At 56.6% G+C, this 57,671-nt stretch carries 53 protein-coding genes (2 of these 53 cut by a window edge); 43 read left to right on the forward strand and 10 right to left on the reverse strand.

Features of this window, described 5'->3' with window-relative positions; genetic code table 11:
* The 6 genes from infB to M3668_RS10550 all read left to right on the forward strand — a co-directional run.
* Nucleotides 1–1,393, forward strand: the 3' end of a protein-coding gene (infB, locus tag M3668_RS10525) for a translation initiation factor IF-2 (RefSeq protein ID WP_251380798.1). 1,529 nt of this gene lie to the left of the window's left edge; 1,393 of the gene's 2,922 nt are visible here — the last part of the coding sequence; the start codon falls outside the window, past its left edge; its stop codon occupies nt 1,391–1,393.
* Nucleotides 1,394–1,600: 207 nt separating this feature from the next.
* The gene (gene rbfA / locus M3668_RS10530) at nt 1,601–2,032 is read left to right on the forward strand and encodes a 30S ribosome-binding factor RbfA (RefSeq protein ID WP_237203506.1); all 432 of its coding nucleotides are present in this window, start codon (nt 1,601–1,603) and stop codon (nt 2,030–2,032) included.
* A gap of 6 nt (nt 2,033–2,038) precedes the next feature.
* Entirely contained in the window at nt 2,039–3,139 is a 1,101-nt protein-coding gene (truB, locus tag M3668_RS10535) for a tRNA pseudouridine(55) synthase TruB (protein ID WP_251380799.1), read from the forward strand.
* Nucleotides 3,136–3,507, forward strand: a complete 372-nt coding sequence (locus M3668_RS10540; protein WP_251380800.1) for a hypothetical protein — start codon at nt 3,136–3,138, stop codon at nt 3,505–3,507. Before truB ends, M3668_RS10540 begins: the two co-directional genes overlap by 4 nt.
* Nucleotides 3,508–3,552: 45 nt before the next feature.
* The gene (locus M3668_RS10545; RefSeq protein ID WP_251380801.1) at nt 3,553–3,978 is read left to right on the forward strand and encodes a hypothetical protein; all 426 of its coding nucleotides are present in this window, start codon (nt 3,553–3,555) and stop codon (nt 3,976–3,978) included.
* A gap of 73 nt (nt 3,979–4,051) precedes the next feature.
* Nucleotides 4,052–5,005 carry a bifunctional riboflavin kinase/FAD synthetase gene (locus tag M3668_RS10550; protein ID WP_251380802.1) on the forward strand — a complete coding sequence of 318 codons (954 nt, stop codon included), beginning with the start codon at nt 4,052–4,054 and terminating at the stop codon, nt 5,003–5,005.
* 100 nt (nt 5,006–5,105) lie between these two features.
* Here M3668_RS10550 and M3668_RS10555 read toward each other — a convergent pair whose 3' ends face one another.
* From M3668_RS10555 to M3668_RS10565, 3 genes are read right to left on the reverse strand one after another with little or no spacing between them, the layout of a single operon-like run.
* Entirely contained in the window at nt 5,106–5,930 is an 825-nt protein-coding gene (locus tag M3668_RS10555) for an aldo/keto reductase (protein WP_251380803.1), read from the reverse strand.
* Between the two features lie 15 nt (nt 5,931–5,945).
* The gene (mtnN, locus tag M3668_RS10560; protein WP_251380804.1) at nt 5,946–6,689 is read right to left on the reverse strand and encodes a 5'-methylthioadenosine/S-adenosylhomocysteine nucleosidase; all 744 of its coding nucleotides are present in this window, start codon (nt 6,687–6,689) and stop codon (nt 5,946–5,948) included.
* Nucleotides 6,686–7,153 (reverse strand): S-ribosylhomocysteine lyase, encoded by a 468-nt coding sequence (locus M3668_RS10565; RefSeq protein ID WP_251380805.1) that lies wholly within the window; start codon nt 7,151–7,153, stop codon nt 6,686–6,688. The genes mtnN and M3668_RS10565 overlap by 4 nt, the downstream gene beginning before the upstream one ends.
* 189 nt (nt 7,154–7,342) lie before the next feature.
* Between M3668_RS10565 and M3668_RS10570 the strand changes: the two genes are divergently transcribed.
* A complete protein-coding gene (locus M3668_RS10570) occupies nt 7,343–7,645 on the forward strand; it encodes a hypothetical protein (RefSeq protein WP_251380806.1) in 303 nt (100 codons plus the stop codon).
* Nucleotides 7,646–7,780: 135 nt separating this feature from the next.
* On the opposite strand, the gene M3668_RS10575 is transcribed toward M3668_RS10570, so the two are convergent.
* Nucleotides 7,781–8,131, reverse strand: coding sequence for a universal stress protein (locus M3668_RS10575; RefSeq protein ID WP_251380807.1), 351 nt, complete (start codon nt 8,129–8,131; stop codon nt 7,781–7,783).
* Nucleotides 8,132–8,328: 197 nt separating this feature from the next.
* Here M3668_RS10575 and M3668_RS10580 point away from each other — a divergent pair, with 197 nt between their 5' ends.
* From M3668_RS10580 to M3668_RS10625, 10 genes are all read left to right on the forward strand, one after another.
* Nucleotides 8,329–9,423: a tripartite tricarboxylate transporter substrate binding protein gene (locus M3668_RS10580; RefSeq protein WP_251380808.1), complete on the forward strand. Its 1,095-nt coding sequence runs from the start codon at nt 8,329–8,331 to the stop codon at nt 9,421–9,423.
* Nucleotides 9,424–9,425: 2 nt separating this feature from the next.
* Nucleotides 9,426–9,986 (forward strand): tripartite tricarboxylate transporter TctB family protein, encoded by a 561-nt coding sequence (locus M3668_RS10585; protein ID WP_251380809.1) that lies wholly within the window; start codon nt 9,426–9,428, stop codon nt 9,984–9,986.
* Nucleotides 9,986–11,494, forward strand: a complete 1,509-nt coding sequence (locus tag M3668_RS10590; protein ID WP_251380810.1) for a tripartite tricarboxylate transporter permease — start codon at nt 9,986–9,988, stop codon at nt 11,492–11,494. Before M3668_RS10585 ends, M3668_RS10590 begins: the two co-directional genes overlap by 1 nt.
* A gap of 497 nt (nt 11,495–11,991) precedes the next feature.
* Complete coding sequence (locus M3668_RS10595) at nt 11,992–13,560, forward strand: type I restriction-modification system subunit M (RefSeq protein WP_251380811.1); 1,569 nt, start codon at nt 11,992–11,994, stop codon at nt 13,558–13,560.
* Nucleotides 13,560–15,617 carry a DUF262 domain-containing protein gene (locus M3668_RS10600; RefSeq protein ID WP_251380812.1) on the forward strand — a complete coding sequence of 686 codons (2,058 nt, stop codon included), beginning with the start codon at nt 13,560–13,562 and terminating at the stop codon, nt 15,615–15,617. Before M3668_RS10595 ends, M3668_RS10600 begins: the two co-directional genes overlap by 1 nt.
* A gap of 2 nt (nt 15,618–15,619) precedes the next feature.
* On the forward strand, nt 15,620–16,810 hold the full coding sequence (locus tag M3668_RS10605) for a restriction endonuclease subunit S (protein WP_251380813.1): 1,191 nt from the start codon (nt 15,620–15,622) through the stop codon (nt 16,808–16,810).
* A gap of 121 nt (nt 16,811–16,931) precedes the next feature.
* Entirely contained in the window at nt 16,932–19,982 is a 3,051-nt protein-coding gene (locus M3668_RS10610; protein ID WP_251380814.1) for a type I restriction endonuclease subunit R, read from the forward strand.
* 213 nt (nt 19,983–20,195) lie between these two features.
* Nucleotides 20,196–20,465 (forward strand): 30S ribosomal protein S15, encoded by a 270-nt coding sequence (rpsO, locus tag M3668_RS10615; RefSeq protein ID WP_251380815.1) that lies wholly within the window; start codon nt 20,196–20,198, stop codon nt 20,463–20,465.
* A gap of 209 nt (nt 20,466–20,674) precedes the next feature.
* Complete coding sequence (locus tag M3668_RS10620; protein ID WP_251380816.1) at nt 20,675–22,906, forward strand: polyribonucleotide nucleotidyltransferase; 2,232 nt, start codon at nt 20,675–20,677, stop codon at nt 22,904–22,906.
* A 130-nt stretch (nt 22,907–23,036) separates the two neighbouring features.
* Nucleotides 23,037–24,368 (forward strand): M16 family metallopeptidase, encoded by a 1,332-nt coding sequence (locus M3668_RS10625; protein ID WP_251380817.1) that lies wholly within the window; start codon nt 23,037–23,039, stop codon nt 24,366–24,368.
* A gap of 5 nt (nt 24,369–24,373) precedes the next feature.
* Here the strand turns inward: M3668_RS10625 and M3668_RS10630 are convergent, their stop codons facing one another.
* Entirely contained in the window at nt 24,374–26,314 is a 1,941-nt protein-coding gene (locus M3668_RS10630; protein WP_251380818.1) for an acyltransferase family protein, read from the reverse strand.
* A gap of 309 nt (nt 26,315–26,623) precedes the next feature.
* On the opposite strand from M3668_RS10630, the gene dapB reads away from it, so the two are divergent.
* The 11 genes from dapB to M3668_RS10685 all read left to right on the forward strand — a co-directional run bounded on the left by dapB (nt 26,624) and on the right by M3668_RS10685 (nt 38,836).
* Nucleotides 26,624–27,379: a 4-hydroxy-tetrahydrodipicolinate reductase gene (gene dapB / locus M3668_RS10635; protein WP_251380819.1), complete on the forward strand. Its 756-nt coding sequence runs from the start codon at nt 26,624–26,626 to the stop codon at nt 27,377–27,379.
* Nucleotides 27,372–27,995 (forward strand): hypothetical protein, encoded by a 624-nt coding sequence (locus M3668_RS10640; protein WP_251380820.1) that lies wholly within the window; start codon nt 27,372–27,374, stop codon nt 27,993–27,995. Before dapB ends, M3668_RS10640 begins: the two co-directional genes overlap by 8 nt.
* Before the next feature lie 102 nt (nt 27,996–28,097).
* The gene (dapA, locus tag M3668_RS10645) at nt 28,098–29,018 is read left to right on the forward strand and encodes a 4-hydroxy-tetrahydrodipicolinate synthase (protein ID WP_251380821.1); all 921 of its coding nucleotides are present in this window, start codon (nt 28,098–28,100) and stop codon (nt 29,016–29,018) included.
* Nucleotides 29,019–29,119: 101 nt separating this feature from the next.
* Nucleotides 29,120–30,838: a ribonuclease J gene (locus M3668_RS10650; protein WP_251380822.1), complete on the forward strand. Its 1,719-nt coding sequence runs from the start codon at nt 29,120–29,122 to the stop codon at nt 30,836–30,838.
* Between the two features lie 95 nt (nt 30,839–30,933).
* Nucleotides 30,934–34,218: an FtsK/SpoIIIE family DNA translocase gene (locus tag M3668_RS10655; RefSeq protein ID WP_251380823.1), complete on the forward strand. Its 3,285-nt coding sequence runs from the start codon at nt 30,934–30,936 to the stop codon at nt 34,216–34,218.
* 51 nt (nt 34,219–34,269) lie between these two features.
* Nucleotides 34,270–34,875, forward strand: a complete 606-nt coding sequence (gene pgsA, locus M3668_RS10660; RefSeq protein ID WP_251380824.1) for a CDP-diacylglycerol--glycerol-3-phosphate 3-phosphatidyltransferase — start codon at nt 34,270–34,272, stop codon at nt 34,873–34,875.
* Nucleotides 34,875–35,378, forward strand: a complete 504-nt coding sequence (locus M3668_RS10665) for a CinA family protein (RefSeq protein ID WP_251380825.1) — start codon at nt 34,875–34,877, stop codon at nt 35,376–35,378. Before pgsA ends, M3668_RS10665 begins: the two co-directional genes overlap by 1 nt.
* A 262-nt stretch (nt 35,379–35,640) precedes the next feature.
* Entirely contained in the window at nt 35,641–36,090 is a 450-nt protein-coding gene (locus M3668_RS10670; RefSeq protein ID WP_251380826.1) for a helix-turn-helix domain-containing protein, read from the forward strand.
* Between the two features lie 73 nt (nt 36,091–36,163).
* A complete protein-coding gene (locus M3668_RS10675; RefSeq protein WP_237203599.1) occupies nt 36,164–36,385 on the forward strand; it encodes a DUF3046 domain-containing protein in 222 nt (73 codons plus the stop codon).
* A 213-nt stretch (nt 36,386–36,598) separates the two neighbouring features.
* Entirely contained in the window at nt 36,599–37,699 is a 1,101-nt protein-coding gene (gene recA / locus M3668_RS10680) for a recombinase RecA (RefSeq protein WP_251380827.1), read from the forward strand.
* A 126-nt stretch (nt 37,700–37,825) separates the two neighbouring features.
* Nucleotides 37,826–38,836 carry a regulatory protein RecX gene (locus M3668_RS10685; protein ID WP_251380828.1) on the forward strand — a complete coding sequence of 337 codons (1,011 nt, stop codon included), beginning with the start codon at nt 37,826–37,828 and terminating at the stop codon, nt 38,834–38,836.
* Nucleotides 38,837–38,911: 75 nt separating this feature from the next.
* On the opposite strand, the gene M3668_RS10690 is transcribed toward M3668_RS10685, so the two are convergent.
* Both M3668_RS10690 and M3668_RS10695 read right to left on the reverse strand, forming a co-directional pair.
* A complete protein-coding gene (locus M3668_RS10690) occupies nt 38,912–40,135 on the reverse strand; it encodes an aromatic amino acid transport family protein (protein ID WP_251380829.1) in 1,224 nt (407 codons plus the stop codon).
* 95 nt (nt 40,136–40,230) lie between these two features.
* Nucleotides 40,231–41,346, reverse strand: coding sequence for a hypothetical protein (locus tag M3668_RS10695; RefSeq protein ID WP_251380830.1), 1,116 nt, complete (start codon nt 41,344–41,346; stop codon nt 40,231–40,233).
* A gap of 35 nt (nt 41,347–41,381) precedes the next feature.
* Here M3668_RS10695 and miaB point away from each other — a divergent pair, with 35 nt between their 5' ends.
* Genes miaB through dapF form a run of 3 tightly spaced genes read left to right on the forward strand, consistent with a single transcriptional unit; the run spans nt 41,382 to nt 44,909 of the window.
* The gene (gene miaB, locus M3668_RS10700) at nt 41,382–42,896 is read left to right on the forward strand and encodes a tRNA (N6-isopentenyl adenosine(37)-C2)-methylthiotransferase MiaB (protein ID WP_353055979.1); all 1,515 of its coding nucleotides are present in this window, start codon (nt 41,382–41,384) and stop codon (nt 42,894–42,896) included.
* Entirely contained in the window at nt 42,893–43,897 is a 1,005-nt protein-coding gene (gene miaA / locus M3668_RS10705; protein WP_251380831.1) for a tRNA (adenosine(37)-N6)-dimethylallyltransferase MiaA, read from the forward strand. The genes miaB and miaA overlap by 4 nt, the downstream gene beginning before the upstream one ends.
* Before the next feature lie 49 nt (nt 43,898–43,946).
* A complete protein-coding gene (gene dapF / locus M3668_RS10710) occupies nt 43,947–44,909 on the forward strand; it encodes a diaminopimelate epimerase (protein ID WP_502948973.1) in 963 nt (320 codons plus the stop codon).
* Between the two features lie 53 nt (nt 44,910–44,962).
* Here dapF and M3668_RS10715 read toward each other — a convergent pair whose 3' ends face one another.
* Complete coding sequence (locus tag M3668_RS10715) at nt 44,963–45,571, reverse strand: class I SAM-dependent methyltransferase (RefSeq protein ID WP_251380833.1); 609 nt, start codon at nt 45,569–45,571, stop codon at nt 44,963–44,965.
* 191 nt (nt 45,572–45,762) lie between these two features.
* Here M3668_RS10715 and hflX point away from each other — a divergent pair, with 191 nt between their 5' ends.
* Both hflX and M3668_RS10725 read left to right on the forward strand, forming a co-directional pair.
* The gene (gene hflX, locus M3668_RS10720) at nt 45,763–47,364 is read left to right on the forward strand and encodes a GTPase HflX (protein ID WP_251380834.1); all 1,602 of its coding nucleotides are present in this window, start codon (nt 45,763–45,765) and stop codon (nt 47,362–47,364) included.
* Nucleotides 47,364–49,397 (forward strand): ATP-dependent DNA helicase, encoded by a 2,034-nt coding sequence (locus M3668_RS10725; protein ID WP_251380835.1) that lies wholly within the window; start codon nt 47,364–47,366, stop codon nt 49,395–49,397. Before hflX ends, M3668_RS10725 begins: the two co-directional genes overlap by 1 nt.
* A 71-nt stretch (nt 49,398–49,468) precedes the next feature.
* Here the strand turns inward: M3668_RS10725 and lexA are convergent, their stop codons facing one another.
* Nucleotides 49,469–50,182: a transcriptional repressor LexA gene (gene lexA / locus M3668_RS10730; protein WP_251380836.1), complete on the reverse strand. Its 714-nt coding sequence runs from the start codon at nt 50,180–50,182 to the stop codon at nt 49,469–49,471.
* Nucleotides 50,183–50,401: 219 nt separating this feature from the next.
* On the opposite strand from lexA, the gene M3668_RS10735 reads away from it, so the two are divergent.
* Genes M3668_RS10735 through M3668_RS10765 form a run of 7 tightly spaced genes read left to right on the forward strand, consistent with a single transcriptional unit; the run spans nt 50,402 to nt 55,345 of the window.
* Complete coding sequence (locus M3668_RS10735) at nt 50,402–51,010, forward strand: LysM peptidoglycan-binding domain-containing protein (protein ID WP_251380837.1); 609 nt, start codon at nt 50,402–50,404, stop codon at nt 51,008–51,010.
* A gap of 37 nt (nt 51,011–51,047) precedes the next feature.
* Nucleotides 51,048–52,157, forward strand: coding sequence for a histidinol-phosphate transaminase (locus M3668_RS10740; RefSeq protein ID WP_251380838.1), 1,110 nt, complete (start codon nt 51,048–51,050; stop codon nt 52,155–52,157).
* Between the two features lie 33 nt (nt 52,158–52,190).
* Complete coding sequence (gene hisB / locus M3668_RS10745) at nt 52,191–52,823, forward strand: imidazoleglycerol-phosphate dehydratase HisB (RefSeq protein WP_251380883.1); 633 nt, start codon at nt 52,191–52,193, stop codon at nt 52,821–52,823.
* Nucleotides 52,824–53,504 (forward strand): imidazole glycerol phosphate synthase subunit HisH, encoded by a 681-nt coding sequence (gene hisH / locus M3668_RS10750; protein ID WP_251380839.1) that lies wholly within the window; start codon nt 52,824–52,826, stop codon nt 53,502–53,504.
* On the forward strand, nt 53,505–53,675 hold the full coding sequence (locus tag M3668_RS10755) for a CG2302 family histidine operon protein (protein WP_251380840.1): 171 nt from the start codon (nt 53,505–53,507) through the stop codon (nt 53,673–53,675).
* A gap of 24 nt (nt 53,676–53,699) precedes the next feature.
* The gene (gene priA / locus M3668_RS10760; RefSeq protein WP_251380842.1) at nt 53,700–54,431 is read left to right on the forward strand and encodes a bifunctional 1-(5-phosphoribosyl)-5-((5-phosphoribosylamino)methylideneamino)imidazole-4-carboxamide isomerase/phosphoribosylanthranilate isomerase PriA; all 732 of its coding nucleotides are present in this window, start codon (nt 53,700–53,702) and stop codon (nt 54,429–54,431) included.
* Entirely contained in the window at nt 54,431–55,345 is a 915-nt protein-coding gene (locus M3668_RS10765) for an SseB family protein (protein WP_251380843.1), read from the forward strand. The genes priA and M3668_RS10765 overlap by 1 nt, the downstream gene beginning before the upstream one ends.
* A 164-nt stretch (nt 55,346–55,509) precedes the next feature.
* Here M3668_RS10765 and M3668_RS10770 read toward each other — a convergent pair whose 3' ends face one another.
* Complete coding sequence (locus tag M3668_RS10770) at nt 55,510–55,929, reverse strand: DUF1844 domain-containing protein (RefSeq protein ID WP_251380845.1); 420 nt, start codon at nt 55,927–55,929, stop codon at nt 55,510–55,512.
* 359 nt (nt 55,930–56,288) lie between these two features.
* Between M3668_RS10770 and infC the strand changes: the two genes are divergently transcribed.
* From infC to rplT, 3 genes are all read left to right on the forward strand, one after another.
* The gene (gene infC / locus M3668_RS10775; RefSeq protein ID WP_502948974.1) at nt 56,289–56,912 is read left to right on the forward strand and encodes a translation initiation factor IF-3; all 624 of its coding nucleotides are present in this window, start codon (nt 56,289–56,291) and stop codon (nt 56,910–56,912) included.
* A gap of 213 nt (nt 56,913–57,125) precedes the next feature.
* Nucleotides 57,126–57,320 carry a 50S ribosomal protein L35 gene (rpmI, locus tag M3668_RS10780; protein WP_237203564.1) on the forward strand — a complete coding sequence of 65 codons (195 nt, stop codon included), beginning with the start codon at nt 57,126–57,128 and terminating at the stop codon, nt 57,318–57,320.
* 122 nt (nt 57,321–57,442) lie between these two features.
* Nucleotides 57,443–57,671, forward strand: the 5' portion of a protein-coding gene (gene rplT / locus M3668_RS10785; protein WP_251380846.1) for a 50S ribosomal protein L20. The gene runs 155 nt beyond the window's last position; the window shows 229 of its 384 coding nt (coding positions 1–229); its start codon is at nt 57,443–57,445; its stop codon lies beyond the right edge, outside the window.

Here is a 57,671-nt window from a genome sequence, read left to right on the forward strand (position 1 = left end):
CACCGAGGTTGACGGCCAAGACCGTGCGCTGACCTTCATTGACACCCCCGGTCACGAAGCCTTCACCGCTATGCGTGCCCGTGGTGCCAAGGTCACCGACATCGCCATCCTGGTTGTCGCAGCGGACGACGGCGTCATGCCCCAGACCGTTGAAGCCCTGAACCACGCCCAGGCAGCAGAAGTGCCGATCGTGGTGGCCGTCAATAAGATCGATAAGGAAGGCGCTAACCCGGAGAAGATCCGCGGTCAGCTCACCGAATACGGTCTGATCCCCGAAGAATACGGTGGCGACACCATGTTCGTTGACGTTTCAGCACGTCAGGGCCTCAACATCACTGAGCTCCTCGAAGCTGTCTGCCTCACCGCAGACGGTGCTCTGGAACTCAAGGCTAACCCCAACAAGGAAGCCCGCGGTGTTGCCATTGAAGCCAACCTGGACAAGGGTCGCGGTGCAGTTGCTACCGTGCTCGTCCAGTCAGGTACTCTGCGCGTCGGTGACGCTATTGTCGCCGGTGCAGCTCACGGTCGCGTCCGCGCTATGTTCGATGATAAGGGCACCAGCGTTGAAGAAGCTGGCCCCTCACGTCCCGTCCAGGTTCTGGGTCTGTCCACCGTGCCCCGCGCAGGTGACACCTTCCTGGCGACCGAAGAAGAGCGTACCGCCCGTCAGATCGCTGAAAAGCGTGAAGCAGCAGACCGCAACGCCCAGCTGGCTAAGCGCCGCAAGCGCGTCACCCTCGAATCCTTCGATGCCGCAGTGGCTGAAGGCAAGATGGACACCCTCAACCTCATCATCAAGGGCGACGTCTCCGGTGCTGTTGAAGCACTGGAAGAATCCCTCATGAAGATCGAGGCTGGCGGCGACGAAGTTCAGCTGCGCGTCATCCACCGCGGCGTAGGTGCAATCACCCAGAACGACGTCAACCTGGCAACCGTCGATAACGCAGTGATCATCGGCTTCAACGTCCGCCCCGCAGAACGCGTGGCAGAACTGGCTGACCGAGAAGGCGTAGAAATGAAGTTCTACTCCGTCATCTACCGCGCCATCGAAGAGGTCGAAGCAGCCGTCAAGGGTATGCTCAAGCCCGAGTACGAAGAAGTTGAGCTCGGCTCAGCTGAAGTACGCGAGGTCTTCCGCTCCTCCAAGTGGGGCAGCATCGCCGGTTCAATCGTCCGCAGCGGCACCATCAAGCGAAACACCAACGCTCGTCTGGTCCGCGACGGCGCTGTGGTTGCAGACAACCTCAAGATTGAGTCACTGCGCCGCTTCAAGGACGACGCCACCGAGGTCCGCGAGGGCTTCGAATGTGGTATCGGTCTTGGGTCTTTCAACGACATCAAGGACGGCGACATCATCGAGACCTGGGAGATGAAGGAAAAGCCCCGCGTCTAAGCCTTCCCTAAGGGTACCGGTGCCTAACCCCACCGGTTAGGCACCCGATGATGGGGGTGGGGTGGTCGCACAGCGGCCACCCCACCCCCATTAGAATTTATAGAGAACAAACTTCGAGGCTTTCTCACAAGACTAAGCACCGCCGCTGCTCCGGCAGTTGCTGTGTTATGGAGAAAAGCCGCAGACCTTCTTACAAGGAGAAAACTCATGGCTGATCCAGCCCGCGCCGCCCGGCTCGCTGACCGCATTAAGGTCATCGTCGCTCAGGCACTAGAACGCCGTATCAAAGACCCCCGACTAGGGTTCATCACCGTCACCGACGCCCGCGTGACCAACGACCTTCAGCACGCCACCGTTTACTACACCGTATTTGGGGACGCCGAGGAGCAGAAGGCAACCGCTGCTGCTCTAGAAAGCGCCAAGGGCGTCCTGCGCTCAGAGGTCGGTAAGAACATCACCGCCCGCCTGACCCCCACCCTCACCTTCGTGCCCGACGAGGTGCCGGTTAACGCCGCCCACATTGAGGACCTACTGCGCAAGACTAAAGAACGCGACGCCGAAATCGCCGCCACCGCAGAAGGCGCTGACTACGTCGCAGGTGCAGATGCCTACAAGACCGAAGAAGACGACGAAGCGTAAGTAAACGTGGCGAAGAAAAGTGCGACCGGCCCATCGGGGCTCATTGTTGTTGATAAACCCGCAGGGATGACCAGCCACGACGTGGTATCAAAAATGCGGTGGATTGCTGGCACCCGCAAGGTAGGCCATGCAGGCACACTGGACCCGATGGCAACCGGGGTACTTATTCTGGGCGTCAACAAAGCAACCAAGCTGCTGACCTGGGTGGTGGGGGAGACCAAGACCTACACCACCGTCATGCGCCTGGGGCTGAGCACCGTGACTGATGACGCCGAAGGTGATATCACTGAGGTTGCCAGCACAGTTGCGGTTGATTCCATCACCGAGGACATGATTGCTGAGCAGGTAGCGAAGCTTACCGGCGCAATCGAGCAGGTGCCCTCATCCGTTTCAGCCATCAAGGTTAACGGTGTGCGCTCCTACGCCAGGGTACGCTCCGGCGAGGACGTTCAACTGGATGCCCGCCCCATCACCGTGCACAGTTTTGAGGTTCACTCGGTGACCCCTCAGACCGTACAGGTAGAACGCGTGCTTCAAACCGACGAGGACGGCGCAGCTACCTCAACCGAGACGGTCACCGCTAGCGTGCTGGATGTGGCTGCGACCGTCACCTGCTCAGCCGGCACCTACATCCGTGCCCTGGCACGCGACCTGGGCGCTGCTTTGGGTGTGGGTGCTCACCTGACTCAACTGCGCCGCACCGCTATCGGCGAGATATCGGTGGAGGATGCCTACAGCCTTGATGCCCTCATTGCGGGACGGGAAGCTGAACAGGCAGTGCCCCTGCTACCCATCGAAGAAGCAACCCGCAGGCTCTTTACCGAACGTCTGCTCACCGCAACGGAGGCAACCGATCTGTCGAATGGCAGGCGCATCAGCCCCAGCCCGGTGACCACCGAGCACACCCCGGCGTCCTCACCGAATCACCAACAGGCCGGTAGCAAGGGTGGGCACGACAAGCCCACCACCGCCGGTATCAGCGCCGCCTTCGCTCCTGATGGCACGCTCGTCGCCCTGATTGAGAACACCCGCTGGAAACGCGAGGACGTCGCCAGCCCCATCCTGGTCTTCGAATCAGGCAAAACCTTTGAGGAGAACCCTGCATGATCGCTGGCCTTGACCTCTGGTTCTGGGCATGCCTAGTGCTCTCAACCCTCAGCTTCGCCATCTGCATCTTCCAGTTCCTGCGCGGTGCTGCCCCCGACGACTACTCACAAGGCTCTGTGCTCGTACTCGAAGCCTTCTTGATGATCTACCTGGTCGGTTCCATCATCATGCAGGCCCTCACCGACGGGCCCAGCGGCGACTGGCTAGAATTCTACGGCTACCTCATCACCGCCATGATCATCCCAGCCGGCACCTTCATCTGGTCGCTCACCGAACGCAGCCGCTGGTCCACCCTGGTCCTCGGACTGACCGGGCCAGTACTTATTATCATGCTGCACCGCATGAACATGCTCTGGTACTACTACTAAAAGTCAGTTGCTAGACGCGAACCCCCGCTATCACTGAGGAAAATAATGGAACAGTCATCAACAGCAACTCTCGACAAGAAGACCAGCGGGTTTGGTCGCCTTCTGGTCGTGGTCTATGCTGTCTTTACACTCTCTGCAGGGGCGCGTTCCCTCTACCAGGTCATCCGCAAATTTGACGAGGCGCCGCTGTCCATTACTCTCTCGGCTATCTCAGCCCTGATTTACCTGGTTGCGACCATCGCTCTCGCCAAGAAGGGGGAGGGGGCCTGGAAAGTGTCCCTGGGAGCGGTGGGCATCGAGATGGCAGGCGTCATCTTGGTAGGTATCTTCAGCTACATCCAGCCCCAGCACTTCGAACTTGCCTCGGTGTGGTCCCACTTCGGCTCTGGCTACGGATACATCCCCCTCGTCCTGCCCATGGTAGGGCTCTGGTGGCTGCTCAACACCAGGCCCGTTTGGGTCAACGCGTAAACCAGGCGTTGCGTGTGCGGGCCAACAGCAAACCGCGTATCATAGACACGAGCAAGACACCCCAAGGAGTACCGTGAAGCGCTATACCGACCTTGCCCAGGTCCCCGCTGGCTTTGGCCCCACCGTGGTCACCATCGGCAACTTCGATGGCGTACATATCGGTCACCAAAAGGTGCTCTCAACCCTGGCAGAGACTGCTCAGCACCACGGGCTCACCTCCGTTGCCGTCTCTTTTGATCCCCACCCTGCTGTGGTCCACAACCCCGCCGGGCATCATGTGGAAATCATGGACCAGGATTCCCGCCAGCGCATCATGGACTCCCTCGGTATCGATGTCTACCTGCTCCTTCACTACAACCTGGACTTCGCAGCCCAGAGCCCCGATGAGTTTGTACGCCGCACCTTTGTTGAAGCGCTGAACGCCCGCTACGTCGTCATCGGTGATGATGTCCGCTTTGGCGCCGGTAACTCCGGGGACCTCAACACTATGAAAGAGCTCGGCCAACAGTACGGGTTTGACGTCATCGTGGTTGAGGACCTCCTAGCAGATGGAACCCACCGCTGTTCATCTACCGGTATCCGCTCACTGCTCACCGAGGGCAAAGTGGCCCAAGCCGCTGAAATTCTGGGACGAAACCACTTTATGCACGGCGAAGTCGTTCACGGTGCAGCCCGCGGCCGCGAACTCGGTTTCCCCACCGCTAACATGGACGCCGATTCCACCGGCCTTGTACCAGCAGACGGCGTCTACGCCGGCTGGCTCACTGACGAGGCAGGTACCCGCCACCCCGTTGCAATCTCCGTGGGCACTAACCCCACCTTCGAAGGAATCACCTGCCGCCAGGTCGAAGCGCACGTCATCGGACGCCCCCAAGAAGCAGTAGAAGCCTTCAACCTCTATGGCCAACACATCACCCTAGAATTCGTGGACTACCTGCGTGGCATGGTCGCCTACACCGGCGTTGAAGCGCTTATCGAACAGATGAACCTGGATGTCGCCCGCGCCTCAGAAGTCCTCGGCGTCTAGGTTCGGCCTTACCCATTCCCTCCGGGAATTCAGCACAAAAAGTCGCCCCGCGCATCCTTAGAAAGGACAGACGGGGCGGCTTTTTACGTAAAGAAGGTTTTTACATTTCTTCGTGGGTGTTGGGGTCAAAGCCCCTGCCCACACCCGCTTCGAGGGCGGTAATGGCGTCCATCTGGTCGTCTGTCAGCTCCCAGCTGAAGACATCCAGGTTAGCTTCCATCCGCTCAGTGTTAGAGGACTTAGGGATGGGAAGGTAGCTGTTCTGCACCTCCCAGCGCAGAATTACCTGCGCCACGCTCTTACCAACCTCAGCTGCGATACCCGCCAGCACGGCGTTCTTCAGCATATCGGTCTTACGCCCCAGCGGTGACCAGCACTGGGTCAAGATCGCGTGGTCGGTATTGTACGCAGCCCAATCCTTCTTCTGGGAGTAAGGGTGCAGCTCAATCTGGTTGATCGCTGGGGTTACACCGGTTTCCTCTATCAGACGGTCAATGTGCTCCGGGAGGAAGTTAGAGACACCAATGCTTTTGACGGTGCCCTCCTCCTGCAACTTGATGAGCGCTCGCCAGGTATCCACGTAGAGGTTCTGGGAGGGGTTGGGCCAGTGAATCAGGTAGGCATCCAGATAGTCCAGGCCCATCCGTTCCAGGGTCCCCTCGATGGAACGCATGGCACCTTCATAGCCGTGATCACGCCCGGGCAGCTTGGACTGCACGAAGATATCGCCACGGTCGGTACCTGAGCGCAGCACGCCGCGGCCCACGCCGGTCTCATTTTCGTAATTAACGGCAGTGTCAATCAGGCGGTAGCCGCGAGCAATAGCCTCAGAAACTGCCACCTCAGCCTGAGCGTCAGTCATGGGGTAGGTGCCCAGACCCAGCTGGGGGATTTCGTTGCCGTCGCGCAAAGTGTGCTTATTCATAGTGTCTCTCTTTTCCTAGGCGGGGGTATTAATAAGGGCTGTTACGAGCTGAGCGCTCCGCGCAGCAACGATGGGGGCGTCCATATGGAAGTCCTGGTCAGCGGCCGGGCCGCACAGATCAGAGACGCCGCGCACCGAGATAAAGGGCAGATCGCGAGAAACGCAGATCTGGGCCAGCGCGGTGGTTTCCATGTCAGTGGACAGTGCCTCGGGGAAGATCTCGCGGGTGTTCTTAACGTTGTGGGCGGTAACGAACGAGCCACCTGCCAGCATGGTGCCATAACGCACCTGGCCTTCACCGGTGTAGACCTGGGCCGCAGCCTGCGCCTGCTCCAGCAGCGACTCGCTCGCCTGGTAGCGTGCGGGCATACCGGGCACCTGCCCGTACTCATAGCCAAAGGCGGTGGCGTCCGCGTCAGTGTAGGTGTAGTCGGCGCCGACTACAATGTCACCCACGTTGATGCTGGTGTGCAGGCCACCTGCGGTGCCAGCTGAGAGGACGGCGGCGGGGTGGGAGACCAGCCCCAGTGCAGTGGTTAGTGCGGTAGCCGCATTGACCAGACCAATTTTTGAGCGGACCAGCAGAACCGGCTGGGTGGTACCTGCGGTATTCAGGGTGCGGGGGTAGAACTGAGCGACGCCCACGCCAAAATCATCGGCGGCGGGCTCGGTCAGTTCAAGGAAGGGAGCAGCCTCTTCGTCCATAGCCACCTGAACGATGACCGCGGTGGCGAATTCCTGGGGTAGCAAGGAATTCATGAGGCCATGACCTCTTCCCACTCATCCTTGCGGTCCAGGAAGGCTGCAACAGCTGTCTGGGCTTCTTCAAGTGAGTGGTTAGCACCCCAACCGCACTGCACCTCGTTAGCTGCAGGCACTTCGGTGGCGTCCAGAAGATCCTGCATGGTGGCTGCGAGGATCTGCGTGAAGTCTGCGGGCTCGATCCCCAGAGTGAGGGCGTAGAAGCCGGTCTGGCAGCCCATAGGGGAGAAGTCGATGAGCGCGTCGGTGTGGTTGCGCATGTGGTGGGCGGTCATATGCTCGATGGAGTGCACCGCCTTCATGCCCAGGTGCCCCTTGTTGGGCTGGGTGAAGCGCACATCGTACTTAATGAGGGTATCCCCCCCGGGTAGCTCCTTACGCCCTGCTACGCGAACATAGGGGGCAGCAACTTTGGTGTGGTCCAGGTCGAAGGACTCAACATTGGTTTTCTGTTTTTCCACTGATTTCATCTATCTGTGCGGTGGGTTAGTTTGTCTGCTTACCATTCTTTCGCATCTAGTGGCAGGACGCTAGCCGAGAGCGGGTTTCTGGCAGGGAGTTTTCGGGTAACCCCCAGGCCTACCTAGCTTCATATGGTCTGACGGAGGGGTAATCTGGAATCTGACCCCGCTGTATCGAAGGAGAACCTCATGAACGTTTTGATCCCCACCGTTGCTGCCGCTGCCGGGCTGACGGGTGGCTATAAGGTAGCCCGCCTCACCGAGGTGCGTGCCCTGGGCGGTGTTGCCCTTGCCGCCGGTGGCGTAGCTGCTTTCAAAGGGTGGCAGGAAAACGCAGGAACCTGCACCGCTGCAGCCTTGACCGCTGTCTACCTGGGCGGCTTTGGCTACTCCCACGTGCTGCACAAGAAGATTGGCCCCTGGCCCGCTGTCTGTGCCGTCACCGGTGCTACCGTGCTGGCCTCCCTGGCTTTTGGGCGCGAAAAGAAATAGCGCACCTCTGACAAAAGTGGCATAAGCTCCTCATTGACCTATGCTGTAAAAGAAAACTTCACTGGCAGGTTCTTACTTCATGCCAGTGAAGTTTTCTTGTACACGGACTGCACGGGGCGCTGGTCTCAGAAGGTTTTAATTGGCGGGCTTGACCGCTACCACCGGGGCGTTAGCTTCAAGAATGATACGTTGTGCTGCTGAGCCCAGCAGCATCTTGCCCACCGGGCTGCGGCGTCGTACGCCCACCACTACAAAGAGGGGTTTGACGCGCTCCACTGCGTCAATCAGATCGCCCACAGCATCGCGGCTGCGGTGCACCTCGGTTTCAACGGTGTAGACCAGACCTTCAAAGTTGAAGTCTGCAGGCTCGCTGCCGTCCAGAGGGCAAATAACGAGGGATTCGCCGGTCTCCTGGGCTCGCTCAATGGCATAGAGGCGGGCTGCTTCTCCGGGTTCGGTGGCGGTCAGGGCTAGAAGAATGCTCATACAACTCCAATCGTAGTGTGACCCATCATACTCGCATTGTAGCGAGTGATTGCCGATCAGGGAATGTGTGGGTGTGGTGTAGGCTCAACATCTCGTCAGGTGGGAGTGCATTAGATGATGTGACGCAGAACAAGTAATGATGTAGGGTGAGTCACAATGTTTTTAATTACCCTGGTCATTCACATAATCCACGGAGCATGATGAGTTCACATCAAAACCCTGCTCAAGGCGGTGACGTTACCCCGCCCTGGGCTACCTCAAACGGTACGCAGGATACCCCAGCTAGCGTTGGGATTCACCGCGCTGAGCCTTCAAAAAAGTCGCCCCTATTTAAAATCCTCGGAGCAATTATTGCTGTTGGTGCAATTGGCACAGCCACCGTTGGATCTTTTGCCTCAGCCCACCAGGGCGATAGCTTACGCACCTCTATGACGATTGTGGCCCCGGCAGGTGCCGGTGGTGGCTGGGATACCGTCGCCCGTGAAATGCAGCAGGCACAGCGGGCCAACGGCATCGTTAATAACACCCAGGTGGTCAACATGCCCGGTGCCGGTGGCACCATTGCGCTGGGGAACCTTGCCAATCTTGAAGGTGACCCCAGCACCCTCATGGTCGGTGGCACCGGTCAGCTGGCTGCCACCATCCAGTACGACACAGATACCACTTATGCAGATATCACCCCTCTAGCAATCACCGTTGAAGAGTACAACATGGTAGTCGTTCCGGCTGACTCTCCCTACCAGAGCCTTGAAGAACTCATGACTGCGTGGGCGGCTGACCCTGCTTCAGTGCCGTGGAGTGGTGGCGGCTCCTTTGACCGTCTGGTAGCCACAGAGTTGGCTACCTCGGCGGGTGTGGACCCCAAAGAGATGGTGTTCGTATCCTCGGACGGCGGCGGTGAAGTGACTGCGGCCCTGCTGAATGGCACGGTCCAGGCTGCAGCCTCTGGCTTCTCTGACTCCATCGACCAGGTGGAATCGGGTCGTCTGCGTGCTCTAGGCCTGGTCTCTAAGGAACGCTTTGAAGGCGTGGACATTCCCACCACCGTGGAGCAGGGTTATGACGTGACCCTCTCCAACTGGCGCCTCCTGGCTGCCCCAGGTGGGCTGACCGCTGAAGAAGAGGCAGAGCTAACCGATATCGTGCTTGAAACGGTCGAAACCGAAGAATGGTCAACGGCGGTAGGGCGCTATAACTGGGCCGAACGCGTCATCACGGGCGATGAACTTGATGTCTTCTTGGAAGAGGAAAAAGAGCGCATTAGCTCCCTCTATGAAAGTTTGGGGGTCTAGTCGTGGCTGAAACACTCAGTGCCCGTCAGAACAGGGCTCACATGATGAGGGATCTCAGCATGCCCCTGCTGATTATTGCCCTGGCTACCTACCTTTTGGTCGGCATGCTCACGATGACGGTGCCCGATTCTGTAGCCTTCCCTGGCCCCCGTTTCTTCCCGGCGATTATTACCGCCGTGCTCTACGTACTGGCACTGGCTGACATCTTTGCTGTGATCAGAAAACACCGCACATCGGATACTCTGCAGACGGTGGAAAGCTCAGGCACCTACCGCGATGGAGACCCCGCTGCAGCAGCCCACGAGGACGTCATTACCCGCGTGGATATTCGTTCCCTTGCCTGGGCCGTTGGAGGCTTCCTCTTCTTTGCCCTCACCCTCGAATATTTGGGCTGGGTCATCGGCGCTGGCCTGCTCTTCTGGTGCGTTGCCCGCGGATTCGGGGCCAAAAACCCTCTGATGGCACTCATCGTAGGGCTAACCGTCAGCTCACTGGCCTACATCGCTTTTGACATGGGGCTAGGGCTCAACCTCCCCTCTGGAATTCTAGGAGGCGGTTTCTAGTGGACGCTCTCTCACTGCTGGCCGACGGCTTTGCCGGCGCTTTCACCCTGCAAAATTTGCTGTGGGTGCTCATTGGCTGTTTGCTGGGCACCGCCGTGGGCGTCATGCCCGGGTTGGGTTCATCGATGGCGGTGGCTCTGCTGCTGCCCGTCACCTTCGCCCTTGAACCCACAGCCGCCTTTATCATGTTCGCCGGTGTTTACTTCGGCGGTCTTTTCGGTGATTCCACCATGGGTATTCTGATGAACACCCCCGGCCAGGCTTCTGCGATTGCCTCCACCTTTGAGGGGCATCGCATGGCCAAAAACGGACGCGCCGCCCAGGCTCTAGCGGTAGCTGCTATTGGTGCCTTCATCGGTGGTTTCATTTCCTCTATTCTCGTGGTCTTCCTGGCACCCGTGCTGGCAGACTTCTCCACCAAATTCGGCCCAGCAGAATACCTGGCGCTCGCCATCTTTGCTTTCGCAGCGACGTCCTCAGTGGTAACCGACTCTGCGGTCAAGGGTTTGCTCTCACTGGCTCTTGGTTTAGGTGTGGCTGTGGTGGGCATCGATGGCGTGACTGGTATTCCCCGTTTCACCATGGACTCCAACTATCTCTTTGACGGTATTTCCCTGGTCACCGTGACCGTAGCGATTCTGGCCCTGGGCGAGGTGTTCTACAGCGCTTCGGTTGCCCGCCACCAAGAAGAGGGAAAGATTATTCGACCCAAAGGCCGTGCTTGGCTGACCGGCGCAGAGTTCAAAGAAGCAGCCCCTGCTTGGGGGCGCGGTACCCTGATTGGTCTGCCCTTCGGCATCATCCCTGCCGGTGGTGCAGATATCCCTACCTTCTTGGCCTACGGCACCGAGCGTAAGCTGGACCGTCGCCGCAAGAACCCCCAGTTCGGTGACAAGGGCGCCATCCGTGGTCTTGCTGCCCCTGAGGCGGCAGGTAACGCAACCACCGGTATGGCCATGGGTGCTTTGTTGGCGCTGGGTCTGCCCATCTCTGCAACGGCTGCGATCATGCTGGCGGCCTTCCGCCAGTACGGTCTGCAACCTGGCCCCCTGCTCTTTGAGCGTTCGCCGGAGCTGGTTTGGGCGCTGCTGGCTAGCTTCTTCATCGCTATGGTGGTGTTGCTGGCGATTAACCTGCCGTTTGCGATGCTCTGGGCTAAGCTGTTGCTGATTCCTGCGCCCTACCTCTATGCGGGGATTACGGTCTTTTGTGGGCTGGGTATTTACGCCACCTCATCCTCTACTTTTGATCTCTTGCTGTTGCTGGGTATCGGTTTATTGGGTTTCTTGATGCGCATGAATGACTACCCGCTGGCACCGCTGATCATTGGTATGGTGCTGGGCCCGCTGGCTGAAACCAGCCTGCGTGATGCTCTGACCTCCTCCAGCGGTGACTTCTCGGTGCTCTTCAGTGGCCCCATCGTCATCACGCTCTACGCAGTGCTGGTGCTCATGTTGCTGCTGACCCTGCGCAGTAAGGTCACTAAGAAGACCGGTAACGACATTTAGAGCACCTAGCTGCTGACAGCGTCCTAGCGCTAACTTACCCCCCCCGTACTTTCTCTCTTCTACCCAGTGTTTATTTCCGGTCGAAGAGAGGGCGTGCGGGGGTATTCTTTTTGGGTGAGAGAGACAGCGCAGGATGTGGGGGCGAAGCGCAGCTGGGATGTGGCTGAGGCGTGCCGCCGTGGGCGGAACCGGTTAGTAGTGCGCCGCCCTATGAACGGTTTGGGTCTCTATCAGCAAGGTAATCTCTATACCAGTGTCAGGCAAACTCTTGGTTGGCGTGCTGATTGATTGCGCTGTAGGCGCTCCACACTACTTAATCTGCTATCTGAATGAGCTGTGAGTTCTTAGAACTAAGCGTCAAAGGGTTCTCAGGCATTCGTATGATGCCGATCTTTTGCAGGCACAGCTTTTCTATGTGCGGTGGTAGCCTCATACAAGTTTGTAAAAAGTTATGATGAGCGCAGGATAGAACTGCGCATTAAGGAAAAAATAGACCTATGAGTCAAAATATTGAGCGGGCTGAATTGCACCGAGCGCTGTGGAAGATTGCCAATGATTTGCGCGGTAGCGTGGACGGGTGGGACTTCAAACAGTACGTCTTGGGGATTATGTTCTACCGGTTTATTTCGGAGAACCTCACGGACTACCTGGACAGCGATTTGGCTGAGGGGGAAAGCGGTTACGCTTCTATGAGCAACGTTGATGTTGCTGCTAACCCCGAAGAAATACAGGATGTGGTCCGTGAAAAGGGCTTCTTCATTCTGCCCGAGCACCTCTTTGAGAATGTGCGCGCTCGCGCCAACCTCAATAACGAAAACCTCAACGAAGAGTTGCAGGAGGTCTTCCGTAGCATTGAGGCGTCAGCAACTGGGGTTCTTCTTGAAGAAGATAATAAGATTCGTGGCCTATTTGATGATCTCGACGTCAATAGCAATAAGCTGGGTTCGACCGTTTCAAAGCGTAACGGTCTGCTGTTAAAGCTGCTCAACGAGGTGGGCAATTTCAAGCTTGGACGCTACGCAGAATCCCACAACGATACTTTCGGCGATGCCTACGAGTATCTGATGGGCATGTACGCATCCAGCGCGGGTAAGTCTGGCGGTGAGTACTACACCCCGCAGTCAGTCTCTGAACTGCTGGCGCATATCGCGGTGGACGGAAAGAAAACCGTCAATAAGGTCTACGACCCTGCCTGCGGTTCGGGCGGCATGCTTTTGAAGTTTGCCAAGGTGCTGGGTAAAGAAAACGTCAAAGAGGGGTTCTTTGGGCAGGAAATTAACCTGACCACCCGCAACCTTGCAGTCATCAACATGTTCTTGCATGATTTGAACTTTGAGAAGTTCGACATTGCCCACGGTGATACTCTGCTTGACCCGGTGCACACCGATATTGAGCCGTTTGAAGCGATTGTTTCTAACCCACCCTATTCGGTCAAGTGGGAGGGTGACGCTAACCCCCTGCTCATTAACGACCCCCGTTTTGCTCCTGCTGGTGTGCTGGCACCCAAGTCAAAGGCTGACTTGGCATTTACCATGCACATTCTGCACTGGCTGGCTGAGAATGGCACCGCTGCCATCGTTGAGTTCCCCGGCGTGCTCTACCGCGGGGGTGCTGAAGCAAAGATTCGTAAGTACCTGATTGACGGTAATTATGTGAGCGCTGTTATTCAGCTGCCACCTGATCTCTTCTTTGGCACCACTATTGGCACCTGCATCATCGTGTTGAAGAAGTCTAAGAAGGACAACAAGACCCTCTTTGTTGACGCATCGGCACTCTTTGAGCGGTCGGGCAACAAGAATACGATTACTGAGGTGCACCGGGCAAAGATTTTGGGTGCGCTCGCGCAGCGCGAGGACGATGCTCATTTTGCTCAGCTGGTTGATAACAGCACGATTGCTGAGAACGACTACAACCTGTCGGTGTCTTCTTACGTTGAGGCTGAGGACACCCGCGAGGTGGTAGATATCGTGGCTCTGAACGCTGAGATTGAGCAGATTGTTGCCCGCCAGGCGGTGCTTCGCACAGAAATTGACGCTATTGTGGCTGAGTTGGAAAGCGGTAAGTAATGAAAGCTGTAGATACCAACCTCTTGGATTTGCTGAAGAAGAGCGAACGCTTTGTTGTTCCTATCTACCAGCGCGTGTATTCCTGGGGTAAAGATGAGTGTGCCCAGCTGTGGAAAGACATGATGAGGGCTGGCTCCAGGGATTCTTTGACGAATCACTTTACTGGCTCCATTGTGTACATTGAACGTGACCAGGGTTCTAATACTGCTAAAGAACCGGACTTACTGATTGATGGTCAGCAACGAGTCACTACCGTTACTTTAGTGCTTGCCGCTTTAGCTTCCCACCTGCAGCAGCTTCCACCAGGTCAGCAGGAGCCCGTGGAAGGTTTTTCGTCTCAGAAAATTCGCGGTAAGTACCTTACTAATGTGTATGAAGAAGGCGATGAATTCTTCAAGCTGACTCTGACGAACCGTGACAAAGACGCCCTACAGCGGGTCATCAAAGACCTTGAGCCTTTTGAGGAAGACTCTCGCGTGACCGTGAATTTTAGGTACTTTGTCGAACAAATTGCTGCTCTGGATGATGCTGGGTTGAAAACCTTGTGCGAGGGCTTGAATAAGCTGGTTGTTGTTGACGTTAAGCTGTCGAGGGGGCAGGATGACCCCCAGCTAGTTTTTGAGTCAATGAACGCAACGGGGAAGAAGCTGACCCAGGCTGATCTGATTCGTAACTTTGTGTTAATGGACCTTGCCCAGGGGCTTCAGGCTCGGTTGTATAACGATTACTGGTACCCCATGGAACGTGTTTTTGCAGAACACGGTGAGCGCCGGTTTGATGAGTTCGTGCGCCACTATTTGACTATGAAGACCCGCAAGATTCCGCGCCTTGATGATGTGTATGAGGCCTACAAGGAGTTTGCTTTTGGGTCGGATTCATCTGACCCGGCGTGGAAAGAGAAGCTGGTCGCTGACCTGTACGTATTTTCGACCTACTTCTCAAACATGGCATTTGGTGTGGAGCGAGACCCGCAGCTGAAGCAGCGTTTTGATGAGGTGGAGCAGCTGGCTACGGTTGCCTACCCCTTCCAGTTGCGTTTGTATTCGGATTACGAGAGCCAACGGCTTTCTCATAGTGATTTTGTGCAGGTGCTGGATGCCCTGATTTCCTATCTGTTAAGGCGTAATATCTGCGGTATTCCCACGAACAGCCTCAATAAAACTTTTAATACCCTGGTGCACCGGGTGAACCCTGAGGACTATGCAGCTTCTGTTTTGGGCTACTTGTTGTCTTTGCCTGATTACCGCAGGTTCCCCAATGACGAGGAGTTCGTTGAAAAGCTGGAGAGCGAGCAACTGTACTTCCATAAAAAGAGGAACTATCTTCTGCACAAGCTAGAGAACTTTGATAGTAAAGAGGTGGTGCCTACTGCCCAGTACACAGTGGAGCATATTATGCCGCAGAAGGTTACTCCGGAATGGAAGGCTGAGCTGGGGGATAATTGGGAAGAGGTTCACCGCTCCTTCTTGCATACCCTGGGCAACCTAACGCTAACGGGCTATAACCCTGAGTACTCCAACCGTTCTTTCGCTGAGAAGCGGGAGATGAAGGGTGGCTTTAAGGAGAGCCCCTTGCGCCTCAACCAGTTCTTGCGTGAGCGCACCACATGGAGCCAGGCAGATATTGAACAGCGCGCCAGTGATCTCTCGGCTAAGGCTGTGAAGATGTGGGGCTACCCCGCGGTGGATCAGGAGGTAATTGAGCGTTATTCCAGCTCTGATCGTCATACTTTTGACTGGTCCCTGACCCATTCAATTTTGGAGGCGCTGCCTTACGGCACTTGGACCAACTACCAGGAGCTAGCGGAGGCGGTGGGCACGGGCCCCCAGGCTCTAGCTCAGCACTTGTCTAATCACACTGGTTGTCTTCATGCTTACCGGGTGATGACCTGGGACGGTCATCTGGCTGATCGCTTCCGTTGGCCTGATGAGCAGGATGACCATGACCCCTCGGCGGTTTTGAAAGAGGATGGGATGCAAATGATTGATGGACTGGCGGACGCCGACCAGCGGCTCAATTCAGCCCAGCTACTAGAACTAGTGGAAGAGGGAGAATAGGCGTGTCTAACATTTCGAAACTAATTGAAGAGCTGTGCCCGGACGGGGTCGAGTTTGTTGAGATTTCATCAATCGCGGTCAGAAACAAAGGAATCTCTATTACTGCTGCAAAAATGAAGAAAATGATTGTCACTAATGGTGCAATTAGACTATTTGCAGCAGGTCAAAACTTTATTGACACTTCTGATCAATATGTTGATGCGTCAAAAATTATAGATACCCCGAGTATAATTGTTAAATCTCGTGGGCATATTGGATTTGAATATTACGACAAACAGTTTCAGCATAAGAGTGAAATGTGGTCATATGAAATTATTTCAGATGCGGTGAACATAAAATTCGTATATTACTACTTACTTTCTAAGAGTAGATATTTTCAAGATCTTGCCCGAGCTACATCAGTTAAGCTGCCCCAGCTATCTGTCAAGGATACTGACAATTTTAGAATACCTGTGCCACCCTTGGCCGTGCAGGAAGAAATTGTTAGAATTTTAGATAGATTCACCTTACTGGAGGCTGAGCTGGAGGCTGAGCTGGAGGCACGGACAAAGCAGTATACCTTCTATCGTAACTTCATAGTGACTGAGCATTATGATAAATATCCACTGGAAAAGATTGAAAATCTGTGTTCTTTTTTGAATGGTAAAGCTCATGAAAAATTCGAAGATGAATTTGGTTCTGCGGTTTTGGTAACTGCGGGTTTCATTTCATCTAGTGGTGTGAAGAAGCGTTGTATATCAACAGAAAATATTCAAAGCCCACTTAAAGATCGATCTGTTTGTCTTGTGATGAGCGATCTTCCTAATGGTAAGGCTTTAGCAAAAGCTGCGTATATTTCAGATGGTTATGGGTTTGCATTAAACCAGCGCGTCTGTGCACTTAATTCATTAGATGAGAGTAAGTTGAAACCTAGGTATCTTTACTATTTCATGAATAGGAATAGGCAGCTTTTAAAATATGATTCCAAACAGTACCAGACTCATTTGAAAAAAGACTATTTTATGCGAGTAAAAATCCCTGTTCCCCCGTTAGAAGAACAAGAGCGCATCGTCGATATCCTCGATCGTTTTGATGCCCTGGTCAATGACATTAGCTCCGGTCTGCCCGCTGAAATCGCTGCCCGGCGTACACAGTACGAGCACTACCGCGACCAGCTGCTGACCTTCAAAGAACTAGAGCCAGCAGGTAGCTAGCCCCGCCAGCTAATCCTGCCCCGTGCCTGCGTCCACCCTGCCCAGCTCGGTGGGCGCAGGTGTCCGGCATTCACACAAGACAAGCCCCACCCCACCGGCTTCGCCTACGAAAGACCTCCCCATGGCAATCATCCACAACCCGGCAACCACCGTCACCCCCGTCATGCTCACCGATGAGCACACCGTTGCCGCGCAAGCGCCCGCCGATGACACCAGGGAACTGACCTACCAAAGCGAAGCCCAGCTTGAAAACCACTTCATCGAAATCCTGAAGGGTCAGTCCTACGACTACCTGCCCATCACCAGCAGCGACGACCTCAAAAACAACCTGCGCACCCAGCTCCAAAAACTCAACGACTACACCTTGACCGATACGGAATGGGAGCGCTTCTACACCACCGTTATCGCCAATCCCACCGCCACCGTTACTGACAAAACCGAAATTATCCAGAGAGAACCCATCCAAAGCTGCCTGCTCGATGACGGCACCGTTAGAAACTTCAAACTGATTGACCGCCGCGACATCCACAAGAACACCCTGCAGGTTATCAACCAGTACGCCACCAGTGGCGGGGCAGCCTCAAACCGCTACGACGTCACCATCCTGGTCAACGGCCTACCCATGGTGCACCTAGAACTCAAACGCCGCGGCGTAGAAATCAAAGAAGCCTTCAACCAAATCAGCCGCTACCAGCGCGAGAGCTTCTGGGCTGACTCCGGCCTCTACGACTACATCCAAATCTTCCTTATCTCTAACGGCTCCCGCACCAAGTACTACTCCAATACTGTGCGCTACAAGCACGTCAACGCTTCAGGGCGCCGCCGCAGGCAAGCCAGTGCAGACTCCTTTGAATTCACCAGCTGGTGGGCAGATGCCAACAACAAGCGCATCAGCGACCTGGTGCCTTTCGCCAAAACCTTCTTCGCCCGCCACACCATTCTCAACATTCTGACCCGCTTCTGCGTCTTCACCGTGGACAAAGACTTACTGGTGATGCGCCCCTACCAGATTGTCGCCACAGAACGAATCCTGCGCAAAATTCTCATTGCCAACTACAACAACAAACTCGGCAGCGTGGACGCCGGCGGCTACATCTGGCACACCACCGGCTCCGGTAAAACCCTCACCAGCTTTACCACAGCCCAGCTCGCCAAAGACCTCGACACCGTGCACAAGGTGCTCTTTGTGGTTGACCGCAAAGACCTGGACTATCAAACGATGAAAGAGTACGACGCCTTCCAAAAAGGCGCCGCCAACTCCAACACCTCAACCCGGGTACTGACCAGCCAGCTTGAAGACCCCCAAGCTCACATCATCATCACCACCATCCAAAAGCTGGCAAACTTCATCAAGCAGAACCCCGGGCATGCCATTTTTTCTCAGCCCGTTGTGCTGATTTTTGATGAATGCCACCGCTCCCAGTTCGGTGATATGCACCGTGCCATTACCCGAAACTTCAAAAAGTATTCTCTCTTTGGTTTTACAGGCACTCCGATTTTCGCGGATAATGCCCGGTCCGGTGGTAACCCCAGGCTCAAAACCACCCAGGATGCTTTCGGTGAGCAGCTCCACACCTACACCATCGTCGATGCTATTCAAGACAAGAACGTCCTGCCCTTCCGCGTCGAATACCACAACACCGTCAAAACAGCAGATACTGTTGCCGACGCTGAAGTTTACGGAATCAAGGCAGAAGAGGCTCTGCGATCGCCCGAGCGCATAAAAACCGTGGTGCGCTACATGCTCGATCACTACGACCAGAAAACCAAGCGGAACGAAACCTATAAGCTCAAAGATAAGCGCGTCAGCGGCTTCAATTCCATTCTGGCAACCGCCTCCATTGATGCAGCCAAGGTCTACTACAATGCTTTTTCTACTGAACAGGAAGAACGGCTCCACCGAGACGGGTTAGAGCCCCTCAAAGTTGCCACTATCTTTTCCTCCGCCCCTAATACTGAGAGTGACGGGGGTTTTCTGGCGGAAGAAGGGCTCGACGCTAGCGGTCTAGACAACAACAGCTTTGAGTTCTTACAGGATGCTATTTCTGACTACAACGAAATGTTCGGCATGTCCTATGACCTGACACCTGCTGGTTTTGAAGGTTATTACAAGGACGTCTCAAAACGAATGAAGAACCGGGAGCTTGACCTACTGATTGTGGTCAATATGTTCCTGACCGGTTTTGACTCTAAAACCATTAACACCCTCTGGGTCGATAAAAACATGCAGACCCACGGGCTCATCCAGGCATTCAGCCGAACCAACCGTATTCTGAACTCGGTCAAGACCTATGGAAACATTGTCTGTTTCAGAAACCTCGAAACAGCCACTGACGAAGCCCTTGCCCTTTTTGGTAACAAGGATGCCCGTGCGACTGTTCTTCTACGCCCCTACACTGAATATTTAGAGGACTACCGGGAGAAGCTGGATGCCCTTAGCCACGACTTTAGCTTGGACACTCTTAGCGCTGGAGAACTGGGCGAACAATCCCAAAAAGACTTCATTAAACTCTTTGGTGAAATTCTGAGACTGCGCAACATCCTCTCAGCCTTCGACGAATTCGAGACCGATGACACCCTGGCGGCAAGGGACGTTCAGGATTACCAGTCTCACTACCTCGATCTCTACCGCGAGATGCGAAGCAGCGAGGGTACAGAGAAAGCTGACATCACAGAAGACCTAGTCTTTGAAATTGAGCTCATCAAACAGGTTTCAGTGGGCGTAGACCATATTCTGATGCTGGTTGACCAGTACCGTAAGGGCAGTGGAGACCCCGGCGAAATGCGCGCCCAAATCACCCGTGCCGTGGACTCAAGCCCCACCCTGCACAATAAAAAAGACCTTATCGAAGATTTCATCGACAAAATCAGTTTCGACAAGGGCGACGTGCAAGGGGAGTGGCAGAAACATATCGAAGAGCAGTCACTGGCTGAACTCGACAAAATTATCGAGGAAGAAAAACTTAACCCCGAATCTACCCGCGCTTTTATTGCAGACGCTTGGAAAGCCGGTGGCATCCAGGTCTACGGCGAAACCATCGGTAGGCTGCTGAAAGCCGGTGGCCCCCGATTCGGTCGAGCCGCAAACGGAGAAAGCCGAGCAACCCGTAAACAGCGGCTCATCACCCGCCTGCAAGGGTTCTACGACAGGTTTAGCGAAATTATCAGCTAACCGCACTCCGCCCTCCTGCCGGTGTGTGGTAGCTAGCACAGGGCTGCTCTTTCGGCGGGGGAGTCTGTGCGGTAAAGTGGGGAGCGCATGTGACTGCAGTCCGTGGCAGTTTCATGCAGAAGCCACCCCGCGCCTAGCGCTAGGGCAGGCCCTCCACCCGGCAGTAAAAATATTGACCGGGCCGCACACGGCACTAACTCTAGGAGTTACACAGTGGCACTCGATCCCGCCATCAAGCAGGAAATCATGAAGGAATACGCAACCCACGAAGGTGACACCGGTTCACCCGAGGTTCAGGTTGCAGTTCTGACTCGTCGTATCACCGACCTGACCGAACACCTCAAGTCCCACAAGCACGACCACCACTCACGTCGTGGTCTGATGATCCTCGTTGGTCGCCGCCGCAACCTGCTCGGCTACCTCAAGAGCGTTGATATCGCACGTTACCGCGTCCTCATCGAGCGTCTCGGTATCCGCCGATAAATCAGTAGCGTAAGGGCGACACCTGGGCACCCCCTCCTCGAAAGAGGAGACAGCTAAGGTGCCGCCCTTGCCTTACACCTCAACAGAAAACCCAAGCCGCCGCGTGCTTTCGCGGTCCTCGGTAGCGGTTTACAGAACACCCAACGTAGGGGTCTGTGAGCCTCAATCGATGACCGAAAGCGCGGCGCACCACACGAAATGGAGGAACCTTGGAAGGTCCCGAAATTCAGTTCGCTGAAGCAATTATTGATAACGGCACGTTCGGTAAGCGCGTTGTACGCTTCGAAACCGGCCGTCTAGCCCAGCAGGCAGCAGGCTCAGCCCTGGTGACCATCGACGATGAAACCACCCTGCTCTCCGCTACCGCCATTGGCAAGAACCCCCGCGAGGGCTTCGACTTCTTCCCGCTGACCGTTGACGTTGAAGAACGTATGTACGCAGCGGGCAAGATTCCCGGCGGCTTCTTCCGCCGTGAAGGTCGCCCCTCCACCGAAGCGATTCTGGCAGCGCGTCTGATTGACCGCCCCCTGCGCCCCGTCTTCAAGAAGGGCATCCGCAACGAGGTTCAGGTCGTTGTTACCGTTCTGACCATTGAGCCCGATGAAATCTACAACACCGTAGCCATCAACGCTGCATCCGCTTCAACCACCCTTTCCGGTGCGCCCTTCGCTGGCCCCATCGGTGGCGTACGCGTAGCACTGATTGACGGCCAGTGGGTTGCTTTCCCCAAGCACTCACAGCTGGAAAACGCTGTCTTCGACATGGCTGTAGCCGGCCGTGTCATCACCAAGGCTGACGGCACCGAAGACGTAGCCATCATGATGGTTGAAGCTGAAGCAACCGATAACTCCTGGAAGCTCATCAAGGAAGACGGCGCAACCGCTCCCACCGAAGAGGTTGTAGCTCAGGGTCTCGAAGCTTCAAAGCCCTTCATTGCAGCTCTCTGCAAGGCTCAGTCAGACCTGGCTGCCCGCGCGGGCAAGCCCGCCATGACACTGCCCGTCTTCGGCCAGCGTGAAGCTGACGTGGACGAAGCCGTCAAGGCATACGAGTCCAAGGTGGTAGAGGTCTACTCCATCGCAGGTAAGCAGGAGCGCGAAATCGCTTCCGGTGACCTGCAACAGCAGATTGCTGAAGAGCTCTCCGGTGAAGGCAAGCCCTTCGAAGGCCGTGAGGACGAAGTCAACGCAGCATTCAATGCTCTGACCAAGCACGTTGTGCGTCAGCGCATCCTCACCGACCAGGTACGCATCGACGGCCGCGGTCTGACCGACATCCGCCAGTTGACCGCTGAGGTTGAGGTTCTGCCCCGCGTCCACGGTTCAGCTATCTTTGAGCGGGGCGAAACCCAGATTATGGGCGTCACCACCCTCAACATGCTCAAGATGGAACAGCAGCTTGACTCCCTTTACCCGGTTAAGTCAAAGCGCTACATCCACCACTACAACTTCCCGCCCTACTCAACCGGTGAAACCGGCCGCGTAGGCTCACCCAAGCGCCGAGAAATCGGCCACGGTGCCCTTGCCGAGCGCGCGATTACCCCGATCCTGCCCTCACGTGAAGAGTTCCCCTACGCCATCCGCCAGGTATCAGAGGCATTGGGCTCCAACGGCTCAACCTCCATGGGCTCAGTGTGTGCTTCAACCCTGTCTCTGCTGAACGCCGGTGTGCCCCTGCGTGCGCCCGTTGCAGGTATTGCGATGGGTCTGGTATCAGACGAGGTGGACGGCGAAACCCGTTACGCAGCTCTGACCGACATCCTCGGTGCAGAAGACGCACTGGGCGATATGGACTTCAAGGTCGCAGGTACCAGCGAGTTCGTTACCGCTATCCAGCTGGACACCAAGCTCGACGGTATCCCCGCATCCGTTCTGGCCGGCGCCCTGACTCAGGCACGTGAAGCCCGTCTGCACATCCTCGAGGTCATCAATGCAGCTATTGATGCACCCGATGAAATGAGCGACTTTGCACCCCGCGTCATCTCCGTTCAGGTCCCCGTTGCCAAGATCGGTGAGGTCATTGGCCCCAAGGGCAAGATGATCAACCAGATCCAGGAAGATACCGGCACCGATATCTCCATTGAGGACGACGGCACCGTCTACATTGGCGCAACCGACGGCCCCTCAGCTGAGGCTGCACGCTCAGCTATCAACGCAATCGCTAACCCCCAGGTTCCCGAAATCGGCGAACGCTACCTGGGTACTGTCGTTAAGACCACCAGCTTTGGTGCTTTCGTGTCACTGACCCCCGGCAAGGACGGTCTGCTGCACATCAGCGAGCTGCGTAAGCTCAACGACGGCAAGCGCGTTGAAGATGTTGAGGACGTTGTGGGCGTAGGCCAGAAGGTTCAGGTTGAAATCTCCAAGATTGATGACCGCGGCAAGCTCTCACTGGTTCCCGTGGTCGCCGACGGCGAAGAGGCTGGAGCCGACGAAGAGTAAGTAGGGTCAGCCCTCACTGTAACCACCATCAACGGGTGGGGTGCCGAAAGGCTCCCCACCCGTTGGGGTTTTAAAGCCTGCAAAAGGGTATATTGAACTAAAAGCCCAAAGATTTAAACCAGAGAGACCTATGCCCGTCCTTCTTCCCACCTCCCTCACCCAGCTCACCGATGAGCTCAACTACCATACCGGCAAGCTCATTCACGCCGGTGGCGGCGGCAACGATGTTCGCCGTAGCATTTTACCCGGCGGTGTGCGCGTGATCACCGAGCGCATGCCCTCCCAGCGTTCTGTTTCAATTGGCTTTTGGGTAGGGGTTGGCTCACGCGATGAAGCCCCCGGTATGCTGGGTTCCACTCACTTCCTTGAACACCTGCTTTTTAAGGGCACCGGCCAGCGTACCGCACTTGATATTGCCCACGCCTTTGACAGGGTGGGCGGCGAATCCAACGCGCTCACCGCTAAAGAGCACACCTGCTACTACGCACGAGTGTTGGACGAGGACACCTCCATGGCCATTGACGTCATCGCCGATATGGTGACCGGCGCTGTCATTGACCCCGAACTGCTGGAGCAAGAGCGCGGCGTCATCCTCGAAGAGATCGCCATGGACCAGGACGACCCCACCGACGTTGCCTTTGAGTCATTCATCGAGCAGCTCATGGGAACCCACCCGCTGGGACGCCCCATCGGGGGTACCCCGCAAGAAATCACCGATGTCTCCCGCGAAGCGGTGTGGGACCACTACAAAAAGTTCTACACCCCCGACCGGTTAGTTATCTCTGCCGCGGGTAGTCTCAACCACGGCGAAATCGTCAAACTGGTCATGGAATCACTGGCCCAGCGCGGCTGGGACTTGAACGAGGGCACCGCCCCGGCACCCCGCCGCGAGCGCCTGCGCGCTGATATCACCCCGGGCGCTGAGAGTCTGACCCTGGAGAAGAATTTTGAGCAGACCAACATTGTGATGGGTTGCCCCGGTTTGATAGCAGGTGATGATCGCCGTTTTGCCATGAGCGTGCTCAACAGCGCCCTGGGCGGCGGCATGTCTTCGCGTCTTTTCCAGGAGATTCGCGAGAAGCGCGGTCTGGCCTATTCGACCTTCTCTTTCTCTGGCTCTTACTCAGATGCGGGCTACTTCGGTATGTACGCTGGTTGCCTGCCAGCTAAAGCAGAGCAGGTGACTGAGCTGATGCAGAAGACCTTTGACGATCTTGCACGCGATGGGCTGACCGCTGATGAACTGGAGAAGGTCATTGGCCAGCTGGGTGGGTCAACCATACTGGGCAGTGAAGACGCCGGTAGCCGTATGAGCCGCCTGGGTAGGGCTGAGCTAGATTCGGGTCGCTTTATGAGCCTAGATGAGCTCCTTGAAGGTGTCCGCGCTGTCACCCTTGATGATGTTCAAGATCTTGCCCGCTACCTGGCACAGCAGACCTGGGTAACAACGGTTGTCAAATAAAATCCCTACTGGCCCTGGACGTGTTCCGGGGCCAGAGTGCTGTGGGCCAGGCTAGCTTCTGCCTGCTGGACGGCGTCCGCAATAATCTGGGCATAGACTTCAAGGCCCTGCCCGTGCGGGTGCACGCCGTCTGACACCAGGTATTCCGGGTGACCTTCACTGGCTGCCTGCCAGTCGGCGATGCTCACCGTGTCAGGGTGAGCTGCGGCAAAGGAGCGAATTGCCTGGTTGGAGGGCTCAATCCAGGGCAGGCTATCAGGGCCTCGGCCCGTCACAAGAACCAGCCGGCGCTTGCCATCTGCTACGACCGTTTCGTAGAGCTCCTCAAGTTCTTCAGTCGAGAAAGTGGAATTGGCAGTCACCGAAAGCACCACCACCGTGGGTAGCGTACCTTCGTTTGCCTGCTGCTTGATTAGGGGTATGGCCTTACTGCTGGTGCGGGAAACTTCCCCGTCAATAGCTGCATGAGGGAGCATGTTTGCCAGCTCACCGGCGGCGGCCAGCGTTACCGAGTCACCCACCACACTTACCCCGTCTGGAATTGCAAGGGCAGTGGGCGTCTCAGCCGGTTGCTGGTCCTCTGGGGCAGAAGTAATCGGCTGTTGCTGGTGTTGATCTTGGGCAGCCTGGCCGGCAGCAATGAGAGCCTGGGCCTGCGTCATGTTCGGTGCTGTACGTACAGCAAAAACCGTTGCAATGAGAGCTAGACAGGTCAGCACCGCAGCAGCCACGGGCACCACTTTGCCGGTACGAGCAAACATAGCGGTCAGCCAAGAGCTCAGGGCCCCGCGGAAGCCTAGAGCGCGAACAGGTTGTTCCACATAGATGTAAGAGGCACCGGCGCAGAGCAGAGTGAGCAGCAGGACGACGGCATTGACCCAGGGAGAGCGCACGGGGCCAAACATATAGTGGGCCAGCACCATCAGTGGCCAGTGCCAAAGATAAATACCGTAAGACCTCTGACCCACCCAGACAAGAGGGGGGAAGGAGAGCAGAGCGCGAAAAGCATCTGAGGTGCCGCCCCGGACATCCGGTAGGAGCGCCTGAATCATTCCCAGACCCAAGAGGGAACCGGCAAGAAGCCCCCAGGGCATCAAAAGACCCGGGTTAGCGTCAGAAAGGGTGAGGGCCAAGGGTACTACGAGCAGGAGGGACACCCAGCCCGTTGCCTGGCGGATCCAACCCTGAGCGCCGTTGCCGTAACCGACGATGGGGTAGAGACGTTCATCTGCCGGCGGGTACATGGACCAAGGCAGCAGCATAGCGAGTAGCACGCCTACCATCAGGCCGTAAAGGTGGGTATCGGTGCCGTAGTAGAGGCGGGTAGCTGAAGCGCCCAGCGCCCCTAGGATGAGCGTGAGCAGCAGGGAGAGTGTGCCCAAAATTGCCGGGACCAGTGAACGCTGCCACCACTTGGCGGTAAACATGAAAACAAAGACCATGATGACCGGCCAGAAGAAATAGAACTGTTCCTCAACAGCCAGGGACCAGAAATTGGTCATGAGTTCGGGGGATGTCTGGGTGAAATAGTCGTTACCTGCCCTAATGAGCAGCCAGTTAGAGGAGTAGGTGAAGGCACCCAAAATTTGGCGCCCCAGACCCACCTGCGCGTCACCGCCCACGATCAGGGCCACCGTGGAGATAAAGAGCACCAGCACAGCGACGGCCGGGATAAGACGGCGCAGACGCCGCACCCAGAAAGCAACGATGTTCATCTTGCCGGTATAAGCACCCTCGCGCAGGAGCAAGGCGGTAATCAGATAGCCGGAGATAACGAAGAAGATATCAACACCGATCATGCCTCCGGGCAGAGCTTGGGGCCAGAAATGGTAGACCACAACCAGCAGCACGGCGATGGCTCGTATACCGTCGAGCCCGCGCAGCACAAATTTTCTCTGCCCTTCGTGCGGGTGCACGGCAGAATAAAAGACGTGGTCTTCTTTCACCGAAAAGGTCCTCTGGTTTTATTAGGGGGAGATGTGCAGGCGCACCTCACCAGTTTAGGGGGTAGAAGCCTAAAAAGCAGGGCGCGTAGAACCTATCCGGTAGGGGTGTTCTGCCCTACCCGGTCAGCCGAGTTTCGTATGATGAAACAGCCTGTACAACGCGGGAAGGCTGTATGCGCTGGTGAAAGTATCTTTTATGAAGTGAACCCCTGCGCCAGGCAAGGGTTTTCGCTAGAGTGGTAAGCAGTAGTAGCGCCCCACTGAGCGCTACACACAAGTACTCGGGTTGCCGGGAGACAGGGCAGGTAAATGAGCAAGATCTGGAAGGTTGCTGTCATCGGTGCAGCTGGCCGTATGGGGTCAGAAGCTGTAGCAGCGGTGAATCAAGCTGACGATATGGAGCTGGTAGCGGCCCTGGGCAACGGAGATTCCCTTGAACTCCTGGTGGAATATAGCGCAGAAGTCATGATTGACCTGACCGTTCCCGCTGTCACTGAACAGAACGTCCGCTTCGCAGTAGAGCACGATATTCACGCCGTAGTAGGCACCACCGGCTGGGACCAGGAACGCCTCAGCAACCTTGAAACCCTCCTCAAAGAGCACCCTAGCATTGGTGTACTCATTGCCCCTAACTTTGCCATCGGCTCCATTTTGGCCACCGAATTCGCTGCCAAAGCTGCCCGCTTCTTTGAATCGGTAGAAGTTATTGAGATGCACCACCCTAATAAGGTGGACGCCCCGAGCGGTACCGCTGTGCACACCGCCCAGAAAATTGCCGAATCCCGAGCTGTCGCTGGTGTCGGGCCTTCACCCGACGCGACCGAAACCGACCCTGATGGTTCGCGCGGTGCCGTGGTCGATGGCGTCAACGTGCACGCCGTGCGTTTGCGCGGGCTGACCGCCCACCAAGAAATCCTGCTGGGAGATGCTGGCCAGCAACTGGTCATCCGCCACGACTCCTTTGACCGCACTAGCTTCATGCCCGGCGTCCTGCTGGGTGTGCGCCAGGTAGCTGAGAATCCCGGTCTCTCAGTGGGCCTTGCCCGGTACCTTAACCTTGACTAGCGCAGCCCCCAGCACCTCCCTCAGACTTTTTAGCGCCGGCACTATTGCCCTGGCTGTGCTCACCGTGCTCATTCTTCCCCTGGGCTGGGGCACCAAACTCTTCCTGCTCACGGTAGGTGTTTTCTGCGCCGTCTTCATCGCGGTGGATGCCGGAGGTCGAGGCAAAATCTTTGCAGCTCTGATTACCGGGGCGCTCGCCCTCTACCTGGCACTTACCGTGCAGCGCGGGCTGATCTTTATTGAACACGCTGGAACAGTGGGGCTAGTTCTGGGTCTTGCCCTCATTGTCCTGCCGATTTTAGGTGTCTGGTCCATCGTCCGAGAAATTACCTTTGGCGCCCGCACCCAAAAACTGGGTGAAGAACTGGCGCGGGCCGGTGAGCTTCCAGAAGACCACCTACCCCGCAGCGCTTCGGGGCGGATCGATCGGGCAGCTGCCGATGAACAGTTCACCCAGTACGCTGGCGCGGTAGAAAATGATGGGTCCAGCTGGAAAAACTGGTTCAAACTATCTTTAGCCTACGACGCTTCGGGCGACCGCAAACGTGCCCGAAAGTCCATGCGCACCGCCATTGACCTTTACCGGGGTAAAACACCCCAGAACCTCACCGTCTAGAGAATTTCAACCGATCACACGGGTAGCACCGGGGGAGCAAGCTCACACGAGATGGGCTACTTTCTAGGGACTAGCCCCAGCACATAAGGTAACGTATTAACTATGTCTGAGACTGCAACCACCACCTCACCCATCTTTGGTCGACTGCTGACCGCTATGGTCACCCCTTTCACCGAGTCCGGTGACGTTGACGAAAAAGCCACAGCGGCTCTTGCTCAAAACCTTGTGGACCGCGGTCATGACGGTCTCATCGTCTGTGGCACGACCGGCGAATACTCCACCATGACCGATGAAGAAAATGAGAACGTTTTCCGCATCGTCAAAGAGGCAGTGGGGGAGCGGGCCCACATCGTGGCCGGCGTGGGCTCTAACGACACTCACCACACTCTTCACCTGGCCTCCCGCGCCGAAGCGGTTGGTGTAGACGGCCTGCTGGTGGTAACCCCCTATTACAACAAGCCCACTCAGACTGGCCTTGAAGCCCATTTCCGCACCGTAGCTGATGCCGTCAAAACCCCCGTTATGCTCTATGACATCCCCGGGCGAGCTGGCATTCCTATTACTCCTGCGGTCTACCGTTCACTGGCTAGCCACGAGAACATCGTGGCTGTTAAGGACGCTAAGGCAGACTTCACCGCAGCCACCGAGGTCATGGAAACCACCGACCTGCAGTACTACTCCGGTGATGATGGTCTGACCCTGCCCTGGATGGCGGTGGGAGCTGTCGGTCTGGTCGGTGTGACCAGCCACGTGGCTCCAGAGGCCTTCCGCCAGCTCATCGACGCGACCGTTGCAGGAGACCTTGCGACAGCTCAGAAGCTGCACCTTGAACTGGCACCGGTAATTCGAGCTGCTATGAGCCGCGTGCCCGGCTGTGTAGCTGCCAAGCAGATTCTTTCGTGGCAGGGAATTCTAGATTCCCCGGTCGTGCGTCTACCGCACGTGCTAGCAACCGATGAAGAAGCGGCACTCATGCGGGCAGACCTTGAAGGTTCTACCATCGCTTCAACACTCATCAGTTAAAGACGTTACAAGGGGTTAGCGGGCTTACCTAAGACACTAGGTTTTAGGCAGGCCCGCTTTGCCCGTAGAAAATACAAAAAGAAAAGTAAGAAAGAGAGACTATGGCTCAAACTGTTACTAGTCCCCATATGCCGCCCAAGCTCAAGAAGGACACCCTGCGCGTTGTGCCGCTCGGTGGCCTGGGTGAAGTAGGCCGTAATATGACCGTTTACGAGATCAACGGTAAGCTCCTCATCGTTGACTGCGGCGTGCTCTTCCCCGAAGAGTCCCAGCCCGGTGTTGACCTGATTCTGCCGGATCTCAACTACATCAAGGACCGCCTAGATGACGTGGTAGCTGTGGTGCTGACCCACGGTCACGAAGACCACATCGGCGCTGTTCCTTACCTGTTGCGCCGCCGCCCCGACATCCCCCTGGTGGGATCACAGCTGACCCTGGCCTTGGTAGAGGCTAAGCTGCAGGAACACCGCATCAAGCCCTACACCATGGACGTGGTCGAGGGGCAGATCGAGAAAATCGGCCCCTTCGAGTGTGAATTCGTTGCCGTTAATCACTCCATTCCCGATGCCATGGCAGTCTTCATTCGCACCGTTGCGGGTAACACCCTGCACACCGGTGACTTCAAGATGGACCAGCTACCCCTGGACGGACGTATTACCGACCTGCGCCACTTCGCGCGTCTGGGTGAAGAAGGTGTTGACCTCTTCTTGCCCGACTCAACCAACGCTGAGGTTCCCGGCTTCACCCCCACTGAGAAGCACATTGGTCCGGTGATTTCCAACGTCATCCGTGACGCCAAGAAGCGCGTCATTGTGGCTTCCTTCTCCTCTCACGTACACCGCGTACAGCAGGTGCTGGACGCCGCCGAAGAACGGGGCCGTAAGGTCGTGCTAGTGGGCCGCTCGATGGTGCGAAATATGACCATCGCTGAAAAGCTGGGTTACCTGACCGTGCCCAAGGGCCTGCTGATTGACCTCAAGAAGGTCGATGACTACCGCCCCGACCAAATCGTCATGATGTGCACCGGCTCCCAGGGTGAGCCCATGGCTGCGCTCTCTCGCATGGCTAACGGCGATCATAAGATTCAGATTGAACCCGATGACACAGTCATCCTGGCGTCCTCTTTGATCCCCGGCAACGAGACCTCTGTCTACCGCGTCATCAACGGCCTGATGAAGCTGGGTGCTAACGTGGTGCATAAGGGTAACGCTAAGGTTCACGTTTCAGGTCACGCAGCAGCGGGCGAACTGCTCTACTGTTACAACATCCTGCGCCCCCGCAACGTCATGCCCGTGCACGGTGAAGTCCGCCACCTACAGGCCAGCGGCAAGCTGGCCGTTGAAACCGGTATCAAGGAAGACCGCGTGCTGATCTGTGACTCCGGCACCGTGGTTGACCTCAAGGACGGCTTGGCGAATATCGTGGGTCAGGTACCCTGCGAATATGTTTATGTTGACGGCAAATCCGTAGGCCATGTAACCGAAGATGACCTCAAGGACCGCCGCGTCCTGGGCGAAGAAGGCTTCGTGTCTATCGTGACCGTTATCGACCGCGCCACCAAGCGCGTTGTGACCGGGCCGGACATCCACGCCCGCGGTATCGCTGAAAACGATTCCGTCTTTGATGACATCACCCCCAAAATCACTGCGGCTCTTGAGGACGCCTTGCACCGTGCACCTGAGCGTGTGCATACCGTGCACCAGTTGCAGCAGATTGTCCGCCGCACAATGGGAGCCTGGGTGGCCCGCCGCCTGCGCCGTAAGCCCATGATCGTGCCTGTGGTGATTGAAACCAACACCCCTGAAGCCCGCAAAGGCTAACAAAAAAGCTATCTAGCGTAGCTATGGTGCGAAGCTCCTCCACACCGGAGCTTCGCACCTCTTGCCCTATCAACCCACGAAACTGTACTGGAAGAATGGCTCCGAGAAACTCACGATCGAGCAAATCAGCACCCCGTTCAAACGGTTCCCGCGCGAGCGCGTCCAAACGCGCGTCCGCTCGGAAGGGCAACCGCAGAACCGCTACACCCCAAGAGAGCAACGCCCTGGTGCGTGCCCTGGTAGGGGCGTGGCAGGGCCTTGCCTTCACCGTGGGTGGAGCCGTGCGCCGTATGGGCGCCCTACGCACCGATATTGAGCTGCACGAACGCAGGGACGGCGGAGCCCTCTTGATCCTGGCTATCGGCCTTCTCACAGCTGCTGTGGAGTGGTGGGGTTGGCGTGCTGACGCCAACGCCGACCTGGCCTGGTACGAATGGCCCCTGAACATCTGGCACATTATTGTTGGTGGTCTCTTCGGCCAGGGATCATTGCTCATTCCCATTTTGTGCTTTATCTTTGCCATCCGTATCTTCCGGCACCCCTTGGAGGTTCGGGAGAATAACCGTATTGCTTTGGGCTTTACCATCATGACCGTTTCGGCTTCAATGATGGGCGCCAAGGTAGCTGATTACCCCACCTTCTCTGATTCCTTTGAACATTTTTGGGGCGGCGGCGGTACCGTTGGCGTACTCATCGGCACCCCTGCCAGCCGTATCGTGGGCGGGGTTAACGCCCTGGAATGGATTCTCATTAGCCTGGTTTTTCTGGCCGGGTTCCTGGTCGCTACTCGAACCCCTCTTCGCCAGGTCTGGCCTAGGACAGTTCACATCTTTGGGATTCTGCTGGGGGAGCACCACCATCACGCTTCTTCCTCAGCCGGTTCTCGTGCTACCTCACGCACTGCTGACGATCAGCCCACCAAAGTCTTTGATGAGGGTGAGCATGACCGCTCCTACCTCTATGACGGTGACTATGAAGAATCACCGGCACCCCAGCGTCGCGGCGGTTTGCTCGCTTGGTTGGGCTTTGGTCAGCAGCCAGCGGTAGACACCCGCCTCGATGCTTATGATGGGGATGAAGCTTACCGCGGTGCTCTATTTGAGGAGCCTGCTGCAGATACGGCACCGGTGGCTCAGACTGCCCGCGGTCAGCAGAGCTCAACCGTTGCTTCTACCCGCCCGTCTGTTGATGCCTTTGATGTTGAAGCTTCCCGCAAGCAAACCCGCAGCGAAAAGAAGGCAGCTAAGAAAGCCGCTCAGCAACGTGCGGAGCTCTTCGATCAGGGGGCCTGGGCTGAGACCTCAGCAGGCGAGCTCGGGTCCGGTACCTCTGATGCCCCAGCTCAGCGCCTAGATGAGACCCGCCGGGCAGCTGCCCAGCGCGGCAATCTAACCGAGACACTCACCGAGCCTGAAGAAGCCTCTGAGCGTAAAGCTCAAGTTCAGGGCGAAACTGGTGCTTTAGGGACTCCTCGCACCCACACCGTACCTCGGCCCTCATCTCACAAGAGCGCCGCTACCGGTGGTGCACTAGACGCTAGCCTGGCTAGCGCTGCCGCTGGAGCAGTAGGAGGCACCGCCTCAGCTAGCGCTGCCTCTGGAGCAGTGAGCCCCACAACCCCAAACTCCTCAGCACCTGCTCCTTTGGCACCGGCTGCTCCCGCGGCGTCCGCGCCCCATGCTACGCGTGGCGCTGAGCGCACTTCCCGCATTCATAACAGCACCCGCGTGGAGTTAACTGAGCAACCCCGTGAAGCTCAGGTGGTTGAAGCCGCCGGGCGCGATTACACCCTGCCCGCAGAAAACATGCTGGACGCGGGCCCTCCAGCCAAGGAGAGTAGCGAGGTCAATGAGCAGGTCGTTGATGCTCTGACCAATGTTTTGCAGCAGTTCAACGTAGACGCTGAAGTGACCGGCTTCTCTCGTGGCCCCACAGTTACCCGCTATGAAATTGAACTGGGCGCTGGTACCAAGGTAGAGCGCGTTACCGCCCTATCCAAGAACATTTCTTACGCCGTAGCATCGGCCGATGTGCGCATTCTTTCACCCATTCCGGGCAAGAGCGCTATCGGCATCGAAATCCCCAACACCGACCGTGAAATCGTGGTGCTGGGCGATGTGCTGCGCTCGGCTAAAGCTCACGCCACCGATCACCCCATGGTAATGGGCGTTGGTAAGGACGTCGAGGGTGGCTTCGTGATTGCCAACCTGGCCAAGATGCCCCACATGCTGGTCGCAGGCGCTACCGGTGCCGGTAAGTCCTCCTTCGTGAACTCCATGATTACCTCCATTCTCATGCGTTCAACCCCTGACCAAGTGCGCCTGGTCATGGTAGACCCCAAGCGCGTGGAACTCACCGCCTACGAGGGCATCCCGCACCTGATTACTCCCATCATCACCAACCCCAAGAAGGCGGCCGAAGCACTGCAGTGGGTGGTCCGCGAGATGGACGCCCGCTACGACGACCTCGCCCACTACGGCTATAAGCACGTGGACGACTTCAACAAGGCAGTCAAGGCAGGCAAGATTCAGCCCGAACCCGGCTCCAAGCGCAAAATCAAGGCCTACCCTTACCTGCTGGTGATTGTGGACGAGCTGGCGGACCTCATGATGGTTGCCCCGCGTGATGTTGAAGAGTCCATCGTGCGTATCACCCAGCTGGCGCGTGCCGCCGGTATTCACCTGGTTCTAGCTACCCAGCGTCCTTCGGTGGATGTCGTCACCGGCCTTATTAAGGCCAATGTGCCCTCCCGTATGGCTTTTGCTACCTCCTCGGTCACCGACTCCCGCGTGGTGCTAGATCAGCCCGGCGCTGAGAAGCTGATTGGCCAGGGCGACGCCCTCTTCCTGCCCATGGGCGCCTCCAAACCCATGCGTGTGCAGGGTGCCTGGGTCTCTGAATCCGAGATTCACGAGGTGGTAGAGCACGTCAAAACTCAGATGCCGGTTTCCTACCGCGATGATGTGGTGGCTACCGCTCCTTCGAAGAAGATTGCCGATGATATTGGTGATGACCTCGATGACCTGCTGCGCGCCGCGGAACTGGTGGTGAATACCCAGTTCGGTTCGACCTCCATGCTGCAGCGCAAGCTTCGCGTGGGCTTCGCTAAGGCAGGCCGTCTCATGGACCTTCTTGAATCCCGCGAAATCGTTGGCCCCTCTGAGGGGTCAAAGGCACGTGACGTGCTGGTTCAGCCTGATGACCTGCCGGGTGTACTGGCTAAACTGCGCGGTGAAGATCCCCCTGCTCTGGCCGAAGACTACGATGACCCCTACGCTGGTGACCCCGTGGGGAAGATGAACGCGGGCGTCCCTGAAACCGTTGATGATTACGACGGAGATGATGGCGATGAGGATGCCTGGAGCCTCACTGGGCGATAATAGAAGTACCCGACACCGCCAGTGACCACTTACGTAAGGACGTGATACGAGATGGCAGAACAAACAGCTACCACCTCATCTAACTGGAACCTTCCCAATGCTTTGACCGCCCTGCGTATTGTCATGGTGCCCCTCTTTATCTGGCTGCTTTTGGCTGGTGGTCAGCACGGTGAAAACGATATGGGCTTACGCTGGTGGGCTGTTGCTGTCTTCATCATTGCTATGATCACGGACTGGCTAGACGGGCATCTGGCTCGCTCCCGCAATCTGATTACCAGCTTTGGCAAGATTGCTGACCCCATTGCCGACAAACTTCTTACGGGGGCAGCTTTCGTGGTTCTCTCTATGCTGGGTGAGCTGTGGTGGTGGGTCACTATCGTGATTCTGGTGCGTGAATGGGGCATTACCGTGATGCGTCTTTTCATCATCAAATACGGAGTTATGGCAGCGTCCAAGGGTGGCAAGATGAAGACCGTTCTGCAGACCGTAGCCCTGGTGCTCATGATTATGCCTTTGGGGCAGCTGGGCACCTGGGCACTATGGCCGGGCTGGATTGCTATGGCAGCCGTCGTGGTGATTACCGTGGTAACCGGCATTGATTACGTTATTAAGGCAATGCAGCTGCGCCGGGACTACTTCACAGCTCAGGGCCGCTAATGCAGCCACGTGAGCAAGACCTTGAACTAGCCGCAGCCAGGCTGGTGGCAGCAGCTTCGCTGAGAGGGGTGACATTGGCTACCGCTGAGTCTCTAACAGGTGGCTTGCTGGGGCAGCTTATTTGCTCGGTTCCTGGGGCCTCTGCTGTCTACCGAGGCGGAGTTATTTCCTATGCTTCGGAGGTGAAGGCGTCGGTGTTAGGAGTCCCAAGTGGTCTGCTAGCTAGTAGGGGCGCAGTTGATCCAGAGGTAGCCCAACATATGGCAGAGGGTACCGCCCGGGTCTGTGGGGCAGACTATGGTGTTTCCACAACCGGCGCTGCTGGGCCCGAGCCCTGGGACGGTAAACCCGTTGGCCGAGTCTATCTAGCTGTGGCTGGTGATGGGCAGGTCTTTTCAGTTGAAAAAAACTATGCAGGTGATCGCCAGAGCATACGCCAACAGGCAGCTCACGATGCGCTGGTGCTCCTGGCAGATGCTCTTGAGGATGAGCTATCCAGCTAGTGGGCTCGTATGGGTGGGGCTTGCCAGCAAGCCCCACCATAAGCTGTTAACCTAATTCCCAGTAAGTCTTCAGATAAATTTCGGGAAAACGGGGAATGAAAGCACAGGTTATTGGGTTTCAATAGATGTAACAGGAAAAGGTCGTAAGTATACGAAATATTCTTGATTTTCAGCTGACTGCGCAGATTGAGTGCGCTAGGCTGAATAACAACCAACTTTTGAATCTATCAAAAGAAAATACCCATAGGAGATAGGTATAAAAATGACGAAGCAGCCCGTATCCGTGAACGGTGTCGTCCGTTGGAAGGATGTGGGTCAGACAGAGAGTGCTGCCCCAGTCCACGAGACCGGCAAGGTTATCCTTCTGCGTCACGCCATCGGCGAAGTTCTGCGCAATGTTCGCCAGCGCCAGGGCCGCACCCTCCGCGAAGTTTCACATTCAGCTCGAGTATCACTGGGCTACCTCAGCGAGGTTGAGCGCGGTCAGAAAGAAGCCTCATCAGAGCTTCTTGCTTCCATCTGCCAGGCACTCAATATCACGCTTTCAGCTATGCTGGCCGAAGTTTCCGCCCGCATGGCAACTGAAGAAGGTTTCTCTGTGCCTGATACTGTTCCCGCTGAATTTTCAGAGCAGTTCAAGCGCGAATACGGCATTGCAGCTACCTCTAGCCGTGACATCCCCGCTGTAGAGCGCCCCGTAGTGGCTCGCTAAGAAATCTAGAGAAGAGGAGCTGGACCCGTAGGGGGGTTCAGCTCTTTTTCTATTCAGGTATGTAAAGGCAACTATGAAGCTCAGTGAATTTTGGGTAGCGATGGAGCATGAATTTGGGTCAGCCTATGCCCGGCATCTTGCTAGAGACCTGGTGCCGGGAGACTTTGGCGATCTGACGGTTGAGCAGGCATTAGCTGCGGGTAAGGACGTGCGCGCAGTGTGGCTTGCCGTCTGCCGCATCCAAGACTTGCCTGAAGATCGGTGGCTGGGCCCCGACGTGGCGCAGCGTGCCTAGACTAGCGAATCACTAGAACACTTTCGCACTTAATAGAAAATATGTTCGAATGTGTGTAGAATGTGTACACATGAAGCTTAAACGCTGACACATAAAACGGTTATCCACAGATTTTCAGAAAATATACCGAGACTCCCTAAAGTGTCAGCCACAGGTATTACCGTGGTGACTAGAGGAAAACACTCCGCCACGATAAGAGATGAGGAAACGTAGATGGCAGCTAAAACCCGAATGCAGACAGTGAGCCAGGTGCCCGCCGAAGGCCGAGAAAAAGCACTTGAAGCTGTACTTGCGCAGATCGATAAGAACTATGGAAAAGGCTCAGTCATGCGACTGGGTGACCGTGAGACTCCTAAGGTTGACACCATTTCAACTGGTGCTCTTGCTCTGGATGCCGCCCTGGGTATCGGAGGTCTGCCCCGTGGCCGCGTCGTAGAAATCTACGGCCCTGAATCATCGGGTAAAACCACCGTTGCTCTTCACGCTGTTGCCAGCGTCCAGAAGGAGGGCGGCATCGCCGCTTTCATCGATGCCGAGCACGCTCTTGACCCTGTTTACGCAGCTAAGCTGGGCGTTGATACTGACTCCCTGCTGGTCTCCCAGCCGGACACCGGTGAGCAGGCCCTTGAGATTATGGATATGCTGGTGGGCTCCGGTTCGGTCGATATTATCGTTATTGACTCCGTGGCTGCTCTGGTGCCCCGCGCGGAAATCGAAGGTGAAATGGGTGACTCCCACGTGGGTCTGCAGGCTCGCCTGATGTCCCAGGCGCTGCGTAAGATTACCGGACGTCTTGCTTCAACCAACACCACAGCGATCTTTATCAACCAGCTACGCGAAAAGATCGGTGTCTTCTTCGGCTCACCTGAAACCACCACCGGTGGTAAAGCACTCAAGTTCTACGCTTCGGTCCGTATTGATATCCGCCGTATTGAGACACTCAAGGACGGGGCTAACCCCATCGGTAACCGCACTCGTGCCAAGATCGTCAAAAACAAGATGGCGCCTCCCTTCAAGCAGGCTGAATTCGACATCCTCTACGGCGAAGGCATTTCGGTAGAAGGTGGCATCCTGGACCTGGCAGTAGACCACAACGTGGTCAAGAAGTCCGGTGCCTGGTTCACCTATGAGGGTGACCAGCTGGGCCAAGGTAAAGAAAACGTTCGCCGCTTCCTCAAAGACAACCCTGAGCTCTGTGAGGAAATTAAGTACAAGACTATGGTTAAGCTCGGCATCGTAGAAGCTGAAGAAGAGCCTGAGGAAGTAGCTAGCGACTCGGTTGATCCGCTGGATGACATTTCAGAGAACTTCTAGCCACCAAGTTCTCCACCCCATCTCTTCAGAAGCTCTCCACCTAGGGGTAGTGAGGGCCGGTTGAGACAGAGCAAGCCGCTCCTCCCTCTGGGGAGGGCGGCTTCGCTCATATGAGAAAGTAGAAGCATGCAGAGTAGCAATTTTTCAGAAGAGACCTTTCTACAGCCAGAGGAGTACCCTGCGTGGCACCCGGCTGCTCAGGGCATAGCCCAGGACCTTCCCCACGAAAACGGGGTTGATGCCGCGACTTCTGCACCTGCGACCCCGTACACCGGCAAAAACCTGCCCACGGAACCTAATGGGCAGCAACAGCGTCCAGCTTCGAACGAATCTGTTTCGGGTACTAACCGCTACACCAAGCGGCGCAATCCCAACCATAAGAAGGGATTCCGCCGCCCGCCAGCAAAATATGCTGCTACTTCACCGTTTGCACCCGCTATTGGGGCAGCCAGCGCCGGGGAGCCAGACGTTCAACAAAAACGCCCGCGGAGCACGCCGCTCTTCCGTGAAGGCTCCGCCCTTAATGAGCCGGTCAGCGACGAAGCGATGTTGCTTCAAGGGGTTACGCCCTTACCGGAACCCGGGCAGGGCCGACGCCGTGCTAAAGAGCCTGAGAGCGAGTTCAGCCGTGCAAAGAATGTGGTGCTTAACCAGTTAGCAGCCTCCCCTAAATCCAGGTCTATGCTCTATAAGAAGTTGGTTGAGAAAGAGATTTCTGAACCTGTCATTGAAGATGTGTTGGCTCGTTGTGAAGCTGTAGGTCTTGTGAACGATGCTGAGTTTGCCGATGTCTATGTGCGCACTCGCATGAACGTAAAGAAGCTGTCTCGAAGCGCTATTCGCAGGGAACTGAAGCAAAAAGGTGTGGAGGGGGAGACCGCAGAGATTGCACTGGAACAGCGCACCGACGATGACGAACGCAATGATGCCCATGAGCTGGTGCGTAAGAAGTTGCGGCCCTCCATGGACCTCGCTGACCGCCAGGAGAAGGATAAAATCATGCGCCGCCTAGTAGCTATGCTGGCGCGGAAGGGCTACCCATCGGGGCTGGCTTTCAGTGTGGTCAAGCAAGAGATTGAAACGTATATAGAAGAGAACGGCATAGAGAACTCAAGTTCGGGAAGCTACTACGAATAAAAACTAAGGGCGCCGCCCGCACTTGTTAGTGCAAGCGGCGCCCTCGTGCTGTATCAGTGACTGCGGTAAAGGTTTCTAAGCCCAGCCGGTGGGAAGTAGGCCGAAGATGGCAGCCAGGGAGTAGATGAAGGCGACCATATAGGTGAAGATGAGCAGGCCCTGAATGAGGGGGTGAGCCTGCCAGGTGACCGCCCAGACTGGCTGTAGCTCACCCTTCTTGCGGGCAGCATGGAGCATGAGCACCGGCAGAATAGACATGGCAGCACCGGCAAAGCCGCCGGCGTAGCTGAGTGCCGAAACGAAGCCACCTAGACCCGCGAGAGAAATCGCTAGAGGCGGCACAACGGTCAGAAGCACAGCGATGAGACGCTTGCGGCTTTTCTCATTCCAGTGGGCAATATCTAAGATGTTGCGCATCGCGGTGTAGCCAATTGCAACGAAAGAAGTGAACATGGCGAGGAGCGCGAAGATGTTAGCGAGGTAGTAAGCCACAGGTCCCAGAGCTTCACCCCAGGAGAGAGTGACTACTTCTGAGACGTTGTCGCCCAGCAAACCGAGTGCCACAAAGGGAACCAAAGCCAGGGTGAAGCCTGTGGCCGCCATGCCACCCACTAGAGCGGTGGGGATAGCACGAGGGTTGGTATCGCCTAGGCCGCGCACTAACTCAGGTACGACGTACTGGGCCATAAAGGTGAAGACCGCCAGGTTCATGATGGGGATGATGAAGAAGGGGTGTAGCACCAGTAGGTTTTCGAAGGTGATACCAGGGCCCAGAATGGTCCAGAGCGAAAGAGCAAGGATGATGGCCGCCATGCCGGTAGTGATAAGGCCCTCGACCAAGCCTGTAGCGTGCAAACCCTTGTACATGATGAAGGAGCCTGCCAAGAAGAAGAGGAGGCTCCCGGCCAGCGGAGGAAGTCCGGTCAGATTGCTCAGCAGAGAACCTGAACCAGCCGCGTAGGCGATGAGGGCTCCAATGCTGTTGACCATGATGGCAGCAAAAATAATCCATCGACCTGTCTGGCCCAAATATTTTTCTGCAAGGCCTGAAAGCTGCAGGGGCTCTTTAGTGCGCTGGGAAATCTCGGCAATGTACATCATGGAAAAGGTGGTGAGCAGACCCGCGATGGCCAGGGCAATGGCGAGCGCTAAGAAGCCGCCGTTTCGGGCGGCGTAGGGCAGGCTGAGAATACCGGCGCCAATATTGGTGCCGAAGATGAGTGCGATACCCTGAAGGACGCTCAGGGTGGGGGCAGGGCGCTGATAGGTAGCTCCGCTGGAGGTGACGCTATGAGGCATAGATTAGCTTTCGAGAGAGGGCGGGTGTGTTTCATCTTAGATTGTACGGGGAGGTTTTTAGTCTCCGAGTGGTCAGCGGTGTAGCGTGTGGTGGATCAGTTTGATGCTGGTGGCGAGTTGCCGGCTTGTTCGGCGCGAATGCCTTGAATAATCAGCAACGCGGCTTCCACCTCTGGCACGCTGGTCAATTCTTCTGCGGTGGGGATGCCGGGGTAGATGTGCTGTGCCAGCATAAGGGCTGCCTCCTGAAGCTGTCTTTCGTTCAGGTAGGTGGTCAGTGATGGGCCTGGTGTTGATGGGAAGCCTAGGAGAACTTCAGCAAGGAGCAGGGCGGGGTGATGCCATGCGCTACCCTCAGCATCTAGCGCCCTGACTGCTAGGTTCCCCGTGCTCAGGGCAGGGGGCTGGGCAACGGATAAGACCACATTGAGAGGCGAGAAGTCTCCACTGGTTAACACAGACTGGTGGGGGCTGACTGCCAAAAGGGTCTCGAGGTTACCCCGTACCCGGGCAAGGTGATCTGGAGGCAGATCACCGCTAACCACCATTCGCTCTAGCCCTTTGAGCACCAAAGCGGGGGAAGTGAGTGAACCGGGGCTGCTTGCTTTGGGGTCAGCTAGCGCCAGCTGCTGCCTGAACCCTTCAATGGTCTTCTGCTGGGCAGGGGAGCGGAGCACCGCCGTCCACAGGTCTAGGTAAGCTCGCAGAGCTAAAGCAGCCTGCTGAGACCCCTGGACCATGAGTTCAGCGCAGCTTTTCAGTTCGCTGGTTGCACCTGAAGCTAGGTCTTCCATCATGAGAGTGCGGCGGCCATCGTCAGAAGCAAGTAGCTGCGGGTAGACACCGGGCACCAGTTCATCCAAGGCGGCTAAACCGTGCTTTTCCCTCAGGTAACCAAAGCCCCCAGAATTACTAGCAGCATCGCGACGGCGGAAAAACTTGACGATGCGGCTGCTCGTAGCGCTCACGGTGCCGCCCGGGGAAGTATCCGAGCCTTCGAAGACCAGGCGCAAAACCACCGACCGCATACCTGCTGACAAAATCTTTACCGCGCCCACCCTGCATCCTGATGTCTGCTCAGCGAAATCAAGCATGGCGGCCGCTAGGCGCGCGAAAGCAGCCGAGGTCACCGGTGACTCAGTGCTAGACGGAGTGTAGGCGTCAGCGGCAGCCGCTATCAGTACGGCGAAACGAGGGGATGAAGCTGACATGGTCACTATTATCGCCTATCTAGTACCCTAGAGAAGTGAGTATTGACGTATCAGTAGAGAAGCCAGAAGAAACAACCACAACCCGCACCTACGAGGTGCGCACGTTTGGTTGTCAGATGAACGTACACGATTCAGAGCGCATGAGCGGTCTGCTGGAATCCAGCGGCTATGTGCCTGCTGAGGACGGCGAGCGTGCTGACCTGGTGGTCTTTAACACCTGCGCGGTGCGCGAGAACGCCGATAACAAGCTCTACGGCAACCTGGGCATGCTCAAGCAAGTCAAAGACGTTCACACCGATATGCAGATTGCTGTGGGTGGCTGTCTGGCGCAGAAAGACCAAAACACCATTATTGAGAAGGCTCCCTGGGTCGATGTGGTCTTCGGTACCCACAACATTGGCTCACTTCCCACCCTGCTTGAACGTGCTCGCCACAACAACAAAGCTGAGGCTGAGCTGCTGGAATCCCTGGAGGTTTTCCCCTCAACCCTGCCCACCAAACGCGATAAGGTCTACTCAGGCTGGGTCTCTATCTCGGTGGGCTGTAACAATACCTGCACCTTCTGTATTGTGCCCTCCCTGCGCGGTAAGGAACAGGACCGCCGCCCCGGCGAGATCTTGGCTGAGGTACAGGCATTAGTAGACGACGGCGCTATTGAGGTCACTCTTCTGGGCCAGAACGTGAATTCCTACGGTGTAGGCTTTGGCGACCGCCAGGCTTTTTCTAAACTTCTGCGGGCCTGCGGTGAGATTGAGGGCCTAGAACGCATCCGTTTTACCAGCCCTCACCCTGCCATGTTCACCGATGACGTCATCGACGCAATGGCAGAGACCCCCAACGTCATGCCCGTGCTGCACATGCCTCTGCAGTCCGGTTCGGATAAGGTGCTCAAAGATATGAAGCGCTCCTACCGCTCCAAGAAGTTCTTGGGGATTCTGGAGAAGGTCCGCGAGCGCATCCCTGAGGCTGTTATTACCACCGATATCATTGTGGGCTTCCCCGGTGAAACTGAAGAAGACTTCGCTGAGACTCTGCGCGTGGTTGAAGAGTCACGCTTCTCCTCGGCTTTTACTTTCCAGTACTCGATCCGCCCCGGCACCCCGGCTGCTACCATGCCTAACCAGGTGCCCAAGGCTGTGGTGCAGGAACGGTATGAGCGCCTGACTGCCCTGCAGGACCGCATTGCCGGTGAAGAGAACCGTAAGCAGATGGGCAAGACCGTCGAGCTCATGGTCACCGCTGAATCAGGGCGCAAGGCTGAGCAGACCCACCGACTTTCTGGCCGTGCCCGAGATCAGCGTCTGGTGCACTTCTCTGTGCCTACCGGTTGCGAAATACCCCGTCCCGGTGACCTGGTCACTCTACCCATCACCGAAGCCGGTTCCTTCCACCTGATTTCAGACCCGGACGCCAGCCAGTACTCGGTGCGCCGCTCGCGTGCAGGGGATGCCTGGGACCGAGCACAGGCTGATTCGTGTGGTACCGGCACCACCCAGGTTCCTGGCTCTCCGGTATCTTTGGGTCTCCCGACCATCGTGAAGCGCTCATGACATCTTCCGCTGATGGAACCGCTGAGCTGGCGCACCCCACTGTCGCTAGTGCTCTGCCGGTCATTGCCATCGTCGGCCCAACGGGTAGCGGCAAGTCTGATCTTGCTATCGACCTCGCCCTCACCTTAGGAGGGGAGTGCATCAACGCTGATTCTATGCAGTTTTACCGCGGTATGGACATCGGCACCGCTAAAATTACCGCTGAGGAAATGCGCGGGGTGCCCCACCACATGCTGGATATTCTGGACGTCACCGAGGAAGCTTCGGTCGCCGTTTTTCAGCAGCAGGTGCGTCAGAGGATTGCTGAAATTCAGGGCCGTGGCCGTTATTCCATCGTGGTGGGCGGCTCTGGTCTCTACGTACGAGCAGCTCTAGATGTGCTGGAATTCCCAGATACGGACCCGGCTGTACGTGCTGCCCTGGAAGATGAACTCAAAGCCAAGGGCCCCGGTGTTTTACACGCCCGGCTACTGCAGGTAGACCCTGAATCAGCGGCACGGGTCAAGGACGACCGCCGGCTGGTGCGAGCCTTGGAGGTCTACCAGGTGACCGGTCGGCCCTTTTCGTCCTTTATGCCTACCCGTCAGTATGTCCAGCCTTCCCTGCAAATTGGTCTTAACGGAGACCGGGCACAGCTGCACGAACGCCTGCATGAGCGCGTGGTTCTCATGGAAAAGGCCGGTCTGCTGGCTGAAGTAGAGACACTGGAGGCACGTGGACTACGTCAGAGCAAGACGGCCTCTAGAGCTATCGGCTACCGTGAATTCTTGCGTCTTTTGGATGCTGAGCGCGGCCAGTTGCCTCAGGGCGAGAAGTACACGGTGGAAAAAGCCATCGACGATACAGTGACCGCAACTCGCCAGTTCGCACGCCGGCAGATCACCTGGTTCTCGGCTGATCCTAGGGTGACCTGGCTGGATTGGTCAGATGCTGAGAACGCCGACCGAGCGATAGAGGCGATCCGACAGTTTGAGGCTACAAGCCCTGCCCAGAGCAACTAGACTGAGGGGCAGATGAATAGGTCTATTGTGAGACCAACGACCGAAAGGGATACCAGTGGCTACCCACGTATATGAAGCTCCTGTCTGGGGAGATCTCACCGCCAAAACCTTGACGAAGGGGCATGCAACGGGCAACGATTTTATTTTTATCACTGACTCCTTAGGTGAGCTGGACCTTCCTGCTGAACTGATTGCACAGGTAACTGACCGCCACTTCGGTATTGGTGCAGACGGATTTATCCGCGCGGTCAAAACCAAAAACCTGGACTTTGCCAGCCACTTGCTAGAAGCCCATCCCGAGGCCACATGGTTTATGGACTACCGTAACGGTGATGGTTCCATCGCTGAGATGTGCGGCAACGGCGTGCGCGCTTTCGTGGACTACCTGCTCAGTGAAGGCCTAATTGAACTTGAAGAAGGTGGACGCCTCCTCATCGGCACCCGAGCAGGTGTCAAAGCCGTGGCTAAAACTGATACTGGCTACGCCATCGATATGGGCCCCTGGGGCTTCATCAACGGTGACATGGCACGCGATAACGGCACTGACGCCCAGGTTACCGCTAAGGGCCTCAAAACCCCGCGCGGCGCACTCTCCATCACCATGGGTAACCCCCACACCGTGGTCATGTTAGGGACCGACGGCAAACTGGATGGACTCAACCTGCACGAGGCCCCTAAAGTTTCACCCCGACCACCTGAAGGTACCAACGTCGAATTCGTGGTCCCCGAAGAAATCTCAGCAGAAGACGGCGACCCAGCCACCGAAAATATCGGCCAAATCCGCATGCGCGTCCACGAACGCGGCGTCGGCGAAACCCTCTCCTGCGGCACCGGCGCCTGCGCAGCTGCAGCAGCCACCCGTTTCTGGGGCGGAGACGAGGCCCCCGATGAGTGGTTGGTGCGTGTCCCCGGTGGCACCTTAGCAGTCACCTTCGTGCTCGGACCGGACGAACTTGAACACGTCGTCCTCGCCGGGCCCGCCACCATGGTAGGTAAAATCCTTCTCGGCTAGGAAGAAAACGAGAGGTAGCGGCTGCTAGAACGCGGCCGCTCAAACTCTCATGGTTATTCTGCGGGGTTGTGTACCTGCAGGATGCGGAAGCCCTTGGAGGTAGCGTAGCGGCTAACCTCCAGGGCCGGGAACTGAGCGCTCAGCCACTTTTGCAGAGAATCAGAGCCCAGATTCTTTTGGACCACCAGGTAGGCAGATCCACCGGGGGAGAGTCGAGGCAACCACCGGTGCATGATGTCGTGTAAGACCTCTTTACCTACCCGAATGGGAGGGTTAGACCAGATCGTGTCAAAGGTGAGATCCTCGGGTAATGACTCAGGGCTACCCACCGTCACATTGGACAGCCCCAGCTTAGCTGCATTCATCTCGGTGAGTTGGGCTGAACGAGAGTTCACATCAACGCCGTAGACCGCAGCTGCTGGTGCCCGCATTGCTAGGGTAAGGGTAATGGGGCCCCAACCACATCCAATATCCAAGAGGTGGCGGCCGGTAGGTTCGGGAGCCTCGTCCAGCAAAATCTTGGTGCCCTTATCGACGCCACCGGGGCTGAAAATACCGCCCGCTGTCATCACAGTGACTTTCTGCCCTGCCAGCTCAACAGAGAGGGGCTTAGGGGTGAAGTCTCCGGTGGGGTTTTCAGAAAAATAGTGCGCTGAACTCATAGACTACTATTTTACGCCACCCGGCGAACCAGGTAGACAGTGGTGACTTCCTGGTAAGAACAACACGATACCCGGTAGGCACGGGGCTTAAGCCACCAAAGAACACCCCCACCTTTTAGCCCGCACCCACTGCCCCTAGCGCTCTCACCCCGGTAGAATAGAACACAGTTTCTAAACCTGAGAAAGGCACTATGACCGAAAACGCAAACCCCAGCCAGACCGCACATCTGCCATCTGATGAGCAGCTCCGCCTCACCGTTGACAGGGTGCTAGGTAGGGCAGAAAGCAGCGGGAACGTGCTGGGCGAACGCGCTCGCGAGCTTTCAAATAACCAGAGCGAACATTCCTCCTATGATGGTGAACAGCAGGATCTTGAAGAACGTCGTGCGCTACGCCGCGTGGCCGGTCTGTCTACCGAGCTTGAGGATGTCACTGAAGTCGAATACCGCCAGCTACGCCTTGAACGCGTGGTGCTAGCAGGTGTCTGGAGTGAAGGGACCTTGGCTGAGGCAGAGAACTCTCTGCGAGAGCTCGCCGCACTGGCTGAGACCGCTGGTTCTGAGGTTCTAGACGGTCTGGTACAGCGCCGCCTCAAGCCGGATCCCGGTACTTTTTTGGGCTCCGGTAAAGTGCTTGAACTCAAAGATATCGTTGAATCGACAGGTGCCGATACAGTCATCGTGGACGCCGAGCTGGCCCCCTCCCAGCGTCGTGCTATTGAAGATATCGTCAAGGTTAAGGTCATTGACCGAACCGCTTTGATTCTGGATATCTTTGCCCAGCACGCTAAGTCCCGTGAAGGTAAAGCACAGGTTGAGCTCGCTCAGCTGGAGTACATGCTGCCCCGTCTGCGCGGTTGGGGTGCTTCCCTTTCTCGCCAGGCCGGTGGCCGTGCTGCCGGTGGCGAAGGTATTGGTTCACGTGGGCCCGGTGAAACCAAGATTGAGCTGGACCGCCGCCGCCTGCGCGCCCGTATGGCTAAGCTCAAGCGCGAAATCGCTGCGATGGCACCGGCCCGCGAAACCAAGCGTCTTAACCGCAAGCGAAACCGGGTGCCCTCGGTGGCTATTGCCGGCTACACCAACGCCGGTAAATCCTCGCTTCTTAACCGCCTCACGGATGCTGGCGTGCTGGTTGAAAACGCTCTCTTTGCCACCCTTGACCCCACTGTGCGTAAGGCGCAAACTCCGGATGGGGTTGGCTATACCCTCTCTGATACCGTAGGTTTTGTACGATCACTGCCCACTCAACTGGTGGAGGCCTTCCGCTCCACCCTCGAAGAGGTAGCGGATGCTGATGTGATTGTGCACGTGGTCGATGTGTCCCACCCTGACCCCGAGGGGCAGATTCACTCGGTGCGTGAAGTCATTACAGAGGTTGAGGCTCAGAACATTCCTGAGATTATCGTGCTCAACAAGGTTGATGCTGCGGACCCCTACGTAGTTGAACGCCTGCGTCAGCGCGAACCCAACCACGTGGTGGTCTCTGCCCGTACCGGTGAAGGCATTGAGGAGCTGCAGCAGAAAATTGCTGACACCATTCCTCGCCCCTCCATCGAACTAAACCTGCTGGTGCCCTATTCCCACGGTGAGATTGTTTCCCGTCTGCATCAGTGGGATGCCGAAATCCTGCGCACTGCCTTTGTCTCCGATGGAACCTACGTTCAAGCGCTGGTGCGCGATGAGGTTGCCTCAGAACTATCGGAGTTTGTTCTAGATGATGAACTCTTTGAAATTCTGCAACTCGAAATCGATGAGGCGGTGGCTGCTGGCGCCGTCGAAACCACCCGTTAATGAGTGAAACCGTCAGTGCACCTACCGGGCAGGAGCTAGAAACCCTGCCCGGTGCTAAATCTGCTCTAGAACTTCTTGACACGGTGGTGGAGCGCAGCGGAGGCCAAAAACGGGACGGCCAGCGCACCATGGCAGCACACGTTGCCCGCTCGCTGGAGACTGAAAAGCACCTGCTGGTTCAGGCGGGCACCGGCACTGGTAAGTCCTTGGGGTACCTGGTCCCTGCCATTGTTTCGGCCCAGCACAGCGAGAAACCCATCATCGTTGCCACCGCTACTCTGGCGCTACAGTCCCAAATTGTACACCGAGATATCCCGCGCCTTCTCGAGGCGCTGGGGGACCAACCCGAACACGAAACTGATGTAGCCATCCTCAAGGGTCGCAATAACTATGCCTGCCTGCACAAGGTTGAAGGCGGCTACCCTGATGACGACGGTGACACCCTTTTCGAAATGGACGCTGCCACTGGCGCTACCGGCAAATTGGGTGAAGAGATTCTCCGCCTGCGCTCCTGGGTGCAGACCACCGATACCGGCGACCGCGATGAGCTGCTTCCGGGTGTCAGTGACCGCGCCTGGCGACAAGTTTCAGTAACTGCCTCGGAATGTCTGGGACGTAAGTGCCCCCTCATTGAGGAATGCTTTAGCGAAAATGCCCGCACCCAGGCAGCCGATGCAGATATCGTCATCACTAACCACGCGCTCTTGGCGATCAACGCCTTTGAGGGCGTCAACGTTCTGCCTGAACACGAGGTCGTAATTATCGACGAGGCTCACGAACTCGCGGACCGAGTGACCGGTGCGGTGACTGGCGGGCTTTCACCTCTCATGGTCAGCAAGGTTGCTCGCAGCGTCCGCAAACACACCACAGCCGACCACAAAGCCTTAGAACAAGCGGCTTTGAAACTGGATGATGCTCTCAACGGTGTGCCTGCTGAACTGATGGCCAGGGGGTTGCCTGACCGCGTCGCTGCGGCCATGGAGCAGGTGCGCGATGCCGCTCGTTCTGCCCTTACTGATACTAAGTCGGGTGAAAAGGATGCGGATGCTGGCCGGCAGATGACGCGGGCTAGCCTCACCGAGGTACACGACACCGCCGAGAAAATGCTGCAGGCAGACCCTCAACACCAGGTAATTTGGGTGTCCCGCCAGGGCTCGTGGGAGCCGGGTCGTGGTTACGTGGCAGCCTCCGATGATGATCCTGCAACCCTCAACATCGCCCCTATTTCTGTTGCGGGTTACCTGCGCGAAGGTCTCTTTGACGGCCGCACCGTGGTGCTCACCTCGGCAACGCTGGCACTGGGGGAGTCCTTTGAAGCAACAGCTGGCGCCCTGGGTCTCATGGGTTCAGGCGCGCCCCGCTGGGATGCTATCGATGTGGGTTCGCCTTTCAACTACCCCAAACAGGGGGTTCTCTACCTAGCATCAGACCTACCCAAGCCCGGACGTGGGGTATCAATAGAACAGCTGGACCGCATCGTTGAGCTGGTGGCTGCCTCCGGCGGCGGTGCACTGGGCCTCTTTTCTTCCAAACGAGGTGCGGAACTTGCCGCCGAATATGTGCGTGAGCGAACTGACCTCAACATCCTCTTACAGGGAGAATCATCCCTGCGAGCACTGGTTAAGGAATTCGTGGAAGATACAAATTCCTGCCTCTTTGGCACCATGAGCCTGTGGCAGGGAGTGGACGCCCCGGGGGATTCCTGCCGCCTGGTCATTATGGATCGTATCCCCTTCCCTCGGCCGGATGACCCGCTTTCACAGGCACGTTCGCGTGCTGTCGCCAAGAACGGTGGTAACGGTTTTATGGCGGTATCAGCCACTCACGCGGCTGTTCGTATGGCTCAGGGTGCTGGACGTCTGGTGCGCTCAGTGAACGACCGCGGTGTTGTTGCGGTTCTAGATTCGAGAATTGCTACCCAGCGGTACGGTAGTTATCTGGTGAAAACGCTGCCGCCTTTTTGGGCTACCCAGAATAAGAACGTGGTGCTGGGCGCCTTAGAGCGTCTGGCGCAGACTGTTGAGACCCCCTAAGGGTTTGGGTATATAAGAAGGGCTAGGTCAGCATGACCTAGCCCTTCTTGTGTGAGATGGTACTTAGCGCTTTAGAGGCTACGCAGAACCGAGACGACCTTACCCATGATGGTGGCTCGGTCACCCAGGATTGGTTCATACTGGGTGTTCTGGGGCAGAAGCCAGGTGTGGCCGTCACGCTGGCGGAAGGTTTTGACCGTGGCCTCGTCCTCTAAGAGGGCTGCAACGATGTCACCATTTTGAGCGGTATTTTGGGTGCGGACTACGACCCAGTCACCGTCACAGATAGCGGCGTCGACCATGGAGTCGCCCTTGACCCTCAGCATGAAGAGATCGCCGTTTCCCACTAGCTGGCGGGGCAGGGTCATGACATCTTCGATTGATTGTTCGGCGGCGATCGGTGAGCCAGCTGCGATACGGCCAACTAGAGGTACCGTTGCTAAGTCTTCGCTGCTCTGTTCGAAGGTCGGTAGGAGGGGTAGCCGAAGCACAGACGTCTCTGTAGCGGGTTCAGCCTGCTCACCCTCACCGAGAATCTCGATAGCGCGTGGACGTTTGGGGTCACGGCGAATGTAGCCCATCTCTTCAAGACGGCTCAGCTGATGAGTCACCGAAGAAAGAGACGCCAAGCCCACCAGGTCGCCAATTTCTCGCATGGATGGCGGGTAACCGTGCTCGTCGATGGCCTCTGAAATGGCCTCCAGAATATTTTTCTGGCGGGCAGTAAGCGGGCGAGATCCCTTATTTCTAGGGCTGGCCGGAGTGTGCTGGGTGCGTTCGCTCACGGTGTGCTCGTCTCTGTTGGTCCTAAAATGTCAGCCACCTATTGTCTAATGATCCAGGTGGTCTTCTAAGACTATGCCACCAAAACAGTTTATTCAAACATTTGTTCTAATTTTTCTCGACTATGTTCGAGTTTTCTGATAGAACATAAGTACTAGATTTTTTAGAACATTCATTCGACCTTGGGTTGAATGTTTGAGCAGTCGTTAGGAGAAGGACAAATGAGCGCTATCGCCCTACCGGATTTTATGGCTCCTGCTTCTTCCAAGAAGCCCCTCAACTCATTGCAGGCACAGGCTGACGCCCAGCGTTCACGAGCAAAAGCTAACTCGACTTTCACCACCCCCCAGTATCGAATTCGTACCGTTGAGCCTGGAACTTTCAGACGCCACCAGGGTGCTCAAACTGCGGTAACACGACCGACCCAGCAGGGGCAGCTCCTCGCCCCAGTTTCTGCAGCACAGACTTCTCAGGGGGTAAACCAACAGAAGAAGCGTGGTTTGCTAGGAGGAGCCGTGCGTTTAACACGTAAGGGTCGCTTGGTGTTCCGCGGCATCCCTGCGCTGACTCTTGCTGTCCTCATCGTGCTGGGAGCCTTGACTTTCATCAACCCGGGCGAAGCGAAGAGCTCAACCGGCGAAATGGCAACTCAGGTTAGTTCTACTATGACGGTTATGCACGGTGACTCACTCTGGTCCATTGCCACAAAAGTTGGCCCGGGCCAGGACAATCGAGACGTCATTAACCACATTATGCAAATCAATGATTTGAGCACTGCCCGGGTCGAGCCTGGCCAGGTGCTTGAGGTACCGGTCTACACTTCGAAATAAAATGTTCGATATGAGCTAGCGCGGCTAGACTGGTGGGGTGACTAATTCTATGGACTCTCTCTCTGCCCTCCCTCTGCGCGATGATCTGCGGGGCCGTTCACCCTACGGTGCGCCCATGATTGATGTGCCCGTGACTCTCAACGTCAATGAGAACACCCATCCCATGCCCGGTGAGGTTGTAGATGCGATTAGTCGCGATGTAGCTGCTGCAGCCCTCACGCTCAACCGCTACCCCGATCGCGAATTCTCATCGTTGCGCCAGGAATTAGCAAGCTACCTTGGTCACGGTCTGACCGCAGAGAATCTTTGGGCAGCAAATGGCTCCAACGAAATTCTGCAGCAAATCATGCAGGTCTTTGGCGGCCCCGGGCGAAGCGTCATGAGCTTTGTGCCCACCTACTCTATGTACCCCCTCCTCGCGGACGGCACCAACACTACTTTTATTGCCGGCTACAGGGCTGAGGACTACTCCCTGTCCACCGAGTCGGCTCTTGCTCAGATTCAGGAGCATCGACCCAACATCGTCATCCTCTGCTCACCTAATAACCCCACCGGCACCGGTCTTGAGCTTGGCGTGATCGAGGCTGTCTATGAGACGGTGGCCGCTTATAACGGCATTGTAGTGGTCGATGAGGCCTACGCTGAATTCGCCCAAGACCGCTCCCGCAATGCTTTGACCCTACTCTCCGGGCGTCCCAACCTGATTGTTACCCGAACTATGAGCAAAGCCTTTGCCCTTGCAGGTGCTCGTCTTGGGTATTTCGCCGCAACTCCCGCAGTCTGTGACGCTGTCCGCCTCGTCCGTCTGCCCTACCATCTTTCGGCGGTCACCCAGGCGACGGCTGTAGCTGCGCTTCGCCACCGCCAGCAACTCCTGGCTAATGTTGATGATATTCGAGCACAGCGCGACCGCATCGTAGATCACCTGGCCGGCTTAGGGCTAAAGCCCGCCGTATCAGACTCAAACTTTGTCTTTTTTGGTGGGTTGAAGGATGAGAAAGCGGCTTGGCAATACTTGCTGGATGCCGGCGTTCTGGTACGTGATAACGGTATACCCGGCTACCTGCGCGTCACCGCCGGAACAGAGGCAGAAACCAGTGCATTCTTAGAGCATATGACGGCATACATCGAGACATTCGAGCGATAATTTTTCTTGACCACACCATACATTGAGGTAGACATGGCAGTACCCCACCAAACATCAACTGGGCTAGGCCCCCGCATTGCAAAGATGGAGCGCAAGACCAGTGAATCATCGGTCAGCGTCGAGATCAATCTGGACGGTACCGGAGTGTCAGACATCGACACCGGCGTACCCTTCTATGACCACATGCTGACCGCACTTTCTAAGCACTCACTCATTGATATGACGATCAAGTGCTCGGGGGATACCCACATTGATGTGCACCATACCGTTGAAGACACCGGGATCGTGCTGGGCGAGGTTCTACGTCAGGCCCTGGGTGATAAGGCCGGTATTCGCCGCTTTGGTACCGCAACGGTGCCCCTAGATGAAGCGCTGGCGTCGGCAGTCGTTGATATTTCAGGGCGCCCCTATCTGGTGCACACCGGTGAACCTGCCGGCTTCGAGTTCCACCTTATCGGCGGGCACTTTACTGGTTCGATGGTGCGCCATGTATTTGAAGCTTTTGCGTACCATGCCGGTATTTGCCTTCACATTACCTTGTTGGGTGGCCGCGATCCCCACCATATTGCTGAAGCTGAGTTCAAGGCACTGGCACGGGCCCTGCGTCAGGCAGTAGAACCAGATCCCCGTCACGCAGGTATTCCTTCCACTAAGGGAGCACTCTAAATGGCAGAGCCCCAGCAGAAACCTTTAGTTGTCGTTCTGGATTACGGCGCGGGAAACGTCCGTTCAGCGGTTCGTGCCCTTGAAGAAGCCGGAGCAGAAGTGCTCCTGTCACGTCGCGAGGCTGATGTGCTGGGTGCTGATGGTCTGGTAGTGCCCGGGGTAGGTGCCTTCCAGGCGGTGATGGACGGTCTGAAGCAAGCAGATGCTATCCGTATGATCGGACGTCGCGTGGCCGGTGGGCGCCCCGTTCTGGGGATCTGCGTTGGCCTTCAGGTGATGTTTGAGCACGGCGTTGAACACGGCATTGACACCGAAGGTTTGGGTGAGTGGCCTGGAACCGTCGAAAAGCTACAAGCTGATGTGGTACCTCACATGGGCTGGAATACGGTGCGCCCGCCGGCTGGCTCCCGCCTCTTTGCGGGGATTGAAGAGGAGCGCTTCTATTTCGTGCACTCCTACGGCGTGCAGAGCTGGGACTTTGATCAGAACATCGAATCTATGGTGCCCCCTCAGGTCACATGGTCCCATCACGGCACTGACTTCATCGCCGCCGTTGAAAATGGACCTTTATCGGCTACCCAATTCCACCCCGAAAAATCAGGGGAAGCTGGCTTGAAACTCTTGCGCAATTGGCTGAACACATTGCCCGTGACCGGCCGTATCTCAGTGCAGGAGGACTAAATGTCCGCTTCTACTTCAGGCCTACTGCTGATGACCATTGGCATGATGTTCGTAGGCGGCGCTTATTCTTTTTATCGACAGAAAATTACTTGGATAGCCCAGCTTATTTTGCTGCTGGTGGGGCTCGGCTTCGCTGGCTATGGCCTCTACATTGTGCTCAACTACGGGTAAAAAACCTCATTTTTAGGAGAAACTATGACTGAACGACTTGAACTATTGCCCGCAGTAGATGTTGCTGACGGTCAGGCTGTGCGTCTGGTCCAGGGTGAGGCTGGCTCTGAAACCAGCTATGGTAGCCCGCTTGAAGCGGCTCTTGAATGGCAGAATGCCGGCGCTGAATGGTTGCACCTCGTTGACCTGGATGCCGCGTTTGGTCGCGGCGATAACATTGATATTCTGACTGAAGTAGCTCAGGAGCTGACCATCAAGATTGAGATGTCTGGTGGTATCCGCGACGATGCTTCTTTGGAACGCGCGCTTTCCCTCAACCCTGCCCGCATCAACTTGGGCACCGCCGCACTGGAAAACCCTGAATGGACCCGTAAAGTTATCGCTGAACACGGGGATGTCATCGCTGTTGGGCTGGATGTCCGCGGGGATATTCTTGCTGCTCGCGGCTGGACTCAAGAGGGCGGCAACCTCTGGGAGGTACTGGACCGCCTGAACGAGGACGGCTGTGCCCGCTACGTGGTCACCGACGTCACCAAGGACGGCACCCTGCAGGGCCCTAACCTGGAGCTGCTACGCAAGGTTGCTGAGCGAACCGACAAGCCGGTAGTTGCCTCCGGGGGTATCGCCACCCTCGATGACATTGCCGCTCTGCGCACTATGGTTCCCCACGGCGTTGAAGGTGCCATTACAGGTAAAGCCCTCTACGCAGGTAAGTTCACCCTGCAGCAGGCACTTGATGTAGCAGGCCGTCCCTAATGGCCGACTTCTCGGACCGAGTGCACCGTGCTCACACCCACGGGCACGGTGGGGGAGGTGAAGACCAGCGGAATCTGCCTACCCACATCGCCGCGCAATTGGCCAGTGCCGGGCAGAAAACTGATACCGGCGGGCAGCCTTGGGAAGGGCGAAACCTTGCTGAGGGTACCAGCCACACTCACCAGTACCCGGGCGATCAGGGCACGACGGACCCGGCTCTGCAAGAGGTGTTTGACGCTTTTGTTGCTGGTGAGATTGATGAAGCTGCTGTGGTCGATGCCTTGCGCAATGTGCGTATTTTCGCCCCGGTCGTTGCCCAGCTTTCCCAGGCAGAAATTACCGAAGCTGGGTTAGTCTCGGATAAAGAATCAGATATGGCTCTGGTCAGCATTCAGGCACCGGACGGTCGTAAGGCCTTGCCAATCTTCACGGCGGTCGATGCTTTGACTGGCTGGCACGATTTGGCTCGCCCGGTGGCCGCTGACATGCGTAAAACCGCTCTCTCAGCGGTGGAAGATAATAACCAGCTCATCGTTATCAATCCCGGTCAAAACCTGACCTTTGTACTGCGCCGCCCGGCCTTCTGGGCCATTGCTAAAGGTCAAGAATGGGTGCCCTCCTACCGCAACTCGCAGGTAGCCCAGGCACTCCAAGACATTGCCGCCCCCATCTCAGCAGTGACTGCTGTCGAGGCTGCCCCGGGGCAGGGCGTCTATAGCCGTACAGCAGACGGCATTGTGCTGGCAGGCGGCGGTCACGGGCCTGAACTAAAAATTACACTGCGCTTAGCACTCGGTCTTACACAAGATCAGCTTAACCACACTGTGCAGACCTTTCAGCAGGGACTGGCCATTAACCCGGTTATCTCGGAGCTGGTTGATTCCGTGCAGATCTCCCTAGCGTCTGCCTCATAGAGAGGGTTGAAAGGGCGCCATCGGCACTAGCTATACAGAGCAAAAGCGGGTACCCCTTCGTCGACTGACACTCTCGCAGGCTCGCACGCGATGCGCGCCAGCTCGGACCAGTCGATTTCTGGGATGCCCGTCTTTGCTCTTCTACGCGGGGCCGTAAGGTCCTTTTAGAAGACGGGGCCGGTGAACTTTTCGCCCGGGCCCTGACCTGGCTTGTCGGGGAAGGCTGAGGCTTCGCGGAAGGCCAGCTGGAGGGAGCGCAGACCGTCGCGCAGGGGCGCAGCGTGCTGTGAGCCAATTTCGGGCGCCGCCGCGGTGACGAAACCTGCAAGGGCAGTGATCAGTTTGCGAGCTTCGTCCAGGTCTTTGAGGTCAGCTGCGTTTTCTTCTGCACCTAGCCCGCATTTGACCGCGGCGGCACTCATCAGGTGGACGGCGGCGGTGGTGATGACCTCAACTGCTGGCACCTCGGCGATATCCCGCATCTGGGCGTTGACTTCTTCGAGTTGCTCAGCGGTCACACCTTCTGGGAGCTGGGTTTCATCGGGCTGCTGGTCTTCAAAACGGTAGGTAGATTCGTTACTCATGGTTACTAGAATCTCACATAGGTTGCAACCGGTGTGAATCGCTGGTCACACTCTGGCATTTTATTGCCTATTAATCCTTGAAAGTGGTCTTTAAGTCTTGATAAATAGGGCCAAAGCACGTAGAGTTCTAAGGTGTTTGCAAGCGGAACGTTTTAGTTCCCACCCGCATCAGCTCTAGCGTTGACGGGTTATGGCCTTAAGGTCGCAGTGTTTTGCTGCGTGCAGTTTAGGTTAAGGGTTACAGGCCTCCGTTTGCTTTACCACAACGGGGGCTTTTTTAGTCCCCGAGAGAAATTCACGGGTATAACCCTACAAGCAACAGGAGCTTAGTCATTAGCGATCCCCGCATCAACGACCGTATTCGCGTTCCGGAAGTCCGTCTCGTCGGCCCCGGTGGTGAACAGGTCGGTATTGTCCGTGTAGAAGATGCACTGCGTCTTGCTCAGGAATCCGATCTCGACCTGGTTGAGGTTGCCCCTAACGCTAAGCCGCCCGTGTGCAAGTTGATGGACTTCGGCAAGTACAAGTACGAAGCCGCTGTTAAGGCTCGTGAATCTCGCAAGAAGCAGGTTAACGCCTCGCTGAAGGAAATCCGTTTCCGCCTCAAAATTGACACCCATGACTACGAAACCAAGGTAGGGCACGCACGTCGTTTCCTTGCCGGTGGTGACAAAGTCAAGGCTATGATTCAGTTCCGTGGTCGTGAACAGCAGCGCCCCGAGATGGGTGTGCGTTTGCTCGAGCGCATGGCGAATGACCTGGTTGAGGTGAGCTCGATTGAATCGAAGCCTCGCGTTGACGGTCGTAACATGGTGATGGTTCTTGCCCCGCTGCGCGGCAAGCAGGATGTTCGCCGTGACGCCCAGCAGGAGAGCAGCCGCAAGGGTCGCGAACGCGTTAACACCACTGAGGCAACCCCTGTAACTAACTCGCTGGCAGATGCAATGCCCGCTGAGCTCAAGGCGCAGGCGTCAGTCGAATAAGGAACTGGTTAGACTACCGGCCCCGCATGCAACATGTGCGGTGCAAGGTCAAAGATTTACGCATAATCCCGCCGTCCCCCACGGTCAGGTGGTTGATGCAGCGTGAAAACCAAACCCCTTTCATAGACGAACCCACTACAGCGGTGTTCGTTTAGTGTAGAGTTCCTCATCGCCCGAGAGGGCGGGAGGGTAGAACGTAAGGAGAATCGGCTCATGCCGAAGCAGAAGACCCACTCTGGTGCAAAAAAGCGCTTCAAGCTCACCGGTACCGGCAAGGTTAAGCGCCAGCAGGCCAACCGCCGTCACTACCTTGAGCACAAGTCATCACGCGTGACCCGCCGTCTGGCATCTGACCAGATCGTTGAAGGCGGTCAGGCCAAGGTCATCAAGAAGATGCTCGGTAAATAAAACCGTCTTCTTTTTGAAGCTCTGACCTCAGAGACATGAGGTCGCACCAAAGTAGATAATTATTTCTCTCCTGCGCAACGCTAGATTATTGGTTGCCAGGACATAGATGTTAGGAGACACACGTGGCACGTGTGAAGCGCGCGGTTAACGCGCACAAGAAGCGCCGAGTAGTCCTTGAACGCGCATCCGGCTACCGTGGCCAGCGTTCACGCCTTTACCGTAAGGCTAAAGAGCAGGTCATTCACTCACTGGTTTACAGCTACGACCACCGTCGTAAGAAGAAGGGCGACTTCCGTCGTCTCTGGATTCAGCGTATCAACGCAGCTGCCCGTGCAGAAGGCCTGACTTACA

Origin of the sequence: Rothia sp. P100, assembly GCF_023712425.1 — a bacterium.
Lineage (GTDB): Bacteria > Actinomycetota > Actinomycetes > Actinomycetales > Micrococcaceae > Rothia > Rothia endophytica.

Excerpts from the sequence above, each read along its gene's own strand:
- M3668_RS10665 (WP_251380825.1), top strand. The coding sequence starts at position 34,875 with ATGCAGCCACGTGAGCAAGACCTTGAACTAGCCGCAGCCAGGCTGGTG.
- M3668_RS10690 (WP_251380829.1), bottom strand. The coding sequence starts at position 40,135 with ATGCCTCATAGCGTCACCTCCAGCGGAGCTACCTATCAGCGCCCTGCC.
- M3668_RS10610 (WP_251380814.1), top strand. The coding sequence starts at position 16,932 with ATGGCAATCATCCACAACCCGGCAACCACCGTCACCCCCGTCATGCTC.
- pgsA (WP_251380824.1), top strand. The coding sequence starts at position 34,270 with ATGGCAGAACAAACAGCTACCACCTCATCTAACTGGAACCTTCCCAAT.
- hisB (WP_251380883.1), top strand. The coding sequence starts at position 52,191 with ATGGCAGTACCCCACCAAACATCAACTGGGCTAGGCCCCCGCATTGCA.
- mtnN (WP_251380804.1), bottom strand. The coding sequence starts at position 6,689 with ATGAATTCCTTGCTACCCCAGGAATTCGCCACCGCGGTCATCGTTCAG.
- M3668_RS10625 (WP_251380817.1), top strand. The coding sequence starts at position 23,037 with ATGCCCGTCCTTCTTCCCACCTCCCTCACCCAGCTCACCGATGAGCTC.
- M3668_RS10570 (WP_251380806.1), top strand. The coding sequence starts at position 7,343 with ATGAACGTTTTGATCCCCACCGTTGCTGCCGCTGCCGGGCTGACGGGT.
- M3668_RS10725 (WP_251380835.1), top strand. The coding sequence starts at position 47,364 with ATGAGTGAAACCGTCAGTGCACCTACCGGGCAGGAGCTAGAAACCCTG.
- M3668_RS10600 (WP_251380812.1), top strand. The coding sequence starts at position 13,560 with ATGAAAGCTGTAGATACCAACCTCTTGGATTTGCTGAAGAAGAGCGAA.
- M3668_RS10765 (WP_251380843.1), top strand. The coding sequence starts at position 54,431 with ATGGCCGACTTCTCGGACCGAGTGCACCGTGCTCACACCCACGGGCAC.
- M3668_RS10685 (WP_251380828.1), top strand. The coding sequence starts at position 37,826 with ATGCAGAGTAGCAATTTTTCAGAAGAGACCTTTCTACAGCCAGAGGAG.
- M3668_RS10650 (WP_251380822.1), top strand. The coding sequence starts at position 29,120 with ATGGCTCAAACTGTTACTAGTCCCCATATGCCGCCCAAGCTCAAGAAG.
- M3668_RS10575 (WP_251380807.1), bottom strand. The coding sequence starts at position 8,131 with ATGAGCATTCTTCTAGCCCTGACCGCCACCGAACCCGGAGAAGCAGCC.
- M3668_RS10545 (WP_251380801.1), top strand. The coding sequence starts at position 3,553 with ATGGAACAGTCATCAACAGCAACTCTCGACAAGAAGACCAGCGGGTTT.
- M3668_RS10580 (WP_251380808.1), top strand. The coding sequence starts at position 8,329 with ATGATGAGTTCACATCAAAACCCTGCTCAAGGCGGTGACGTTACCCCG.
- M3668_RS10670 (WP_251380826.1), top strand. The coding sequence starts at position 35,641 with ATGACGAAGCAGCCCGTATCCGTGAACGGTGTCGTCCGTTGGAAGGAT.
- M3668_RS10715 (WP_251380833.1), bottom strand. The coding sequence starts at position 45,571 with ATGAGTTCAGCGCACTATTTTTCTGAAAACCCCACCGGAGACTTCACC.
- M3668_RS10770 (WP_251380845.1), bottom strand. The coding sequence starts at position 55,929 with ATGAGTAACGAATCTACCTACCGTTTTGAAGACCAGCAGCCCGATGAA.
- rpmI (WP_237203564.1), top strand. The coding sequence starts at position 57,126 with ATGCCGAAGCAGAAGACCCACTCTGGTGCAAAAAAGCGCTTCAAGCTC.
- M3668_RS10595 (WP_251380811.1), top strand. The coding sequence starts at position 11,992 with ATGAGTCAAAATATTGAGCGGGCTGAATTGCACCGAGCGCTGTGGAAG.
- hflX (WP_251380834.1), top strand. The coding sequence starts at position 45,763 with ATGACCGAAAACGCAAACCCCAGCCAGACCGCACATCTGCCATCTGAT.
- M3668_RS10695 (WP_251380830.1), bottom strand. The coding sequence starts at position 41,346 with ATGTCAGCTTCATCCCCTCGTTTCGCCGTACTGATAGCGGCTGCCGCT.
- M3668_RS10735 (WP_251380837.1), top strand. The coding sequence starts at position 50,402 with ATGAGCGCTATCGCCCTACCGGATTTTATGGCTCCTGCTTCTTCCAAG.
- hisH (WP_251380839.1), top strand. The coding sequence starts at position 52,824 with ATGGCAGAGCCCCAGCAGAAACCTTTAGTTGTCGTTCTGGATTACGGC.
- recA (WP_251380827.1), top strand. The coding sequence starts at position 36,599 with ATGGCAGCTAAAACCCGAATGCAGACAGTGAGCCAGGTGCCCGCCGAA.
- priA (WP_251380842.1), top strand. The coding sequence starts at position 53,700 with ATGACTGAACGACTTGAACTATTGCCCGCAGTAGATGTTGCTGACGGT.
- dapB (WP_251380819.1), top strand. The coding sequence starts at position 26,624 with ATGAGCAAGATCTGGAAGGTTGCTGTCATCGGTGCAGCTGGCCGTATG.
- M3668_RS10655 (WP_251380823.1), top strand. The coding sequence starts at position 30,934 with ATGGCTCCGAGAAACTCACGATCGAGCAAATCAGCACCCCGTTCAAAC.
- M3668_RS10540 (WP_251380800.1), top strand. The coding sequence starts at position 3,136 with ATGATCGCTGGCCTTGACCTCTGGTTCTGGGCATGCCTAGTGCTCTCA.
- M3668_RS10675 (WP_237203599.1), top strand. The coding sequence starts at position 36,164 with ATGAAGCTCAGTGAATTTTGGGTAGCGATGGAGCATGAATTTGGGTCA.
- M3668_RS10755 (WP_251380840.1), top strand. The coding sequence starts at position 53,505 with ATGTCCGCTTCTACTTCAGGCCTACTGCTGATGACCATTGGCATGATG.
- dapA (WP_251380821.1), top strand. The coding sequence starts at position 28,098 with ATGTCTGAGACTGCAACCACCACCTCACCCATCTTTGGTCGACTGCTG.
- miaA (WP_251380831.1), top strand. The coding sequence starts at position 42,893 with ATGACATCTTCCGCTGATGGAACCGCTGAGCTGGCGCACCCCACTGTC.
- rbfA (WP_237203506.1), top strand. The coding sequence starts at position 1,601 with ATGGCTGATCCAGCCCGCGCCGCCCGGCTCGCTGACCGCATTAAGGTC.
- M3668_RS10555 (WP_251380803.1), bottom strand. The coding sequence starts at position 5,930 with ATGAATAAGCACACTTTGCGCGACGGCAACGAAATCCCCCAGCTGGGT.